This window comes from Microbacterium sp. M28, assembly GCF_025836995.1.
GTDB lineage: Bacteria > Actinomycetota > Actinomycetes > Actinomycetales > Microbacteriaceae > Microbacterium.
Genome location: NZ_CP107546.1, coordinates 1693237 through 1747799, shown reverse-complemented (window position 1 = coordinate 1747799; position 54563 = coordinate 1693237). Strand labels below are relative to the sequence as shown.

At 67.8% G+C, this 54563-nt stretch carries 60 protein-coding genes, 1 tRNA gene and 1 pseudogene (2 of these 62 only partly in view); 35 read left to right on the top strand and 27 right to left on the bottom strand.

The genetic code is table 11. The features are described from left to right. Nucleotides 1-45, bottom strand: partial view of a TetR family transcriptional regulator gene (locus tag OED01_RS08675; RefSeq protein ID WP_264154885.1) — the start only. It extends 594 nt beyond the left edge of the window; the window shows 45 of its 639 coding nt (coding positions 1-45); it begins with the start codon at nt 43-45; the stop codon falls past the left edge of the window. 64 nt (nt 46-109) lie between these two features. Here OED01_RS08675 and OED01_RS08670 point away from each other — a divergent pair, with 64 nt between their 5' ends. The 5 genes from OED01_RS08670 to OED01_RS08650 all read left to right on the top strand — a co-directional run bounded on the left by OED01_RS08670 (nt 110) and on the right by OED01_RS08650 (nt 4314). Continuing rightward, complete coding sequence (locus OED01_RS08670) at nt 110-679, top strand: biotin transporter BioY (protein WP_264154884.1); 570 nt, start codon at nt 110-112, stop codon at nt 677-679. Then, nucleotides 669-1361: an energy-coupling factor ABC transporter ATP-binding protein gene (locus tag OED01_RS08665; RefSeq protein WP_264154882.1), complete on the top strand. Its 693-nt coding sequence runs from the start codon at nt 669-671 to the stop codon at nt 1359-1361. The genes OED01_RS08670 and OED01_RS08665 overlap by 11 nt, the downstream gene beginning before the upstream one ends. Further along, a complete protein-coding gene (locus OED01_RS08660) occupies nt 1358-1951 on the top strand; it encodes an energy-coupling factor transporter transmembrane component T (RefSeq protein ID WP_264154881.1) in 594 nt (197 codons plus the stop codon). Before OED01_RS08665 ends, OED01_RS08660 begins: the two co-directional genes overlap by 4 nt. A 91-nt stretch (nt 1952-2042) precedes the next feature. Beyond that, nucleotides 2043-3641, top strand: a complete 1599-nt coding sequence (abc-f, locus tag OED01_RS08655) for a ribosomal protection-like ABC-F family protein (RefSeq protein WP_264154880.1) — start codon at nt 2043-2045, stop codon at nt 3639-3641. A gap of 46 nt (nt 3642-3687) precedes the next feature. Then, nucleotides 3688-4314 (top strand): HAD family hydrolase, encoded by a 627-nt coding sequence (locus tag OED01_RS08650; protein ID WP_264154879.1) that lies wholly within the window; start codon nt 3688-3690, stop codon nt 4312-4314. Between the two features lie 35 nt (nt 4315-4349). Here OED01_RS08650 and OED01_RS08645 read toward each other — a convergent pair whose 3' ends face one another. Genes OED01_RS08645 through OED01_RS08630 form a run of 4 tightly spaced genes read right to left on the bottom strand, consistent with a single transcriptional unit; the run spans nt 4350 to nt 6374 of the window. Beyond that, a complete protein-coding gene (locus tag OED01_RS08645; protein ID WP_264154878.1) occupies nt 4350-5165 on the bottom strand; it encodes an SURF1 family cytochrome oxidase biogenesis protein in 816 nt (271 codons plus the stop codon). Next, a complete protein-coding gene (locus OED01_RS08640) occupies nt 5162-5356 on the bottom strand; it encodes a hypothetical protein (protein WP_264154877.1) in 195 nt (64 codons plus the stop codon). The genes OED01_RS08645 and OED01_RS08640 overlap by 4 nt, the downstream gene beginning before the upstream one ends. After that, nucleotides 5353-5703: a DUF3099 domain-containing protein gene (locus tag OED01_RS08635; protein WP_264154876.1), complete on the bottom strand. Its 351-nt coding sequence runs from the start codon at nt 5701-5703 to the stop codon at nt 5353-5355. The genes OED01_RS08640 and OED01_RS08635 overlap by 4 nt, the downstream gene beginning before the upstream one ends. A gap of 50 nt (nt 5704-5753) precedes the next feature. Beyond that, the gene (locus OED01_RS08630) at nt 5754-6374 is read right to left on the bottom strand and encodes a DUF4190 domain-containing protein (RefSeq protein ID WP_264154875.1); all 621 of its coding nucleotides are present in this window, start codon (nt 6372-6374) and stop codon (nt 5754-5756) included. Nucleotides 6375-6477: 103 nt separating this feature from the next. Here OED01_RS08630 and fabG point away from each other — a divergent pair, with 103 nt between their 5' ends. Beyond that, a complete protein-coding gene (gene fabG / locus OED01_RS08625) occupies nt 6478-7188 on the top strand; it encodes a 3-oxoacyl-ACP reductase FabG (RefSeq protein ID WP_264154874.1) in 711 nt (236 codons plus the stop codon). A 15-nt stretch (nt 7189-7203) separates the two neighbouring features. Here fabG and OED01_RS08620 read toward each other — a convergent pair whose 3' ends face one another. Genes OED01_RS08620 through OED01_RS08610 form a run of 3 tightly spaced genes read right to left on the bottom strand, consistent with a single transcriptional unit; the run spans nt 7204 to nt 9862 of the window. Continuing rightward, nucleotides 7204-7902 carry an alpha/beta fold hydrolase gene (locus OED01_RS08620; protein ID WP_264154873.1) on the bottom strand — a complete coding sequence of 233 codons (699 nt, stop codon included), beginning with the start codon at nt 7900-7902 and terminating at the stop codon, nt 7204-7206. Between the two features lie 33 nt (nt 7903-7935). After that, nucleotides 7936-8571, bottom strand: a complete 636-nt coding sequence (gene serB, locus OED01_RS08615; RefSeq protein ID WP_264154872.1) for a phosphoserine phosphatase SerB — start codon at nt 8569-8571, stop codon at nt 7936-7938. A 46-nt stretch (nt 8572-8617) separates the two neighbouring features. Next, entirely contained in the window at nt 8618-9862 is a 1245-nt protein-coding gene (locus tag OED01_RS08610) for a glucose-1-phosphate adenylyltransferase (protein WP_264154871.1), read from the bottom strand. A gap of 46 nt (nt 9863-9908) precedes the next feature. Here OED01_RS08610 and glgA point away from each other — a divergent pair, with 46 nt between their 5' ends. The 3 genes from glgA to OED01_RS08595 all read left to right on the top strand — a co-directional run bounded on the left by glgA (nt 9909) and on the right by OED01_RS08595 (nt 12236). Continuing rightward, nucleotides 9909-11093 carry a glycogen synthase gene (glgA, locus tag OED01_RS08605; protein WP_264154870.1) on the top strand — a complete coding sequence of 395 codons (1185 nt, stop codon included), beginning with the start codon at nt 9909-9911 and terminating at the stop codon, nt 11091-11093. Nucleotides 11094-11110: 17 nt separating this feature from the next. Next, complete coding sequence (locus OED01_RS08600; RefSeq protein ID WP_264154869.1) at nt 11111-11893, top strand: ABC transporter ATP-binding protein; 783 nt, start codon at nt 11111-11113, stop codon at nt 11891-11893. 85 nt (nt 11894-11978) lie between these two features. Next, complete coding sequence (locus OED01_RS08595; RefSeq protein ID WP_204939891.1) at nt 11979-12236, top strand: type B 50S ribosomal protein L31; 258 nt, start codon at nt 11979-11981, stop codon at nt 12234-12236. 61 nt (nt 12237-12297) lie between these two features. Here the strand turns inward: OED01_RS08595 and OED01_RS08590 are convergent, their stop codons facing one another. After that, nucleotides 12298-12594: a hypothetical protein gene (locus tag OED01_RS08590; RefSeq protein ID WP_264154868.1), complete on the bottom strand. Its 297-nt coding sequence runs from the start codon at nt 12592-12594 to the stop codon at nt 12298-12300. Between the two features lie 42 nt (nt 12595-12636). Next, entirely contained in the window at nt 12637-13359 is a 723-nt protein-coding gene (locus OED01_RS08585) for a 3'-5' exonuclease (RefSeq protein ID WP_264154867.1), read from the bottom strand. Nucleotides 13360-13434: 75 nt separating this feature from the next. Here OED01_RS08585 and OED01_RS08580 point away from each other — a divergent pair, with 75 nt between their 5' ends. Continuing rightward, the gene (locus tag OED01_RS08580) at nt 13435-14340 is read left to right on the top strand and encodes an alpha/beta fold hydrolase (protein ID WP_264154866.1); all 906 of its coding nucleotides are present in this window, start codon (nt 13435-13437) and stop codon (nt 14338-14340) included. On the opposite strand, the gene OED01_RS08575 is transcribed toward OED01_RS08580, so the two are convergent. Continuing rightward, the gene (locus OED01_RS08575) at nt 14312-14785 is read right to left on the bottom strand and encodes an Lrp/AsnC family transcriptional regulator (protein WP_264154865.1); all 474 of its coding nucleotides are present in this window, start codon (nt 14783-14785) and stop codon (nt 14312-14314) included. The genes OED01_RS08580 and OED01_RS08575 overlap by 29 nt on opposite strands. Nucleotides 14786-14956: 171 nt before the next feature. Between OED01_RS08575 and pdhA the strand changes: the two genes are divergently transcribed. From pdhA to OED01_RS08560, 3 genes are read left to right on the top strand one after another with little or no spacing between them, the layout of a single operon-like run. Further along, complete coding sequence (pdhA, locus tag OED01_RS08570) at nt 14957-16072, top strand: pyruvate dehydrogenase (acetyl-transferring) E1 component subunit alpha (RefSeq protein WP_264154864.1); 1116 nt, start codon at nt 14957-14959, stop codon at nt 16070-16072. 1 nt (nt 16073) lies between these two features. Next, nucleotides 16074-17084, top strand: a complete 1011-nt coding sequence (locus tag OED01_RS08565; RefSeq protein WP_264154863.1) for an alpha-ketoacid dehydrogenase subunit beta — start codon at nt 16074-16076, stop codon at nt 17082-17084. Continuing rightward, entirely contained in the window at nt 17081-18442 is a 1362-nt protein-coding gene (locus OED01_RS08560) for a dihydrolipoamide acetyltransferase family protein (protein ID WP_264154862.1), read from the top strand. The genes OED01_RS08565 and OED01_RS08560 overlap by 4 nt, the downstream gene beginning before the upstream one ends. Nucleotides 18443-18454: 12 nt before the next feature. Here the strand turns inward: OED01_RS08560 and OED01_RS08555 are convergent, their stop codons facing one another. Next, nucleotides 18455-19042 carry a TetR/AcrR family transcriptional regulator gene (locus tag OED01_RS08555; protein WP_264154861.1) on the bottom strand — a complete coding sequence of 196 codons (588 nt, stop codon included), beginning with the start codon at nt 19040-19042 and terminating at the stop codon, nt 18455-18457. Between the two features lie 98 nt (nt 19043-19140). Between OED01_RS08555 and OED01_RS08550 the strand changes: the two genes are divergently transcribed. The 5 genes from OED01_RS08550 to OED01_RS08530 are packed head-to-tail and all read left to right on the top strand — an operon-like array spanning nt 19141 to nt 25100. Beyond that, complete coding sequence (locus OED01_RS08550) at nt 19141-20694, top strand: carboxyl transferase domain-containing protein (RefSeq protein WP_264154860.1); 1554 nt, start codon at nt 19141-19143, stop codon at nt 20692-20694. Beyond that, on the top strand, nt 20694-22655 hold the full coding sequence (locus OED01_RS08545; protein ID WP_264154859.1) for an acetyl/propionyl/methylcrotonyl-CoA carboxylase subunit alpha: 1962 nt from the start codon (nt 20694-20696) through the stop codon (nt 22653-22655). Before OED01_RS08550 ends, OED01_RS08545 begins: the two co-directional genes overlap by 1 nt. Beyond that, the gene (locus OED01_RS08540) at nt 22648-23796 is read left to right on the top strand and encodes an acyl-CoA dehydrogenase family protein (RefSeq protein WP_264154858.1); all 1149 of its coding nucleotides are present in this window, start codon (nt 22648-22650) and stop codon (nt 23794-23796) included. The genes OED01_RS08545 and OED01_RS08540 overlap by 8 nt, the downstream gene beginning before the upstream one ends. A 9-nt stretch (nt 23797-23805) precedes the next feature. Further along, entirely contained in the window at nt 23806-24282 is a 477-nt protein-coding gene (locus tag OED01_RS08535; RefSeq protein WP_264154857.1) for a MaoC family dehydratase, read from the top strand. Beyond that, nucleotides 24279-25100 (top strand): HpcH/HpaI aldolase/citrate lyase family protein, encoded by an 822-nt coding sequence (locus tag OED01_RS08530; RefSeq protein WP_264154856.1) that lies wholly within the window; start codon nt 24279-24281, stop codon nt 25098-25100. The genes OED01_RS08535 and OED01_RS08530 overlap by 4 nt, the downstream gene beginning before the upstream one ends. Before the next feature lie 24 nt (nt 25101-25124). On the opposite strand, the gene OED01_RS08525 is transcribed toward OED01_RS08530, so the two are convergent. Together OED01_RS08525 and OED01_RS08520 are read right to left on the bottom strand one after the other, a co-directional pair. Beyond that, a complete protein-coding gene (locus OED01_RS08525; protein ID WP_264154855.1) occupies nt 25125-25712 on the bottom strand; it encodes a histidine phosphatase family protein in 588 nt (195 codons plus the stop codon). Continuing rightward, a complete protein-coding gene (locus tag OED01_RS08520) occupies nt 25709-26536 on the bottom strand; it encodes a Sir2 family NAD-dependent protein deacetylase (protein WP_264157942.1) in 828 nt (275 codons plus the stop codon). Before OED01_RS08520 ends, OED01_RS08525 begins: the two co-directional genes overlap by 4 nt. Nucleotides 26537-26639: 103 nt before the next feature. Between OED01_RS08520 and OED01_RS08515 the strand changes: the two genes are divergently transcribed. The 5 genes from OED01_RS08515 (at nt 26640) to OED01_RS08495 (ending at nt 34431) form a co-directional block, all read left to right on the top strand. Continuing rightward, nucleotides 26640-27539 carry a TrmH family RNA methyltransferase gene (locus OED01_RS08515; protein ID WP_264154854.1) on the top strand — a complete coding sequence of 300 codons (900 nt, stop codon included), beginning with the start codon at nt 26640-26642 and terminating at the stop codon, nt 27537-27539. 94 nt (nt 27540-27633) lie between these two features. Next, complete coding sequence (locus OED01_RS08510) at nt 27634-29205, top strand: type I restriction-modification system subunit M (RefSeq protein ID WP_264154853.1); 1572 nt, start codon at nt 27634-27636, stop codon at nt 29203-29205. Then, a complete protein-coding gene (locus tag OED01_RS08505; RefSeq protein WP_264154852.1) occupies nt 29202-30128 on the top strand; it encodes a restriction endonuclease in 927 nt (308 codons plus the stop codon). The genes OED01_RS08510 and OED01_RS08505 overlap by 4 nt, the downstream gene beginning before the upstream one ends. Further along, complete coding sequence (locus tag OED01_RS08500) at nt 30125-31300, top strand: restriction endonuclease subunit S (protein WP_264154851.1); 1176 nt, start codon at nt 30125-30127, stop codon at nt 31298-31300. Before OED01_RS08505 ends, OED01_RS08500 begins: the two co-directional genes overlap by 4 nt. Further along, on the top strand, nt 31297-34431 hold the full coding sequence (locus OED01_RS08495; protein ID WP_264154850.1) for a type I restriction endonuclease subunit R: 3135 nt from the start codon (nt 31297-31299) through the stop codon (nt 34429-34431). Before OED01_RS08500 ends, OED01_RS08495 begins: the two co-directional genes overlap by 4 nt. A gap of 106 nt (nt 34432-34537) precedes the next feature. Here OED01_RS08495 and OED01_RS08490 read toward each other — a convergent pair whose 3' ends face one another. Then, the gene (locus OED01_RS08490) at nt 34538-34843 is read right to left on the bottom strand and encodes a hypothetical protein (protein WP_009881334.1); all 306 of its coding nucleotides are present in this window, start codon (nt 34841-34843) and stop codon (nt 34538-34540) included. Between the two features lie 318 nt (nt 34844-35161). Between OED01_RS08490 and OED01_RS08485 the strand changes: the two are divergent. Next, a pseudogene (locus OED01_RS08485) lies at nt 35162-35575 on the top strand (TrmH family RNA methyltransferase); the annotation flags it as partial. A gap of 22 nt (nt 35576-35597) precedes the next feature. Here OED01_RS08485 and OED01_RS08480 read toward each other — a convergent pair. Further along, nucleotides 35598-36425 (bottom strand): SGNH/GDSL hydrolase family protein, encoded by an 828-nt coding sequence (locus tag OED01_RS08480; protein ID WP_264154848.1) that lies wholly within the window; start codon nt 36423-36425, stop codon nt 35598-35600. Nucleotides 36426-36551: 126 nt separating this feature from the next. Between OED01_RS08480 and OED01_RS08475 the strand changes: the two genes are divergently transcribed. The 3 genes from OED01_RS08475 (at nt 36552) to OED01_RS08465 (ending at nt 40372) form a co-directional block, all read left to right on the top strand. Then, entirely contained in the window at nt 36552-38297 is a 1746-nt protein-coding gene (locus OED01_RS08475; RefSeq protein ID WP_264154847.1) for a DEAD/DEAH box helicase, read from the top strand. Between the two features lie 119 nt (nt 38298-38416). Further along, nucleotides 38417-39511, top strand: coding sequence for a VIT1/CCC1 transporter family protein (locus tag OED01_RS08470; protein WP_264154846.1), 1095 nt, complete (start codon nt 38417-38419; stop codon nt 39509-39511). 39 nt (nt 39512-39550) lie between these two features. Beyond that, the gene (locus OED01_RS08465) at nt 39551-40372 is read left to right on the top strand and encodes a shikimate 5-dehydrogenase (protein WP_264154845.1); all 822 of its coding nucleotides are present in this window, start codon (nt 39551-39553) and stop codon (nt 40370-40372) included. Here the strand turns inward: OED01_RS08465 and OED01_RS08460 are convergent. Then, nucleotides 40366-40527 (bottom strand): hypothetical protein, encoded by a 162-nt coding sequence (locus OED01_RS08460; protein WP_264154844.1) that lies wholly within the window; start codon nt 40525-40527, stop codon nt 40366-40368. The two genes, OED01_RS08465 and OED01_RS08460, sit on opposite strands and share 7 nt — an antisense overlap. A gap of 103 nt (nt 40528-40630) precedes the next feature. After that, complete coding sequence (locus OED01_RS08455; RefSeq protein WP_264154843.1) at nt 40631-41002, bottom strand: winged helix-turn-helix transcriptional regulator; 372 nt, start codon at nt 41000-41002, stop codon at nt 40631-40633. Nucleotides 41003-41091: 89 nt separating this feature from the next. Between OED01_RS08455 and OED01_RS08450 the strand changes: the two genes are divergently transcribed. Next, nucleotides 41092-42441, top strand: coding sequence for an MFS transporter (locus OED01_RS08450; protein WP_264154842.1), 1350 nt, complete (start codon nt 41092-41094; stop codon nt 42439-42441). Between the two features lie 48 nt (nt 42442-42489). Here OED01_RS08450 and OED01_RS08445 read toward each other — a convergent pair whose 3' ends face one another. The 4 genes from OED01_RS08445 to OED01_RS08430 form a co-directional block, all read right to left on the bottom strand. Next, nucleotides 42490-43755 (bottom strand): alpha/beta fold hydrolase, encoded by a 1266-nt coding sequence (locus OED01_RS08445; RefSeq protein WP_264154841.1) that lies wholly within the window; start codon nt 43753-43755, stop codon nt 42490-42492. 106 nt (nt 43756-43861) lie between these two features. Beyond that, nucleotides 43862-45100 (bottom strand): RNA polymerase sigma factor, encoded by a 1239-nt coding sequence (locus OED01_RS08440; protein ID WP_264154840.1) that lies wholly within the window; start codon nt 45098-45100, stop codon nt 43862-43864. Next, nucleotides 45097-45468, bottom strand: coding sequence for a YciI family protein (locus OED01_RS08435; protein ID WP_264154839.1), 372 nt, complete (start codon nt 45466-45468; stop codon nt 45097-45099). The genes OED01_RS08440 and OED01_RS08435 overlap by 4 nt, the downstream gene beginning before the upstream one ends. A gap of 124 nt (nt 45469-45592) precedes the next feature. Next, nucleotides 45593-46105, bottom strand: a complete 513-nt coding sequence (locus tag OED01_RS08430; protein ID WP_264154838.1) for a hypothetical protein — start codon at nt 46103-46105, stop codon at nt 45593-45595. A 176-nt stretch (nt 46106-46281) separates the two neighbouring features. Here OED01_RS08430 and OED01_RS08425 point away from each other — a divergent pair, with 176 nt between their 5' ends. Next, nucleotides 46282-47349 carry a hypothetical protein gene (locus OED01_RS08425; protein WP_264154837.1) on the top strand — a complete coding sequence of 356 codons (1068 nt, stop codon included), beginning with the start codon at nt 46282-46284 and terminating at the stop codon, nt 47347-47349. Between the two features lie 66 nt (nt 47350-47415). Here the strand turns inward: OED01_RS08425 and OED01_RS08420 are convergent, their stop codons facing one another. The 3 genes from OED01_RS08420 to OED01_RS08410 all read right to left on the bottom strand — a co-directional run bounded on the left by OED01_RS08420 (nt 47416) and on the right by OED01_RS08410 (nt 48838). Then, nucleotides 47416-47889: a hypothetical protein gene (locus OED01_RS08420; protein ID WP_264154836.1), complete on the bottom strand. Its 474-nt coding sequence runs from the start codon at nt 47887-47889 to the stop codon at nt 47416-47418. A gap of 68 nt (nt 47890-47957) precedes the next feature. Then, nucleotides 47958-48374, bottom strand: coding sequence for a hypothetical protein (locus tag OED01_RS08415; protein WP_264154835.1), 417 nt, complete (start codon nt 48372-48374; stop codon nt 47958-47960). After that, nucleotides 48371-48838, bottom strand: coding sequence for a GNAT family N-acetyltransferase (locus tag OED01_RS08410; RefSeq protein WP_264154834.1), 468 nt, complete (start codon nt 48836-48838; stop codon nt 48371-48373). Before OED01_RS08410 ends, OED01_RS08415 begins: the two co-directional genes overlap by 4 nt. 232 nt (nt 48839-49070) lie before the next feature. Here OED01_RS08410 and OED01_RS08405 point away from each other — a divergent pair, with 232 nt between their 5' ends. Beyond that, nucleotides 49071-49202 carry a hypothetical protein gene (locus OED01_RS08405; protein ID WP_264154833.1) on the top strand — a complete coding sequence of 44 codons (132 nt, stop codon included), beginning with the start codon at nt 49071-49073 and terminating at the stop codon, nt 49200-49202. Between the two features lie 201 nt (nt 49203-49403). Here the strand turns inward: OED01_RS08405 and OED01_RS08400 are convergent. Continuing rightward, a tRNA-Leu gene (locus OED01_RS08400) sits at nt 49404-49488 on the bottom strand. 110 nt (nt 49489-49598) lie between these two features. Here OED01_RS08400 and OED01_RS08395 point away from each other — a divergent pair. Then, nucleotides 49599-50894: a M20/M25/M40 family metallo-hydrolase gene (locus OED01_RS08395; RefSeq protein ID WP_264154832.1), complete on the top strand. Its 1296-nt coding sequence runs from the start codon at nt 49599-49601 to the stop codon at nt 50892-50894. A 42-nt stretch (nt 50895-50936) separates the two neighbouring features. Further along, nucleotides 50937-51764: an undecaprenyl-diphosphate phosphatase gene (locus tag OED01_RS08390; RefSeq protein WP_264154831.1), complete on the top strand. Its 828-nt coding sequence runs from the start codon at nt 50937-50939 to the stop codon at nt 51762-51764. 13 nt (nt 51765-51777) lie between these two features. On the opposite strand, the gene OED01_RS08385 is transcribed toward OED01_RS08390, so the two are convergent. Further along, complete coding sequence (locus OED01_RS08385; protein WP_264154830.1) at nt 51778-52629, bottom strand: PAC2 family protein; 852 nt, start codon at nt 52627-52629, stop codon at nt 51778-51780. A gap of 87 nt (nt 52630-52716) precedes the next feature. Between OED01_RS08385 and OED01_RS08380 the strand changes: the two genes are divergently transcribed. The 3 genes in view from OED01_RS08380 to OED01_RS08370 are tightly spaced (at most 10 nt apart) and all read left to right on the top strand, a layout consistent with a single transcriptional unit that may run on beyond the window. Beyond that, on the top strand, nt 52717-53394 hold the full coding sequence (locus OED01_RS08380) for an HAD family hydrolase (protein ID WP_264157941.1): 678 nt from the start codon (nt 52717-52719) through the stop codon (nt 53392-53394). Further along, nucleotides 53391-54410: a tRNA (adenine-N1)-methyltransferase gene (locus OED01_RS08375; protein WP_264154829.1), complete on the top strand. Its 1020-nt coding sequence runs from the start codon at nt 53391-53393 to the stop codon at nt 54408-54410. The genes OED01_RS08380 and OED01_RS08375 overlap by 4 nt, the downstream gene beginning before the upstream one ends. 10 nt (nt 54411-54420) lie before the next feature. Then, nucleotides 54421-54563 carry the start of an FKBP-type peptidyl-prolyl cis-trans isomerase gene (locus OED01_RS08370; RefSeq protein ID WP_264154828.1) on the top strand. 790 nt of this gene lie beyond the right edge of the window, so the window shows 143 of its 933 coding nt (coding positions 1-143); the start codon lies at nt 54421-54423; its stop codon lies off the right edge, out of view.

Genomic DNA, 54563 nt, shown 5'->3' with positions numbered 1-54563 from the left:
GCGATCGTGACGCCCCGAGTGATCGGAGTTGCGTGCGGCCATCATGCTCTCACTATACTGAACGCCGTTCAGGTGAACAGTGTTCAGGAAGCGAAGACCGAGGAGAGACATGACCGACAACCGAGGCGACACCGGTCGCGACCTGGCCCGCATCGCGATCTTCGCGGCGCTCATCATCGTGCTGGGCATGGTGACGGTGCCGCTGCCGACCGGTGTGCCGATCACCGGCCAGACACTGGGCGTGATGCTGGCCGGAACGGTACTCGGTCCGCGTCGCGGGCCGCTCGCCGTCCTCCTCGTGCTCGTGCTGGCCGCGATCGGTCTGCCCGTGCTCGCCGGCGGTCATGGCGGCATCGCCGTGTTCGTCGGCCCCACCGCCGGATACCTCATCGGCTGGATCGCCGGCGCGTTCGTCACGGGCCTCATCGCGCGCAGCGGCCGGATCTCCTGGTGGCGGACGGGGATCGCGACCGTGGTCGGTGGGATCGGCGTGGTGTACATGTTCGGCGTTCCCGTGCAGGCGGCTGTGATGGGGCTTGCGCTCGGCCCCACCGCGCTGTCGAGCCTGATCTTCCTGCCGGGCGACCTGCTGAAGGCCGCAGCGGCCACCGTGCTCACGCTCGCCCTGCGGCGCGCCTATCCGCCGGCGTTCGGCATCCGAGCCGTCCGTGCAGCCTGACACCCGGCTCTCGGAGATCGAGCTGCGGTCGGTCTCCGTCCGGTTCGACGGCAAAGATGTCCTGACCGCCGTCGACGCGACACTCTCCGCCGCGCGCATCGCGGTGATCGGTGCGAACGGATCCGGCAAATCGACGTTCGCCCGACTGCTGAACGGACTCGTCGCACCGACATCGGGGAGCGTGCGCGTCCTCGGGCTCGACACGGTCGACGACCGAGCGGAACTGCGCCGGCGCGTGGGGTTCGTCTTCACCAACCCCGATGCGCAGATCCTCCTGCCGACGCCGGCCGAGGACCTCGCCCTGTCGCTGCGGGGCCGCGACCGGCGCGAGGTCGAGCACCGCGTCGCGCAGACTCTCGCCGAGCACGGCCTCGCCGCCCACGCGGACACCCCGGCCGCCGCCCTCTCGGGCGGACAGAAGCAGATGCTGGCGCTCGCGTCCGTGCTGATCACCGAGCCGGACCTCATCGTCGCGGATGAGCCGACCACGCTCCTGGATCTGCGCAACGCGCGACGCATCGGCGAACTGCTGCTCGAGCAGCAGGCGCAGCTGGTGCTGGTCACGCATGACCTCGACCTGGCGGCGCAGTGCGATGCGGCCGTGCTGTTCGACGACGGGCGGATCGCGGACGTCGGCGAGCCGGCGGACCTCATCAGAAGGTATCGGCGGCTCAGCGCGTGAGAACCCTCTATCGTCCGGGGCCCAGCATCCTGCACCGCCTTCCGGCGGGCGCCAAGCTCGCCGCACTGGCGGTGCTGACCCTCGTGCTGGCGCTCTACCCGCATGATGCGACGAGCGTCGCCATCGCGCTCATCGCGGTGGCTGCGCTCTACGCGGTGGCACGGATGCCCGCGTACGTCTTCCTCTCACAGGTGTGGCAGCTGCGCTGGATCGTCCTGGTGCTCGGCGGCATGCTGGTCGTCTTCACCTCGTGGCAGCAGGCGATCGTCAACAGCGGCCGTGTGGTGGCGCTGGTGCTGCTGGCCGGGCTGCTCACAGCGACGACGCCGATGGGCGCACTCCTCGACGTGCTGACGTGGATGCTTCGGCCTCTCCGGCGCTTCGGCGTCGACGCGGATGCCGTGGCCATGAGCGTGTCGCTGACCATCACGATGATCCCCGTCGTCGCCGGATTCGCCGCTCGGGTGCGCGAGGCGCAGCAGGCGAGAGGCGTCCGCCTCGGCATCCGGGCGGTCGTTCCGCTGTTCGTCCTCACCCTGCGCCACGCCGACGACGTCGGCGACGCCCTGGCGGCTCGTGGACTGACCTGAACGGTACCGGGGGAGCGCACAGCCTGCCCGATCTATACTGGGAGGCTGGCCCCTTGGCCGCATCCACCCCCTGACGAAACGGACGTCCGCTGTGCTTGCCGTGCACGAACTCGAGATCCGCGTTGGCGCGCGCCTGCTGATGGAGAACGTCTCGTTCCGTGTCGCGAACGGGGACAAGATCGGCCTCGTCGGGCGCAACGGCGCGGGCAAGACCACCCTGACGAAGGTGCTGGCCGGCGACGTGCTGCCCTCCGGCGGACAGGTCACCCGGTCCGGAGAGCTCGGCTACCTGCCGCAGGACCCGCGCACCGGCGACCCGGAGATGCTCGCCCGCACCCGCATCCTGGATGCCCGAGGACTCGGACAGCTCAACATCGGCATGGCGGAGGCCTCGATGGCGATGGGATCCGACGACCCCGCCGTCGCCGCGAAGGCCATGAAGCGCTACGCGAATCTCACCGAGCGCTTCGAAGGGCTCGGTGGCTACGCGGCCGAGGCCGAGGCCGCATCGATCGCGAACAACCTCTCGCTCCCGGACCGGATCCTCGACCAGCCGCTCAAGACGCTGTCGGGCGGTCAGCGCCGACGCATCGAGCTGGCCCGCATCCTGTTCTCCGACGCCGACACGATGATCCTCGATGAGCCCACCAACCACCTCGACGCCGACAGCGTCGTGTGGCTGCGCGAGTTCCTCAAGAACTACAAGGGCGGGCTGATCGTGATCAGCCACGATGTGGAGCTCGTCGGCGAGACGGTCAACCGGGTCTTCTACCTGGACGCCAACCGCCAGATCATCGACATCTACAACATGAACTGGAAGAACTACCTGCGTCAGCGCGCCGCCGACGAGGAGCGCCGCAAGAAGGAGCGCGCCAACGCCGAGAAGAAGGCGACGACCCTGCAGCAGCAGGCCGCCCGCTTCGGTGCGAAGGCGTCCAAGGCCGCTGCGGCGCACCAGATGGTCGCCAGGGCCGAGAAGCTGCTGGCGGGTCTCGAGGATGTCCGCCAGGTCGACCGGGTCGCGAAGCTGCGCTTCCCGAAGCCCGCCCCCTGCGGAAAGACGCCTCTGATGGCATCCGGGTTGTCCAAGTCGTACGGCTCGCTGGAGATCTTCACCGACGTCGATCTCGCGATCGACCGCGGATCCAAGGTCGTCGTGCTGGGCCTGAACGGTGCGGGCAAGACGACACTGCTGCGCATGCTCGCCGGTGTCGATGAACCGGACACCGGGCAGCTCGAACCGGGCCATGGGCTGAAGGTGGGCTACTACGCCCAGGAGCACGAGAACCTCGACGTGTCGCGGTCCGTGCTCGAGAACATGGTCTCCGCCGCGCCACACATCACCGAGACCGAGGCACGCAAGGTGCTCGGCTCGTTCCTCTTCACCGGCGACGACGTGCTCAAGCCGGCCGGGGTGCTGTCGGGCGGCGAGAAGACCCGTCTGTCGCTCGCTACGCTGGTCGTGTCGTCGGCGAACCTGCTGCTGCTCGACGAGCCGACGAACAACCTCGACCCGGCATCGCGCGAGGAGATCCTCGATGCGCTGGCGCACTACGAGGGCGCCGTGGTTCTCGTCTCGCACGACCCCGGTGCGGTGATGTCGCTGAACCCCGAGCGCGTGCTGATCCTCCCCGACGGCGTCGAGGACATCTGGAACCAGGAGTACCAGGAGCTCATCGAACTCGCCTGAGCGAAGCCGCATCTGCGGTGTCGGATACCGCGGCTAGGGTCGAGGGATGCGCGACGTCGGAATCGAAGCGGTCTGCTGGGACTGGAACGGCACGCTTCTGGACGATGCCGAGATCTGCCACCGCACGATGAACGAGGTCCTCGTCAGGCGTGGGCATCGGCCGATCCCCACGTTGAAGGAGTACCGCGCCCGGTTCCGCTTCCCGATCCGGGCGTTCTACGCGTCGGTCGGCATCGGGGCCGATGAGTTCGCGGAGGCCGCCGACGAGTACCTCGGCCTGCTGCCCGGCCGGATCGCAGCGGCACGGCTGCATCGGGATGCGCGGTCCACCGTGGTGGGTGTCGCCGACCGCGGCATCCGGCAGGTACTCGCATCAGCGACGCTGTCGGCGGTGCTCGCGGAGCAGATGCGCCCGCACGATCTGTCCGGACACTTCGAGAACGTCCTCGGGATCGGCGACGTGTACGCCGCGTCGAAGGATGCCGTGATCGCGGAGTGGGTCCGCGGCGTCGGCATCCCGCCGGAGCGGATCCTCCTCATCGGCGACACCAATCACGACCAGGAGATCGCGGCGGCTCTGGGCGCGCGATTCGTGCACTTCGCCGGAGGCCATCAGCACATGGACGGTGCCGCGCAGATCACGGCGCTGCGCGAGGTGCTCGACCTGATCTGACGCCGGACCCTCCGGCCGCACCGCGCCACCCGCGCTCAGCGCGTCGCGTCGAGCAATTCATCCTCGGCATCCGCATCGGCATCCCTGCGCCTCGGCCGATTCGGCGCGGCAGGCCGACCTTCGACCTCCTCGCGGTGCTTGGTGATCTCGGTGCGGATGATGTACGCGATGAATACGAAGCCCATGATCGCGAACAGGATCCACTGGATCGCGTACGACAGGTTCATGCCGGGGTCGGCCGTCGGCCTGTCGAATCCGCCGAGCGGTTCCGTCGCGGGCGTCTCGCTCACGAGCTGCCCGTAGGCCGCGGTGATCGTGTCCTCCTCGGTGAGGCGTTCCGCGATGCTCGGTACGTGGATGGTCGGCACCTGGCCCTCCGGGGCGCCGCGACCCGAGGAGGGCAACGGTTCGCTGGGGCGGAGCCGGACGACGACCTCGACCTCGCCGGACGGGGACGCTGGCACGGCATCCGGTGCGTCGCCTTCGCCAGGCGGAACCCAGCCGCGATCGACCACGACGATACGACCGTCATCGGCACGGAACGGGACGAGCACCTCGAACGCGCTCGTCCCGCCGTGCGGACGGTTGCGCACCAGCACCTGCTCGTCCGCGAGGTACTGGCCGGACACCGCGACCGGGCGCCATTCGTCCTGCGGGTCGAGAGCACCGTCCGCGCCGACCAGATCGTCGATCGGTACCGGGTCGGCGTCGTGATTGCGGTCGATCAGTTCGAGCTCCGCCGCCCGGGCCTCGCTGCGTTCGAACTGCCAATGCGACAGGAAAGCGCACGCCACGGCGAATCCGATCGCGACCAGGACGTAGACGCTCCACCGGACGAATCGACTGCTCACTCCGACACCCCCGCCTGAACGGTGACCGGGAAGTCGCGCGCGCGAAGGTAGTCGCTCAGGAACCCAACGTGCTCGTCGCACGCGAGCCAGATCTTCTCGCGGTCGGCGGCGTGGATGCGCGGGTTGCGCCAGACGATCCGATGCGTAGCCGTGCTCCGGCACGCCGCGCGCGAGCACTCCAGATCCGTCACGATTCGCGGTTCCGGTCGGCTTCGGTGATCCGGATGACGGTCGGCTCCGACGGTTGCGCGGGCGGGGCCTCGAGCGGCGCGTCCAACGCCTGCTGCGGCGTCTCGGCGCGCGACACGGTGCTGTCGCTGCCTGCGTTCGCGCCGACGACGGCGATGTAGGGCAGGACGGCCGCGGCGATGGCGAACACCCACGTGTACCAGCCGTACGGCGTCACGAACAGCGTGAGCGCGAAGCAGACCATCCGGATGCTCATCGAGATCAGGTAGCGGCGCGTGCGCGAGTCAGCCTCGACCTTCGGCGACTGCGGAAGCGAGGTGACGGATGCGGCGTCACGGGAGCGTTTCACGATGCATCCAGCCTACGCCGCGCGGACGCCCTTCGGCGTCGCGGTGCGGATCAGATGAAGAACAGCGGGAGGAAGCTGAGGGTGCCGAGGAAGAGCATCGAGAAGACGATGATCACGACAGTCACGAGAAGGAACGCGATGCCGATGTAGCCCAGCACGAGGCCCGCGATGCCGAGACCCTTGCCGCCGATCGAGGGGTCGCGTCGGATCTGGTTGAGACTCATGTGCCCGGTGATCACTGCGACGATCGACGCCACCAGGGGGAACACCAACGCAGCCAGGACGAGTCCGGCGATTCCGCAGATCAGCGACGCGATGGCGAGCGGACTGTTGGGGCGCGGCGCGTACGCGGGAGCGCCGTAGCCGGGTGCAGGGTACCCGGGAGCTCCGTAACCGGGTGCCGGGTAGCCGGACGCCGCGTAGCCGGCGGGATAACCGGGTAAGGGCTGACCTGGCGCGGGATCCCCGGGGGAGAGGGGGCCGGTCGGAACGACAGCGGTGCCCGGCGGGTACTCCGGGTGCGCGATCGGCGCGGGAGCCGAGGGCGTCGGGTACGGGTTCGTGACCGGCGCGGCATACGCCGTGGGCGGGGAGGCCGCGCCGGGATGGAACGGCGCCGGGGGCGGCGTTCCCGGCGCGGGAGGCGGAGTGGGGATGCTGTCGTCGCTCACGCGGTGCCTTTCGTCAGGGACAGGCTGGCAGTCACCGCAGACGGTGTCAAACGCCCCGATAGGATTGCCACGCCCGAGATCGAACGAGCAGGAGTGCTGACAGATGAGTGAAGGACGCGTCGTCCTGGTCACCGGAGGAAACCGCGGCATCGGACGTGCCATCGCCGAGCGCTTCGTGCGCGACGGCTATCGCGTCGCGGTGACGGCGCGCAGCGGCGAAGGCCCGGAGGGCACTCTCACCGTCCGCGCGGACGTGACCGATGCGGCGGCTGTCGACGCCGCCTTCAGCGAAGTGGAGAACACGCTCGGTCCGATCGAGATCGTCGTCGCCAACGCCGGCATCACGAAGGACACCCTGCTGCTGCGCATGACCGAGGACGACTTCGACAGCGTCGTCTCGACGAACCTCGGCGGCTCCTTCCGCGTCGTCAAGCGTGCCTCCAAAGGCATGCTCCGTGCGCGCTTCGGCCGTGTCATCCTGATCTCCAGCGTCGTGGGCCTCTACGGCTCAGCCGGTCAGATCAACTACGCCGCATCCAAGAGCGCACTGGTCGGCTTCGCCCGATCGCTGACCCGCGAGCTCGGCGGACGCGGCATCACCGCGAACGTCGTCGCACCGGGGTTCATCGAGACCGACATGACGGCCGAGCTGCCGGAGGAGACCCAGAAGCAGTACAAGGCGAACATCCCGGCCGGCCGGTTCGCGACCGCGGATGAGGTCGCCGGTGTGGTCACCTGGCTCGCCGGTGACGATGCGGCCTACATCTCCGGTGCAGTCATCCCCGTCGACGGCGGTCTCGGCATGGGGCACTGACGCCACCGTCGCAGATCAGGCCGACTCGGACACGGCATCCAGGATCAGCTGGGACAGTCGGTCCGGAACGCTGAACTGCGGCCAGTGACCCGAGCCGATGCGGACCACGGTGACGTCGTCGATCGCACGGTACTCGTCGGCGAACGGCGGCCACTGCGTGAGCAGCGCTTCGACGGCGGGCTGATCCATGCCGCCCATGAGCATCGTGACGGGCACGCGATGGCGGTCACCGCCGAGACTGATCGGGTCGGTCGGCACGCGGGCCGGCACGCTCGCGGTCATCGGCGCCTTCCGCGCGCGCTCCTCCGGCGTGAGGTCGTGCACGTCCTCGTCGGGGAAGAACTCCCAGCCCGGGAACGGTACGACGCCGTCGACGGCGTCGAACTCCGAGATGCCGAAGCCCGGTGCCGGCGGTGCGGTGTCGATGAACACCACGCGAGCCACGCGGTCGGGCCGCGCATCAGCCGCGCCCCAGACGACGTTGCCGCCGCCGGAGTGCCCGACGAGCACCACGCTGCCCGTGAGCTCGTCGATGCGCTCGACGACGGCGTCGACCCAGTCGGCGATGCCGATGTCACCGGACTCCGCCGCAGGGAGGCCGAGCCCCGGCATGGTCAGGGCATGAACGCGATGACCGGCCGACTGCAGCGCGGGCGCCACGTCGTCCCACGATGACGCGTCCAACCAGAGCCCAGGTACCAGGATGATGTCCATGCCACGACGCTACGCGGGGCCTCGGACATCCCGCTAGGGCAGCAGAGGGATGACGTCGCGCAGGTCGACCCGTCCGACCACCAGGTGAGCCCGTTCGCGCACCGCCGGCTTCGCGTTGAACGCCAGGCCGAGTCCTGCGACCGACATCATCCGCAGGTCGTTCGCGCCGTCGCCGATCGCGATCGTCGCGCGATCGCGGACACCGAGCTCCCGCGCCCACTCCTGCAGGGAGGCGGCCTTCACCGCCGCGTCGACGATGTCGCCCTCGACGCGGCCGGTGAGCACGTCGCCGTCGACCTGCAGGCGATTCGCACGCCAGCGGTCGACGCCGAGGACCGGGGCCACATGGTCGAGGATCTCGTGGAATCCACCTGAGACGACGCAGACGACGCCGCCGCGTTCATGCACGGCTGCGGTCAGCTCCCGCACGCCGGGGGTCGGCTCGATGCGGTCGCGCACCCGCGCGAACGCGGACGTCGGCACCCCGGTGAGCGCCTGTACACGTGACCGCAGACTCGCGGCGAAGTCCACCTCGCCGCGCATGGCGGCCTCCGTCGCGGCCTGGACCTCTGGGCGCCGCCCTGCTTCGTCGGCGAGGAGTTCGATCACCTCGTCGCGGATGAGCGTGGAATCGGCATCGAGGACGACGAGGAAGCGCGCGGAACTCACGCGTGAAAGCCTAGGGCACACCGGCCGGCCGGCCGTTCGTCGCGCCTCAGCGGTCGATGCGCACGCCCTTGCCGACGACCGTGATGCCGGATTCGGTGACCGTGAAGCCGCGAGCGATGTCGCGTTCACGGTCGACGCCCACGGTCGCGCCGTCCTCGAGGATGACGTTCTTGTCCAGCACGGCGCGATGGATCCGCGCACCCTGTCCGACGTGCACGTGATCGAACAGCACGGAATCGGTGATCGTCGAGCCGCCTCCCGCCAGGGTGCCAGGGCCGACCACACTGCGTTCGAGGTGAGTGCCGGAGAGCACCGAGCCGAGCGACACGATCGAGTCGATCGTGTTGCCGATCCTGCCGACCGCGTCGCGGACGAACTTCGCCGGGGGAGCGTTGACGCTCTGCGTACGGATCGGCCACAGGGTGTTGTACAGGTTGAACACCGGCAGCGTGGAGATCAGATCCATGTGCGCGTCGAAGAACGAATCGATCGTTCCCACGTCGCGCCAGTAGGCGCGATCGCGCGGCGACGAGCCGGGGACGTCGTTCTGCTTCATGTCGTAGTACCCGGCCTCGCCGCGCTGCACGAAGTACGGGACGATGTCGCCGCCCATGTCATGCCCGGAGGTCGGCAGTTCGCCGTCGGCCTCGACCGCGGCGATGAGGGCGTCCGTGTCGAAGATGTAGTTGCCCATCGACGCGAGCACCTCGTGCGGAGAGTCGGCGAGGCCCTCGATGTCGGTGGGCTTCTCCAGGAAGGCGCGGATCCGACCGGATCCGTCGGGGTCCGCGTCGATCACGCCGAACTGGTTGGCCAGCGCGAGCGGCTGGCGGATGCCGGCGACCGTCGCCTTCGCGCCGGACGCGATGTGCGCCTTGACCATCTGACGGAAGTCCATGCGGTACACGTGGTCGGCGCCGATGACGACGACGATGTCGGGCTTCTCGTCGTTGATCAGGTTCAGGCTCTGCAGGATCGCATCGGCGGACCCCGAGAACCACCGCTTGCCCAGGCGCTGCTGCGCCGGGACCGAGGTGACGTACGAGTCGAGCAGCGCCGACATCCGCCAGGTCTGCGAGATGTGCCTGTCGAGGCTGTGCGACTTGTACTGCGTCAGCACGACGACCTGTCGCAGCCCGGAGTTGATGAGGTTGGAGATGGCGAAATCGATCAGGCGGTACTGGCCGCCGAAGGGCACAGCCGGTTTCGCCCGGTCGGCTGTCAGGGGCATGAGGCGCTTGCCTTCACCGCCGGCGAGAATGATGCCGAAGACCTTCTTTGGGACCGCCATGGCTCCACCATAGATCCCGTGAGCGTCCCTGTACTACCGTTCAGACATGCGCGTTGACATGATCACGAAGGAATATCCGCCGGAGATCTACGGCGGAGCCGGTGTTCATGTCGCGGAGCTCGTCGCGGCGCTGCGCAGCACGGTCGACGTGCAGGTGCGCGCTTTCGGCGCCGACCGCTCCGAACCGGGTGTGACCTCGTATCGGACGCCTGCGGAACTCGCCTCGGCGAACCCCGCGATCCAGACCCTGGGCACGGATCTCGGCATGGTCGGCGACATCGCAGGCGCGGATCTCGTGCATTCGCACACCTGGTACGCCAACTTCGCCGGACACCTCGCTGCGCAGCTGCACGGCATCCCGCACGTGCTGACCGCGCACAGTCTGGAACCGCTGCGCCCGTGGAAGGCCGAGCAGCTGGGCGGCGGCTACGCGGTCTCCAGCGGCATCGAACGACTCGCGTACGAGAACGCGTCCGCCATCGTCGCGGTCAGCGCCGGGATGCGCTCCGACATCCTCCGCAGCTATCCGCAGGTCGACCCCGCCAGAGTCAGGGTGATCCACAACGGCATCGACGTGCAGCAGTGGCGACCCGTCGAGAACCCTGCCTTCCTGGCTGGCATCGGGATGGATCCCGACCGTCCCTCCGTCGTGTTCGTCGGCCGGATCACACGGCAGAAGGGGCTGCCGTACCTGCTGCGCGCGGTCGCCGAGCTCTCGCGCGACGTGCAGATCGTCCTGTGCGCCGGCGCGCCGGACACCCCCGAGATCATGAGCGAGGTGCAGGGGCTGGTCCAGACACTGCAGCAGACGCGCGACGGCGTGATCTGGATCGAGCGGATGCTGCCGCGCGACGAGCTCTCGTCGATCCTGACGGCCGCCACGACGTTCGTCTGCCCATCGGTGTACGAGCCGCTCGGCATCGTGAACCTCGAGGCGATGGCGTGCGGCGCCGCCGTCGTCGGCACGGCGACCGGAGGGATCCCCGAGGTCGTCGACGACGGCGAGACCGGACGCCTGGTGCCGATCGAGCAGATCCAGGACGGCACGGGGACCCCCGTGGACGCCGAGAGATACGTCCACGATCTCGCTGCGGTGCTCGCCGAGGTCGTCGGCGATCCGGAGCGTGCGAGGAGCTACGGGGCCGCCGGTCGCGAGCGCGCCCGAACCCACTTCAGCTGGGCGGCGATTGCGGACACCACGCGGGACCTCTACCGGGAGCTCGTCGGCTGAACCGTTAGGCTGATGTCATGCCGAGTGCCCTGGATCTCTCCGATGTCGTCGTGCGCCGCGAAGGGCGGAACATCGTCGATCATGTGACCTGGCAGGTCGCCGATGACGAGCGCTGGGCGGTGCTCGGCCCGAACGGTGCGGGCAAGACCACGCTGCTTCAGCTGGCGGACACGCTCCTGCATCCGACATCCGGAACCGTGACCGTGCTGGGGGAGACGCTCGGTCGGAGCGACCTGTTCGAGGTTCGCCCGCGCATCGGGTTCGCCTCGTCGGCGATGGCCAAGCGCATCCCGCGCGACGAGACCGTGATCAACGCGGTGCTGACCGCTGCGTACTCCGTGATGGGGCGCTGGAACGAGCAGTACGAGAACATCGACGAGCGGCGCGCGCTGCGCGTGCTCGGTGAGTGGAAACTCGACCACCTCGCCGATCGTCTGTTCGGTTCGCTGAGCGACGGCGAGCAGAAGCGGGTGCAGATCGCGCGTGCCGTCATGACCGACCCCGAGCTGCTCCTGCTCGACGAGCCGACCGCGTCGCTGGATCTCGGATCGCGCGAGGAGATGTTGACGCTGCTGAGCGGTTTCGCCTCATCGCCGACGACGCCCGCGATGGTGATGGTCACGCATCACGTCGAGGAGATCCCGGTCGGATTCACGCACGTGCTGCTCATGCGCGACGGCGCTGTCGTCGCGCAGGGCCCGATCGCCGAGACGCTCACCTCCGAAGCGCTCACGGAGACCTTCGGCCTTCCGATCGCTCTGAGCGCGGATGCCGGTCGCTACGCGGCCAGAGCCGCCTGATCTGCTAAACTCGATCCTTGGTGCATCTGCACCCACAGACTTCCCTCGTCCCTGGCACAATCCAGGGCGCCACGTAAGGAATCCCATGAAGACTGACATTCACCCCGACTACCAGGCTGTCGTGTTCCGCGACCTCGGCTCGGGCGAGACGTTCCTCACCCGCTCGACGGTCTCGAGCGACAAGACGATCGAGCTGGACGGCGTGGAGTACCCCGTCATCGACGTCGAGATCTCGTCCGCGTCGCACCCGTTCTACACGGGCAAGCAGCGCATCATGGACTCCGCCGGTCGCGTCGAGAAGTTCAACCAGCGCTTCAAGGGCTTCGGCGGCAGCAGCAACTGACCCGATCCACGAGAAGGTCCCGGTTCCGTTTCGGAGCCGGGACCTTCGTCGTCCGCCGGTGTCAGTCCTGATCGACCTCGATCACGATGCGTCCGTCGGCGCCCATCACGCCAGGACCCTTGTCCGGTGTCGGTGCCGGCACGGACGAACGCTGCTGGCGGTCGCGCTCCTGGCTGGCCTCGTGCGCGCTCGGCGACCACACTGCGTCGAACACCCCGACGAGGCCGCCGCTGGCCATGCCTCGATACTTCTCCTCGGTCGGCTTGCGGGAGAACACGTGGCGCAACCCGGTGAACAGCAGCACCGGGATCATCCCGAGCACCGTCGCGATCGACAGCCAGCCCGCGAACTCGTTCATGCGTTCAGCCTAGGCAGATCACCGTCGCCGCGGCATCCGTCCTCAGGCGGACTCCGCGCCGTCGCGCACCGGCCAGGTGCCGTCGATCGTCTCCTCCGCGTCGATGCGACCGATGCTGATGAAGTACTCGGTGAGGCTCTCGGCCTGGGTGCGCGCCCACCCGATCTGCCGGGTGTGCAGCTCGGTTGCCGACGGCGGCAGATCGAATCGGCGTGCGAGCGCCTGCGCGACCCGGCCGGCGGCGATCGCGTCGGCCGAGGCCTCGTGCGCGCCGTCGAGCGTCACCGAATAGTGCTCGGCAACGACCTCGAGGGTCCGCTTCCCCCGGCGGTACCGGTCGACGGCCTTGTCGATGACGAGCGGATCGATCACGGGGGACGGGTTCTGCAGCGGCTCGATGCCGTGGCGCAGGCACTCGTGAAACAGCAGTGAGAAGTCGTAGGACGCATTGTAGGCGACCACCGGCACGCCCTGCGCGAGCAGCGCGCGGAGGGAGCGGGCGATCTCGGCCACGACGTCGGCCGACGGTCGTCCGACGCGTCGGACGTGCTCGGTCGTGAAGCCGTGGATCGCCGCGGCCCCGTCGGGGACGGGGATGCCGGGGTCGGCGATCCAGGAGCGGGCCGCGATCTGCCGTCCCTTGGCGTCGAGCACGCCGACGTGGGCCGTCACGATGCGATCCGTGCGGACGTCCACGCCGGTGGTCTCGAGGTCGAAGACACCGACGCGGGTGAGCCAGTCGGGAAGCGTGGTCTCGTCGGTCATGATCTTCACGGTAGGACGAGGTTCCGACATCGCCGCGGCGGCGCTCCGCGGTGCGGCGCCCGTAGACTCGGAATCATGTCATCGCCGTACGCCGACCGTCTCAACGCCCTGCCCGTAAGACGGCGCGAGGTCGAGGTCGCCGGCGGAACGACCGCGTACTGGGAGTACGGCGTCGAGGACGGCGCGGAGGCGGATCGACCGACCGTCATCGCCGTCCACGGGTTCCGCGGCGAACACCATGGGCTCGAGCCCGTTCTCGCCTACCTCCCCGACCTCCGCGTCCTCTCACCCGACCTGCCCGGCTTCGGCGAGACGGCGCCCCTGCCAGGGGGGACCCACGATCTCGACCGGTACGCCGACTGGCTCACCGCCTTCGCCGGGGCCGTCGCCCCGGGTGCGGTCATCCTCGGTCACTCGTTCGGTTCCATCGTCGCGTCGGCGGCGGTCGCGCGCGGACTCGAGACCCCGCAGCTGATCCTCATCAACCCGATCGGTGCGCCGGCGCTGGAAGGTCCGAAGGGCCTCATGACGCGGCTCGCCGTGCTCTACTACGCGCTGGGAGCGAAGCTTCCGGAACGGCTGGGCACCGCGCTGCTGCGCAACGGGCTCATCGTCAGAGTCATGAGCATCACGATGGCGAAGACGAGCGACCCCGAGTTGCGCCGCTTCATCCACGCGCAGCACGACACCTACTTCTCCCGCTTCGCCGATCGGGATGTGCTCAAGGACGCGTTCGTCGCGAGCGTCTCGCACGATGTCCGCGAGTTCGCGCCCGAGATCACCGCGCCGACGCTGCTGGTGGCGGCGCAGCAGGACGACATCACGCCGATCGAGGCGGAACGCCGCCTCGCGACCCTGTTCCCGGATGCGCAGCTCGTCGAGATCGCCGACGTCGGCCATCTCATCCACTATGAGACCCCCGCCGAGGCCGCCGGTGCGATCCGGCGCTTCCTCAGGCTTCCCGTCGTGCGAGGCCGATGAGCCCGGCGACCCGATAGGGGATCACCTCGCCCATGGCCAGGGAGGTCTCCGTGCGATCGACGCCCTCGATCGACAGGATCCGAGCATCCGTGTCGAACAGATGGCGCGCGTCGCGGCACGCGACCCTCGCCAGCAGATCGATGGATCCGCTCAACCCGTGCACCTGCAGGATCTCGGGAATGCGTGCGAGTTCGGTCGTGATGCGGGGGAGCTCGGTCTGCCGGAGTCCGATGCTGATGAAGGCCTGCAGCGGGAAACCCAGCACCTCCGGGGAGTACGCGCGCTCATAGGAGAGCAGTACTCCGGTCTGCTCCAACCGAGCCATCCGCGCCTGGATCGTGTTCCGCGAGAGCCCGAGCCGTTCGGCGAGAGCGACGATGGTGGCGCGGGGATCGTCGGCGAGGACGGTGAGAAGCTCGAGGTCGATGCGGTCGAGGGTTGACATAGTGCCAAACGGTAGCACCTCGAAGACCATCGAATGTGAGCAACATGCTCAACGCAGGCCGAGATGCTTGAGCGAGGTGATCACCGGACGTAGCCTCGAAGAAGCCGATGACGATGTCGGCGCCGTGCAGCAGCGCCCCCACGAGGGGCGACGCGACCGAGGAGGACGAAGATGTCACCGCAGACCACTCCGATCACCGATACCGCTCAGGACCTCGAGCTCGTCGAACGCCTGATCGCGCCGGACGGCACACGCCTGAGCCACCCCGACCTGGATCGTTTCGTCGCCGATGTGGACGCCGCTCAGCTGCGTGCGCTGCACAGGGACATGGTCGTCCTGCGTCGCATCGACGCCGAGGGCTTCGCGCTGCAGCGTCAGGGCCAGCTCGGCCTCTGGGCACCCTGTCAGGGACAGGAAGCCGCCCAGATCGGCACCGCCCGTGCCCTCGCCCCTCAGGACTTCGTCTTCCCCAGCTACCGCGAGACCGGCGTGATCATGGCGCGCGGTGCGGAGCCGGCCGACTTCGTGCGCACGTGGCGCGGTGAGGAGGGCGCGGCGTACGACCCCGATCGGTTGCGCTGCGCACCCATGCAGATCATCATCGGCGCGCAGAGCCTGCATGCCGTCGGCTATGCCATGGGCATCCAGCGCGAGAAGACCGACGAGGTCGCCGTGGCGTACTTCGGCGACGGCGCGACCAGCCAGGGCGACGTCAACGAGGCCATGATCTTCGCCTCGTCGTACGGCGTCCCCGCGGTGTTCGTCTGCCAGAACAACCACTGGGCCATCTCCGAACCGGTGTCGGTGCAGTCGCGGTACCCGATCGCGGGTCGTGCCCCCGCCTTCGGCATCCCCAGCCTCCGCGTCGACGGCAACGACGTCCTCGCCTGCCTGGCTGCCATGCGCTGGGCGCTCGACCACGCGCGAAGCGGCAAGGGCCCCGCGTTCATCGAGGCCGTCACGTACCGGATGGGTCCGCACACGACCGCGGACGACCCGACGCGCTACCGCGACCCCGCTGAGCTGGAGGCCTGGCGCACACGCGACCCGATCGCGCGGCTGGAGGCGTTCCTGACGGCGCGCGGCGAGCTCGACGACGCTCAGATCTCCGCCGCCCAGGCCGATGCCGACGCCGCGGCACGCGAGATGCGAGCCGCGTGCATCGGCATGGTGACGCGCGAGCCGCTCGCGGTCTTCGACGGCGTCTACGCCGAGCCGCATACCGGGCTGGCCGATGAGCGCGCCGCGTACGCCGCCTATCTGCGCTCCTTCGATCAGGAGGCCTGAGATGACCGAGATGACACTGGGCAAGGCGCTCGGCGCCGGGCTGGCGCAGGCGATGCGCGACGACGACAAGGTCGTCATCCTCGGTGAGGACATCGGACGACTCGGAGGCGTGTTCCGGATCACGGACGGCCTGATCGACGAATTCGGCGCCGCGCGCGTGATCGACACGCCGCTCGCGGAGTCCGGCATCGTCGGCACGGCCGTCGGTCTCGCGTTCCGGGGGTACCGCCCGGTCGTCGAGATCCAGTTCGACGGGTTCGTCTACCCGGCGTTCGATCAGATCGTGTCGCAGGTCGCCAAGCTCCATTACCGCACCCAGGGGCGGGTGAAGATGCCGATCACGATCCGGATCCCGTGGGCCGGGGGCATCGGAGCGGCCGAGCATCACTCCGAATCCCCTGAGGCGTACTTCGTGCACACCGCAGGCCTCAGGGTGATCGCGGTCTCGAATCCGCAGGACGCGTACCGGTGCCTGCGGCAGGCGATCGCGAGCGATGACCCGGTGATCTTCTTCGAACCCAAGCGGCTGTACCACCACAAGGGCGAGGTCGACCTGGAGTCACCGCTCGCGGACACGGTACCGATGGGGCTCGCCCAGGTCGTCCGCCGAGGGTCGGACGCGACCGTGCTGACCTACGGGGCGATGGTCTCGACCGCTCTGGATGCCGCGGCCGCCGCCGAGGACGACGGCATCGACCTCGAGGTCATCGACCTGCGCTCGCTCTCGCCCGTCGACTACGACACCGTCGCCGCGTCCGTGCGCCGCACCGGCCGCGTCGTGGTCGTGCACGAGGCGTCCCGGGAGGCCGGGGTCGCCGCCGAGGTGATCGCGAGCGTCACGGAGCGCTGCTTCGAGTACCTCGAGGCCCCGCCGCTGCGCGTCACGGGTCACGACATCCCGTACCCGCCCGCGAAGCTCGAGAAGCACCATCTGCCCGACCTGGACCGCATCCTGGACGCCGTCGACCGCGTCCTCGACCGCCCGAACAGCATGACGGAGGCAGGCGCATGAGCACCGATTTCCGACTCCCCGACCTCGGCGAGGGGCTGACCGAGGCAGAGATCGTGCAGTGGCTGGTCGCACCGGGGGAGACCGTGGCGCTCAACCAGACGCTCGCGGAGGTCGAGACGGCCAAGGCGATCGTCGAGCTGCCGTCCCCGTACGAGGGCGTCGTCGCCGCGCTGCACGCCGGCGCCGGTGACACCGTTGCCGTGGGCGCACCGCTGATCGCGTTCGACCTCGAAGGCGAAGAGACCCCTGAGACACCCTCGGACGAGGGGACGGCTGCGGCTCCCGCGGCTGCCGAGCCCGCCACGCAGGCGAACCTGGTCGGCTACGGTGCGGCCCCGACCAGCGGATCGCGACCGGCGCGGCGAGCCCGCAGATCCGGCGGCACGGAGACGCCCTCCGTCGACACCGCGGTCCTGGAGGCGGCGCCGCACGACGTACTTCCGACAGGTCCCGTCGAGACCGTCCAGGGGGAGCGGCCTCGGTCGACGCCCCCGGTGCGCGCGCACGCCAAGCGGCTCGGCGTCGACCTCGTCCTGGTGGCCGCCGAGGTCGGCGATCGGCCGATCACGCGGGCCGACGTCGATGCATATGCCGAGCGCGTCTCGCCCGCGGTCGCGCACCCCGAGAAGGCTGCGGCCCCGGCTGCCGTCGACGGTGAGCGCGAGACCCGGATCCCGATCCGCGGCGTGCGCAAGCACACGGCGGAGGCGATGGTCGCAAGCGCATTCACGGCTCCGCACGTGACGTGCTTCCACACCGTCGACGTCACCGAGACGATGGAGCTCATCGCCTCGCTGCGCGAGGATCGTGCACTGTCCGGTCACCGAATCGGCCCGCTCGTCGTGATCGCCAAGGCGGTCTGCCTCGCACTCGGACGCACGCCGGGGCTCAACGCGCGGTGGGATGCCGAGGCGGGCGAGATCGTGCAGCACCACTACGTGGATCTCGGCATCGCGGCGGCCACCGAGCGCGGGTTGATCGTTCCGAACATCAGGGACGCCGATCGGATGTCGCTGATCGGACTCGCCGACGCGCTCACGGCGCTCACCGAGACCGCGCGATCGGGACGCACCTCGCCGTCCGACCTCGCCGGAGGGACGTTCTCGATCACCAACATCGGCGTGTTCGGCATCGACGCCGGTACGCCGATCCTGCCGCCGGGACAGTCCGGCATCCTCGCGGTCGGCGCGGTGCGACCGCAGCCCTGGGTGCATCGCGGCGAGCTGGCTGTGCGTCAGGTGATGACGCTGAGCCTGTCGTTCGACCATCGCGTCGTCGACGGTGCGGAGGGGGCCCGATTCCTGAAGGACGTCGCCGACATCCTTCAGCAGCCGGGACGCGCGATACTGATGGCCTGAACGCAGGCCCTGTCAGGCCGTCAGCGCCGCGTACGCCATGTCGGCGAGCACCGCGGCGGTGGCGGCCTGACCGCGTGCGGCGGAGCGCGTGCTGTGCGGCGTGGAGTTGATCAATCCGAAGCCCGCCTGCACGCGCAACCGCAGCTCGTCCGACGGGACCGACCGCAGCCCGGCGAGTGCCGTCATCCACAGATCGATGTACGCGCGCTGCAACCGGCGCACGTCGGCTCGGTCGGCATCCGACAGGTGCGGGAGGTCCCGGTCCTGGACACGGATGACGTCGGCATGCCCGAGCGCGAAACCGACGTGGAACCGGATGAGCGAGCGGATGCGCTCCTCGTCGTCTGAGGCGGCTTCGGACACGGACGTCCCGCCGGAGACGAGATCCCGGCTGACGCCGACGAGGAGTGCGCCGAGCAGCGCCTGCTTGCCGGCGAAGTGCCGGTACACGGCCGGACCCGATACCCCGACGGCGGCCCCGATGTCCTCCAGGCTCACACCGGAGAAACCGCGTTCGGCGAACAGTGTCGCCGCGGCCGTGAGAAGCGCCTCGGAGCGCTCGGCTTTCGCGCGATCGCGCGCGGTGATCGGGGTTGCCATCTCAGTTAATGCTCGCTAACCTAAATGAACGGGTTAGTGAACACTAACCGACCCGCACGGTCGGGCACCAGTTTTCGTGGGTCGAGGAGGACGTCACGATGTCAGAGACGCAGCGCGAGCTTGCCGAACGTCTGCGCGACAGGCTCGCCGAGGCGGCGCTCGGCGGCCCTGAGGCCTCCCGTCGCCGGCACGTGGAACGCGGCAAGCTGCTGCCTCGCGATCGGGTGGCTCGGCTGCTCGACGAGGGGAGCCCCTTCCTCGAGGTGGCTCCGCTCGCTGCCCACGGACTGTACGACTCGGAGGTCCCTGGTGCCGGAGTCATCGCCGGCATCGGCCTCGTCCAGGGGCGCCACGTGATGGTCGTCTGCAACGATGCGACCGTCAAGGGCGGCAGCTACCTGCCGATGACGGTCAAGAAGCACCTCCGCGCGCAGGAGATCGCCCTCGAGAACCGGCTGCCGTGCCTGTACCTCGTCGATTCGGGCGGCGCGTTCCTACCCAAGCAGGACGAGGTGTTCCCGGATCGGGACCATTTCGGGCGGATCTTCTTCAACCAGGCGCGGCTGTCCGCCGCCGGCATCCCGCAGCTCGCCGCCGTGCTCGGCTCCTGCACCGCGGGAGGCGCCTACGTCCCGGCGATGAGCGACGAGACGGTGATCGTGCGCGGTCAGGGCACCATCTTCCTCGGCGGCCCGCCGCTCGTGAAGGCGGCCATCGGTGAGATCGTCTCCGCGGAGGAACTCGGCGGAGGAGAGCTGCACGCCCGTCGCTCCGGCGTCGTCGACCATCTCGCCGAGGACGACGAGCACGCTCTGGAGATCCTGCGGGACATCGTGGCGACGCTCCCCGTCGCGCCGGGGCAGGCCTGGGACACGATCGACACGGTCGATCCGGATGAGGACGGCAGCCTCTACGACGTCGTCCCCGTGGACGTGAACGCGGCCTACGACGTCCACGAGGTCATCGTGCGCCTCATCGACGGCGGTTCCTGGCTGGAGTTCAAACCCGAGTACGGCACGACGCTTGTCACCGGGTTCGCACGACTGCACGGGCATCCGGTCGGGATCGTCGCGAACAACGGAGTCCTCTTCAGCGAGTCGGCCCTCAAGGGGGCCCACTTCATCGAGCTCTGCGATCAGCGCGGCATCCCGCTGCTGTTCCTGCAGAACATCACCGGCTTCATGGTCGGGTCGGAGGCCGAAGCCGGAGGCATCGCGAAGGACGGCGCCAAGATGGTCACCGCCGTCGCGACCACCAGGGTGCCGAAGCTCACGGTCATCATCGGCGGATCGTTCGGAGCCGGCAACTACTCCATGTGCGGTCGCGCGTACTCGCCGCGCTTCCTGTGGACCTGGCCCGCGAGCCGCATCTCCGTGATGGGCGGGAACCAGGCGGCGTCCGTTCTCGCGACCGTCAAGGACGACCAGCTCACCGCACGCGGCGAGTCCTGGACGGCGCAGGAGCGGGCCGCATTCGAGGAGCCCATCCGCACGCAGTACGAAAGCCAGGGGGAGCCCTACTACGCCACGGCGCGGCTCTGGGACGACGGGATCGTCGACCCCGACCGGACCCGTGACCTGCTCGGCCTCGCCCTCGACGTCGTCGCCCGACCCCCACTGCCCGCGTCGGGCTTCGGCGTGTTCCGGATGTGATGCCCGTGTACTCGTCAGTGCTGATCGCCAACCGCGGGGAGATCGCTCGCCGCATCATCCGAACGCTTCGCACGCTCGGGATCCGCAGCATCGCGGTGTACTCCGACGCGGATGCCGAGGCGCCGCATGTCCGGGAGGCGGATGACGCCGTGTGGATCGGCCCGTCGCCGGCATCGGACTCCTACCTGCGGATCGACGCCATCATCGATGCAGCGCACGAGAGCGGGGCCGAGGCCATCCATCCGGGTTACGGGTTCCTGTCCGAGAGCGTGGAGCTCGCCCGAGCCTGTGCCCAGGCGGGGCTCGTGTTCATCGGTCCGGGTGTCGAGGCGCTGGAGATCATGGGCGACAAGGCCAGGTCCCGCGCACACGTGTCGGACCGCGGGGTTCCGGTCGTCCCCGGTTTCGACGCATCAGGACTCTCGGATGCCGAGATCGCCGGACGTGCGGCCCAGGTCGGCTATCCGCTGCTGGTCAAGCCCAGCGCGGGCGGTGGCGGCAAGGGCATGGAGATCGTACGGGAAGCCGCCGGTCTCGCGCAGGCGCTCAGCTCCGCACGCCGGGTGGCCGCCGCATCCTTCGGTGACGACGCCCTCGTGCTGGAGCGCCTGATCGGCCGACCGCGCCACATCGAGGTGCAGGTCTTCGGCGACATGCACGGAACTGTCGTGGCCGTCGGCGAACGCGAGTGCACCCTGCAGCGTCGTCATCAGAAGGTCATCGAGGAAGCACCGGCGCCGGGCATCGCGGACGTGGTGCGCGAGCGGCTGTGGAGCGAGGCGGTCCGGGTCGCGGCGAGCGTCGACTACGTCGGTGCGGGGACGGTCGAGTTCCTCATCGACGCGGATGCCGCCGACGAGGTGTTCTTCATCGAGATGAACACGCGGCTGCAGGTCGAGCATCCGGTGACCGAAGCGGTCACCGGGCTCGACCTCGTCGAGCTGCAGCTGCGTGTCGCCGCGGGGGAGGCCCTGCCGGAGATCCCGAGGGCCCAGGGGCACGCCTTCGAAGCGCGGGTCTACGCCGAGTCGCCCGAGCGCGGCTTCCTGCCGTCGACAGGGACGGTGCTGCGCTTCACCGCGCCTCGCGCCGTCCGGGTGGACGCCGCGATCGAGACAGGTTCCGAGATCAGCGGGTTCTACGATCCGATGATCGCGAAGGTCATCGCGCGCGGCGCCGATCGTGCTGCCGCTCTCGAGCGCCTCGATGCCGCGCTCGCGAGGACCGTCGTGCTCGGCGTCGAGACCAACATCGCGTTCCTGCGAGCGCTGTGCGCAGATTCCCGTGTGGCCGCCGCCGACCTCGACACCGGCCTGATCGAGACCCTGCTGCCGTTCGAGGCGCCGTCGCCGTCGACGACCATGCTGGATGCCGCGAGAAATCACGTGCAGCGCGAGAAACCGGCCCGGCACGCGTTTCTCGGGCAGCAGGTGGTTTCTCGCGCCGGCTCGGCGTGGTCAGCGCTGCCCGGCTGGCGGCTGAGCGGAACGGATGCGGCGGACAGCAGCCCCGCGTTCCTCACCGACGACGGCGACGTCCTCCGCGCCCCTGCGTCCTCGTCGAGCGACGAGCGCAGCGAGGAGTCGAAACGCGTCCGCGTCGACGCAGCGCTCGCCCCGGACGGGGCCGTATGGGTCTCTGAGCTCGGTCGCACCGCCACGCTTCGTCCGCTCACTCGGCGGCAGCTCATGGAGCGCCGTCTGGCCGCGCGGCATCCGGAGACGGCTGCGACGCATCCGGAGGCGCGCGCGTCGATGCCCGGCAGCGTCGTCGCCGTGCACGTCGCGGACGGAGCACGCGTGCAGGCAGGAGAACCGATCGTCTCGATCGAGGCGATGAAGATGGAGCACCCGGTGCTCGCGCCGCACGACGGCACGGTGCACCTCCTGGTCGCGCAGGGCGACCAGGTGCGACGCGACCAACCCGTCGCGCGCGTCGAGGCGGAGGAGAGCCATGACTGACCTGACCGAAGAAGAGCGCGAGCTGGCCGCGATGGTGCGCGATTTCGCGGACACCGTCGTCGCGCCGCAGGCCTACGAGGCCGACCGGACGCACACGCTGAACATGGACGTCGTCCGGCAGATGGGCGAGCTCGGACTGTTCGGCCTGCCGTTCCCCGAGGAGGTGGGCGGGCAGGGCGGCGATCTGATGGCGCTCGGCCTCGCGATCGAGGCGCTCGGACGGGTGGATCAGTCCATCGCGATCACGCTCGAAGCGGGGGTGAGCCTCGGTGCCATGCCGGTCTTCCGTTTCGGCACCGACGCCCAGCGGGAGGCGTTGCTGCCGGATCTGCTGGCCGGACGCGCTCTCGCGGGCTTCGGGCTCACCGAGCCGGAGGCCGGCAGCGACGCCGGCGCCACCCGCACGACCGCACGGCGCGAGGGCGGCGAGTGGGTGATCAACGGCGCGAAGCAGTTCATCACGAACTCCGGCACGCCGATCACGAGGTTCGTGACGGTGACGGCGGTGACGGGGGAGCGCGACGGCCGCAAGCAGATCTCGACCATCATCGTCCCGAACGGGACGCCGGGGTTCACGGTCGAGCCGCCGTATGACAAGCTCGGCTGGCGGGCATCCGACACGCATCCGCTCACGTTCGTCGACGCCCGCGTCCCCGAGGAGAACCTGCTCGGCGAGGAGGGCCGCGGGTTCGCGAACTTCCTCAGCATCCTCGACGAGGGGCGCGTCGCGATCGCGGCCCTCTCCGTCGGTGCAGCGGAGGGTTGCCTCGAACAGGCGACCGCGTACGCCCGCAGCCGCACCGTGTTCGGCGCGGCGCTGAGCACACGTCAGAACGCCCAGTTCACCCTTGCCCGCATGCGGGCGCGCGTGCACACCGCCCGGCTCGCCTGGCACCACGCGGCCCGGCTGCGTGACGCCGGGAAGCCGTTCGGCGAGGAGGCCGCCATCGCGAAGCTCGTCGCGGGCGAAGCGGCGATGGACAATGCGCGCGATGCCACCCAGATCTTCGGCGGCAACGGCTTCATGGACGAGTTCCCGGTGGCCAGGCACTACCGCGACTCGAAGATCCTCGAGATCGGCGAGGGCACGACCGAGGTGCAGCTGCTCGTGATCGCCAGGGCACTGGGCCTGGCCGGGTAGCGTGGAGCCATGACCGTGATCGTGCAGCGTGGGCTGTACTACGAGGAGTTCGACCTCGGCGCGACGTATCTGCATCGGCCGGGTCGCACCGCCACAGAGGCCGACAATGTGCTGTTCACCACGCTCACCATGAACACGCAGGCGCTGCACCTGGATGCCGCGTACGCCTCCACCCAGGAGTTCGGGCGTCCGCTGATGAACTCGATGTGGACGCTGTCGACGATGGTCGGCTCATCGGTCGCTCAGCTCACGCAGGGGACGCTGGTCGCGCAGCTCGGGCTGAGCGACATCCGGTTCCCGCATCCGCTGTTCGCCGGCGACACGCTGTACACGGAGAGCGTCGTGACCGACAAGCGGCTCTCGTCCTCCCGGCCTGGGCAGGGCATCTGCACGGTCGCGCACACCGGCCGCAACCAGGACGGAGAGATCGTCGCCACCGCGACGCGGACCGTGCTCGTGCACTGCCGTCCTGAGGGGGAGCGATGACATTCGATCTCGGACCCGCGCTGCTGTTCTGTCCTGCGGACCGTCCGGAGCGGTTCGCGAAGGCGCTCGACCGGGCGGATGCCGTCATCCTCGACCTCGAGGACGCGGTCGCACCTGCGGACAAGGCCGCCGCACGCGGCAACCTCATCGACGCGCATGTCGACCCCGACCGGGTGATCGTGCGCGTCAACGCAGCGGATTCGGGCGAGTTCGCCAGCGACCTGGCGACGCTGTCGCAGACCGACTTCCGCACGGTCATGGTCGCGAAGGCGGAGGACCCTGCGGCCCTGGAGGCCTTCGATCCGCGGTTCTCGCTCATCGCGCTGTGCGAGACGGCACGGGGCGTGGCCGCGGCCGACCGTCTGGCCGATCATGAGCGCGTCGTGGGCCTCATGTGGGGGGCCGAGGATCTCGTGGCCTCGCTCGGCGGCACGTCCAGCCGCGGCCAGGACGGACGGTACCGGGACATCGCCCGATTCGCTCGCTCACGCGTCCTGCTGGAAGCGGGCGCGCGCGGCAAGGCCGCGATCGACGCGGTGCACATCGCGATCGACGACCTCGCAGGGCTCGCGGAGGAGGCATCGGATGCCGCGGCGAGCGGATTCTCCGCCACGGCATGTATCCACCCAGGTCAAGTGGCGGTGATCCGCGGCGCCTATCGGCCGGAGCCCGCCGAGGTCACCTGGGCCGAAGCGGTGCTGGCCGCTGCCGTCGGCGAACGAGGCGTCTTCCGCTTCGACGGCAGGATGATCGACGAGCCAGTGCTGCGTCACGCTTCTTCGCTCGTCGAGCGAGCGAATCGAGCCGACACGCGCTGAATGCGGGCTCCGCGTGCCGCGGATCTACGGAGCCGACACGGTCTCCAGGAGCCGCAGCACGTCGGGCGACGCCTCGAAGCGATGCACGGAGCCGTTGGCCAGCGGCACGCCGACCAGCGGCATGGTGCCGCCGGACGCGTGGTCGAGCAGCGAGCGGATCACACCGCCGTGCGCCACCACGATCACGGATTCGGCGACGGGAGCAGAGCGGCGGCGTGACTGTCTGGCGATGACGTCGAGCGCTCCGAGAGCACGGTCGCGCACCTGGGCGAAGGTCTCGGCTCCGGGGACGTCGGCATGCCAGTCCCCGTAGCGGTCGAGGTAGTCGGCGACCAGCATCCCCTCGGCTTCACCGAACTCGCGCTCGCGCAGGTCCGTGACGAGCTCCGGCTCACCGAGTCCGATCCGTTCCGCGATGATCCGCGCCGTCTCGTGTGCGCGGACGAGCGGGCTGGCGTAGATGGCGTGGTGCGTGCCACCGGACAGCGCGGCGGCCGCTTCGAGCGCGTGGCGGCGACCGGTCTCGTTGAGTGGGATGTCGGTGGACCCCTGGATGCGGCGGTCGAGATTCCAGTCCGTCTGGCCGTGTCGGACGAGGGTGATGAGAGTCACTGCAGCTGCTCCTGGATCGCGGGGATGATGTCGCTCGTGCCGCCTGCGAGCGTCACGTCCGCCCAGGCATCCGCTCTGGTCGGCTCGCGATTGATGATGATGAGAGGGATACCGCGGCGTCTGGCGCGTTCGACCAGCCGCACACCGGAGTTCACGACGAGCGACGAACCGGCGACGATCATCGCCGAGCTGCCGCGCAGCAGCGATTCGGCCGCACGGAAGCGATCGGCGGGAACGTACTCGCCGAAGAAGACGACATCGGGCTTCAACATTCCGCCGCACACGGTGCACGTCGGCACGACGAACCCGTCAGCCGTCTCGGGCGTCACGTCGCCGTCCGGATTCAGAGGGATGTTCTCCGGGACCGTGATCCAGGGATTGCGCTCCTCGATCTGCGCGGCGACGTCCCGGCGGTCGAACACCTGGCCGCACTGCAGGCACAGGACGCGGCGCATGGTGCCGTGGACCTCGATCACATGCGAGCTGCCTGCGCGCAGATGAAGCCCGTCGACGTTCTGCGTGATGACACCGCTGACGAGTCCGTCGCGCTCCATCTCTGCCAGAGCCAGGTGACCGGCGTTCGGCGCCGCCCGAGCGAACGCGCGCCAGCCGAGGTGTCCGCCGATCCAGTAGCGACGGCGAGCGGATTCGTCGGCGAGATAGCGCTGTGCCGTCATCGGATCCGCACGCACGGGTGCGCCTTCGCCGCGATAGGCGGGGATGCCGGAGTCCGTCGAGATCCCGGCCCCGGTGAGCAGCGCTATCCGCTTGCCCTGCAGCAGTTCCACGGTGCGCGCGACGCCGTCGGCCAGATCGGCAGTCATCGTCACGCTCACGGAACCTCCCTGAGTGAGTCTACGGCGTGTCGACGGTGCCGAGCGGCGGCCGGACGCGGGATGGCAGAGTGGACGGGTGGACCTCCAGCACGTGACCGACGCCGACGACCCGCGGCTGGACGACTACCGCGATCTCACCGACACCGCGCTGCGTCGCGTGCAGGAGCCGGTCGGCGGTCTCTACATCGCCGAGTCGGCCAAGGTGATCGAGCGGGCCTGCGCTGCGGGTCACCGCCCGCGTTCGGTGATGACGCAGCGGCGCTGGGTCTCCGGCATCGCGTCGATCCTCGGGGATCAAGACGTCCCGGTCTATCTGGTCCCGGACGAGGTCGCAGAGCGGGTCACGGGGTACGCCGTGCACCGCGGCGCACTGGCGTCGATGCACCGTCCAGCGCTCCCGTCGGTGGGGGAGATGATCGACCGGGTCTCGACCACGGCGGGTCCGCGTGTGCGCATCGCCGTGCTCGAGGGGCTGCTCGATCACACCAACGTGTGTGGTCCCAAACTAGCCCATCCGGAACCCGCCGCCGAGCCTCGCAGACGCAGTCGGATCGCGGTGCTGGAGGGGCTCGTTGACCATACCAACGTCGGCAGCGCCTTCCGTAATGCAGCCGCCTTGGGCCTCGATGCGGTGCTGGTGTCTCCGACCTGCGCTGACCCGCTGTACCGGCGCTCGGTACGGGTCTCGATGGGCACGGTTTTCCAAGTGCCGTGGACACGGATCCCCGATTGGACAAAGGGCATTGCGGAGCTTAAGGCGGCTGGCTATGTCCTGGCCGGCATGACGTTGGGGGAAGGCGCGATCACCCTCGACGAGCTGGTGGCCGAGGATCACGAGAAGCTCGCTCTCGTGTTCGGCACCGAAGGCCACGGCATCACGCGGGAAACTGATGCTCTACTCGATCGCCGGGTCACGATCCCGATGATGGGCGGAGTCGACTCGTTGAACGTGACGGCAGCAGCAGCCGTGGCGTTCTACGCGACGCGCTGATGCTGCTGGAGCCCCGAGCGTCAGTGGCCGCCGATAGCCTGTGAACGAACAACCCAGCACCGTGATTGCGCAGTGGCGCGGAGGAGACAAACCTATGGCACCGACCACCAAAGAGGCGCAGCGTGCCGAGCTGCATAGGACCATCTGGCGCATCGCGAACGACCTTCGAGGCAGCGTCGACGGGTGGGACTTCAAATCGTACGTGCTGGGGATGCTCTTCTACCGGTTCATTTCTGAGAATCTCACGGCGTACCTCAACAAGCACGAGCATGATGCGGGCGATGCGTTGTTCGACTACCGGCTGACGGCGGACTCTGACGCGGAGTTCGCGCGCGACGAGGTTGTCGCGGAGAAAGGGTTCTATATCCTGCCGTCCGATCTGTTCGCCAACGTGCGGGAGCGTGCGGCGCGGGACGAGAACCTCAACGAGACGCTCGAGCGCGTCTTCAAGAACATCGAGGCGTCGGCGCTGGGTACGGACAGTGAGGACGACATCAAGGGTCTGTTTGACGACCTGGATGTCAACAGCAACAAGCTCGGCTCGACGGTTGCCAAGCGCAATCAGAAGCTGGTGAAGCTGCTCGACGCGATCGGTGACCTGCCGCTGGGGCGGTGGGAAGACAACTCGATCGACCTGTTCGGCGACGCCTACGAGTACCTGATGCAGATGTACGCCGCCAACGCCGGCAAGTCCGGTGGCGAGTACTACACGCCGCAGGAAGTCTCCGAACTGCTGGCCCGCATCACGGTGGTCGGCAAGACACAGGTCAACAAGGTCTACGATCCGGCCGTCGGATCGGGATCGCTGCTGCTGAAATTCGACAAGGTGCTCGGCAAGAACAACGTCCGCCAGGGCTTCTACGGCCAGGAGATCAACCTGACCACGTACAACCTCGCACGGATCAACATGTTCCTGCACGACGTCAACTACGCCGACTTCAACCTCGCCCACGGCGACACCCTCGTCGATCCCCAGCACTGGGACGACGAGCCGTTCGAGGCGATCGTCTCCAACCCGCCCTACTCGATCAAGTGGGAGGGCGACGCCAACCCACTGCTCATCAACGACGAGCGGTTCGCGCCGGCCGGTGTCCTCGCGCCGAAGTCGAAGGCCGACCTCGCGTTCACGATGCACATGCTCAGCTGGTTGGCGGTGAACGGCACGGCAGCGATCGTCGAGTTCCCTGGAGTGCTGTACCGCGGGGGAGCGGAGAGGAAGATTCGGCAGTACCTCGTTGACAACAACTACATCGATACCGTGATCCAGTTGCCGCCGGACCTGTTCTTCGGCACGACGATCGCGACCTGCATCCTCGTGCTGAAGAAGTCGAAGAAGACCAGCGACGTGCTGTTCATTGACGCGTCAGCCGAGTTCAAGCGCGTTGGCAACAAGAACAAGCTGCTCGATAAGCACCAGGCGAGGATCCTCGAGGCGTTCACGACGCGCGAGCCCGAGGACTACTTCACCACCGTCGTGAGCAACGAGGACATCGCCACCAACGACTACAACATCGCCGTGTCGTCGTATGTAGAGGCCGAGGATACCCGCGAGGAAGTCGACATCGTCGAGCTGAACGCCGAGATCGCGCGCATCGTCGCGCGCCAGGCAGAGCTTCGTACAGCGATCGATGAGATCGTGGTGGATCTGGAAGGTGCGCGGTCATGACGGACATGCCCAACTGGGAAGGCTTCATGATCCCGACGCTCAAGGTGATGAGCGATGGCATCATCCGCCACTGGCGCGAGTTTCAGCCTCTCGTAGCTGATCAGGCGCAGCTCACCGATGAGCAGAAGAAGGAGATGCTTCCGTCCGGGAGCGCGCTCAAGTATGAGAACCGCATCGGCTGGGGCGTCTCGTTCCTGACGAACGTCGGCGCGCTCAGGCGTCCGAAACGCGGTCACTACCAGATCACCGATGCCGGCAAGCAGCTCATCGAGCTGTTTCCGAACGGTGCCAAGGAACGTGACATCAAGGCGCTCGGTGCGGATCCCAGCTCGCCCATCCGCGAGTACGTGGCGACCACGACCCGCAAGACGAACGAGTCTACAAAGACCGCTCCGACCGAAGAGTCGTCGATGACTCCTACCGAGCAGGTGCAGAGCGGCATCGAGCGCATCCACGACGAGATCGCGGTCGAGCTGCTCACTCGGCTGCAGGACAAAGACCCAGGCTTCTTCGAGCAGGCGGTTGTCGATCTCCTGCTGTCAATGGGCTACGGCGGCACCACCGGGGCCGGCAGCGTCACCCAGCTCAGCAACGACGGAGGCATAGACGGTGTTATCGACCAGGACATCCTCGGCCTCAATCGCGTGTACATCCAGGCCAAGCGTTACCAAGACGGCAACGCTGTCGGACGCCCCGACCTCCAGGCGTTCGTTGGAGCACTCAGCGGTAAAGCCGACAGTGGCGTCTTCATCACGACCAGCCGCTTCTCCGACGGCGCACGCACCTACGCCGAGAACGTGCCGACCCGCATCATCCTGATCGACGGCACACGCCTGACGAGCCTGATGATCCGCTACGGCGTTGGCGTGCAGGTGAAAGAGACCTATAAGGTCGTCGAGATCGATGAGGACTTCTTCGCATGAGCCGCATCGATGACCTGATTCAGGAGCTGTGCCCGAGCGGAGTGGAGTACAAACAGCTTGGCGATGTCGGCAGGGTCGTGCGGGGGAAGCGTTTCGTCAAAGACGACATGATCGACGCGGGTGTCCCGTGCGTTCACTATGGTGAGATATATACCAAGTACGGCATTTCTGCAGTTCAGAGCATCTCCTACGTATCGCACGAACGTGCACGCACACTTCGCTTCGCGCAGCAGGGCGACGTAGTCATGGCATCAGCTGGCGAGACGATCGAAGACATTGGAAAGTCTGTCGCATGGCTGGGGAGTGAACCCATCGCGATCCATGACGCGTGCTATGCGTTCTCGAGCTCGATGGACCCCAAGTTTGTATCGTACTTTTTCGCTTCCCGCTTGTTTCGAGACCAGATTCGGCGAAGTATCTCCTCCTCAAAGATCTCGTCGATCTCGACGCAGAACGTTGCGAAGGCACGCATCCCGGTACCACCACTCGAGGTGCAGCGCGAGATCGTGCGAGTGTTGGATAAGTTCACTCAGCTGGAAGCGGAGCTGGAAGCGGAGCTGGAAGCGGAGCTGGAAGCCCGGCGCACCCAGTACGAGCACTATCGCACTGAGTTCTTGACGTTTGGGGATGACGTTCCGCGGCGACCACTGCGAGAAGTCGCCACGATCGGCACCGGCAGTCACGATACGAAAGACGCGACCCCGGACGGTGAGTTCATTTTCTACGCACGTGGCCGCGAACCGCTACGGCTTGACTCGTATGACTTCGATGAGCAGGCAATCATCACTGCCGGAGACGGGGTCGGCGTTGGCAAAGTCTTCCACTTCGCCGATGGGAAGTACGCTCTCCATCAGCGTGCTTATCGCGTTGTGCCAGGCAAACAAATCGACTCCCGATTCATCTATCACTATCTAGTTTCAGACTTCTCGAGGTACCTGGAACGCACGTCGGTACATGCGTCTGTGACGTCGCTGCGACGCCCGATGTTCCTGAAGTACCCAGTGCCCGTCCCGCCGCGGGCTGAGCAGGAACGTATCGTGGCAACCCTCGACAAGCTCGACGCCCTGGTCAATGACATCAGTATTGGTCTCCCGGGCGAGCTCGTTGCCCGTCGTAAGCAGTACGAGCACTATCGTGACCGCCTGTTGACGTTCAAGGAGCTGCCGGCATGAGCGTTGCACCGGCACGCGGCTACGATCCGATCGCAATCTCATCGGAGAGCACGGTTGTCGCTGAGTATGTTCACGATCCGTCGCGGGCCGATGCGTATCAGTCGGAGTCTGCACTCGAGAAGGAGATGATCCGACTCCTCGAGGGACAGGCGTACGACTACCTGCCGATCACCTCCGAAGCGGAGCTGGTTGCCAACCTCCGGGTGCAGCTCGAGAAGGTCAACACGATGACCTTCTCGGATGCCGAGTGGGAGCAGTTCTTCACGACGAAGATCGCAGGTGCCAACGACGGCATCATCGAGAAGACGGCGCGTGTCCAGGAGGACCACGTCCAGATCCTCAGGCGCGATGATGGGACGACGAAGAACATCGCGCTGATCGACAAGACCAACATCCACAACAACCAGTTGCAGGTCATCAACCAGTACGAGATAGCGCGTGGCGAGGGTGATGTCGTCGACGGCGGTGCGAAGTACGCCAACCGTTACGACGTGACCGTGCTCGTCAACGGGCTGCCGATGGTGCACATCGAAATGAAGCGCCGAGGCGTCGACATCCGCGAGGCCTTCAACCAGATCAACCGCTACCAGCGCGACAGCTTCTGGGCCGGCTCGGGCCTGTTCGAGTACGTGCAATTGTTCGTGATCAGCAACGGCACGCTCACGAAGTACTACTCCAACAGCACCCGCAACAGGCACCTGGCCGAGCAGAAGAAGTCTGGCGGTGCCGGGAAGGGCAGGAAGACGAGCAACTCGTTTGAGTTCACCAGCTGGTGGGCCGATGCGAACAACCAGCCGATCGCCGAGCTGACGGCATTTGTGAAGACGTTCTTCGCGAAGCACTCGCTGTTGAACATCCTGACGAAGTACTGCGTGCTCACCGCGGATCGCGACCTGCTGGTGATGCGGCCGTACCAGATCGTGGCGACGGAGCGGATCCTGCAGAAGATCCAGATCTCGACGAACTACAAGACGCTCGGCACACTCGATGCCGGCGGATACGTCTGGCACACCACGGGGTCGGGTAAGACGCTCACCTCGTTCAAGGCAGCGCAGCTGGCATCGAAGATGCCGAGTGTGGACAAGGTGCTGTTCGTCGTGGATCGCAAAGACCTCGACTATCAGACGATGCGTGAGTACGACCGGTTCGAGAAGGGCGCGGCGAACTCGAACACATCCACGGCGGTGCTGAAGAAGCAGCTTGAGGACCGGGGTGCGCGGATCATCATCACGACGATCCAGAAGTTGTCGACGTTCATCAAGGCGAACAAGGGCCACGAAGTCTTCTCGGGCCACGCGGTGATCATCTTCGATGAGTGTCACCGGTCGCAGTTCGGTGACATGCACACCGACATCACGCGGGCGTTCAAGAAGTACAACCTTTTTGGGTTCACCGGTACGCCGATCTTCGCTGCGAACGCCGGCAGCGGTGGCAACCCTCACTTGCGCACGACCGAGCAGGCGTTCGGCGACAAGTTGCACACGTACACGATCGTCGACGCCATCACCGACAAGAACGTGCTGCCGTTCCGGATCGACTACATCAACACCATCAAGGTCGGAAACCCCGACGACTCACAGGTGTCAGCGATCGACCGGGAGAGAGCTCTCCTGGACGTGCGCCGGATCCGCGATGTCGTGGCGTACACGCTGGAGCACTTCGATCAGAAGACGAAGCGGTCGTCGAGTTACGAGCACGGCGTGGTGACGAACGTCGCCGACTCGGTGCGGGGCCGGCGTCAGGCGGAGGCGATCAAGGAGCGGAAGCGAGTGCGTGGGTTCAACGCGCTGTTCGCGACCGCGTCGATCGATGCCGCACGCCAGTACTACAACCAGTTTCAGCTGCAGATGGAGCAGCTGCCACCGGACAAGCGCCTGAAGGTCGGACTGATCTTCAGCTACGGCGCGAACGAGGCCGAAGCCGACGGCATCCTCGATGATGAAGCGTTCGACACCGATGCGCTCGACGGTGACGCACGTTCGTTCCTGGAAGATGCGATCCAGGACTACAACGACATGTTCGGGACCAGCTACGACACGAGTGCGGACCGGTTCCAGAACTACTACAAGGACCTGTCGCAGCGGATGAAGAACCGCGAGATCGACCTGGTCATCGTGGTGAACATGTTCCTAACTGGGTTCGACGCGACGACGTTGAACACGCTGTTCGTTGACAAGAACCTGCGCGCCCATGGCCTGATCCAGGCGTACTCGCGCACGAACCGCATCCTGAACTCGGTGAAGACCTACGGCAACATCGTCGCCTTCCGCGACCTCGAGGAAGAGACCAACGCGGCGTTGGAACTGTTCGGCAATAAGGATGCCCGCGGCGTCGTCCTGTTGAAACCGTACGGCGACTACTACGGCGAGTACGTCGACAAGGTCACCGAACTGCTCACGCGCTTCCCGATCGGGCAGCAGATCGTGGGGGAGCAGGCGCAGAAGGACTTCATCCAGCTGTTCGGCGCGATCCTGCGGCTGCAGAACATCCTCACGTCCTTCGACGACTTCGCCGGCAACGATCCGCTCACCGAGCGACAGCGGCAGGACTACACCAGCATCTACCTGCGGCTACGCGATGAGTTCACGCGCGATCGTGACGGCGACAGAGAAGTCATCAACGACGACGTCGTGTTCGAGATCGAGCTCGTCAAGCAGGTCGAGATCAACGTCGACTACATCCTCATGCTCGTCGAGAAGCTCCGCGCCGAGAAGGGCGACGGAGACGACAAGGAAGTCCGCGCCGAGATCACCCGCGCCGTCGACGCGAGCCCGACCCTCCGCAGCAAGCGCGACCTCGTCGAGGACTTCGTCGAGTCGGTGTCGCTGCAGGGCGCGGTCGATGAGCAGTGGCAGGCGTACATCGCCGCGAAGCGAGAGGCCGAGCTTCAAGAGCTCATCGAAACGCACAAGCTCAAGCTGGAGCAGACGCGGTCGTTCGTGGATGCCGCGTTCCGGGACGGCCAGCTGCGCACAGCGGGCACCGAGATCACCCGCATCCTGCCACCCGTGTCGCGGTTCAACCGCGAGTCCAACCATGGCGACAAGAAGAAGCGGGTCATCGAAGCGCTCTCCAGGTTCTTCGAGCGGTTCCGGGGACTTGCCACTGGGGGTGGGGAGCCTGGGGACTGAGGTCAGCACGAAGGGCGCTGGCGGCACAGCCGCTCACGCGCCACAATCTGCGCATTCAGCCAGGCACGCAAGGGTGCGGCATGTTCGAGCATCTCGGCCTGGCCGTTCAACCGCGCACCGCTTCGGCCACGGCCGTCTTGATCCGCGCGGCCAGGTCGTCGACGAGTTGCTGGCACAGCGCGATCCCGGCCGCACCGTCCTGCTCTTGCCGGCACTCGGACAAGCGTGCCTCGTCGATCGGGATCCGCTTGGCGAATCCACGAGTGGTGCTGACCTCGATGTACGCGCCGGTCTCACCGGGCCCGTCGGCTCCCAGCCGCATCTTCACAGGAGTGTCCCACGGGACGTCGGCCGTCTGCATCGCCGCGTTGCCGAAGTTGGACGCGCTCGTGTTGAACGGGCTGCTGATCATCAATGCCCCTCCTTCCTCGAATGCTCGGCGATCTCGCAGTGCGGCACCGTTCGGCGAAACCACCACCTCGCTCGGTGTGTCCGACGTTCCAATCTATATTGCAGGACGGCCCGCATCCCCGTCAGCACGCCACCTGGACAAGTGCCGGAGCCGTCTCGATCTCATCGCAGTTCGGCGCTTCGGCATCCTCACTCACTGCGATACAAAAGCCAGAGTCGTCGCTATCGGTATGATCTATCCAATTGCTCATGCGATAAGCGCTTATGCCGTTGTGCCTGGTCAGGCGCGGTTTCCTTGCAGCCGATCGTAGCCGGACACCACATCAACGTCGGCGCCTGCTTCCGCTCGGCGGCGGCCCTGGGAGTGGACGCGGTCGTCGTGACGCCCGACTGCGCCGATCCGCTCTACCGGCGCTCCGTTCGGGTATCGATGGGCGCGGTGTTCCAGGTGCCCTGGACACGCGCGCACACGTGGCCGGAAGGTCTCCAGGAGCTCAAGGACGTCGGGTTCGTCATCGCGGGCATGACGCTGGGGGAGGGTGCGATCACGCTCGACGATCTCGTGGCGGAGGATCACGCCCGCCTCGCGCTCGTGTTCGGCAGCGAGGGCAACGGGCTCACCGAAGCCACGGATCGGCGAGTCGACCGACGCGTGACCATCCCGATGACCGGCGGCGTCGACTCCCTGAACGTCGCTGCGTCGTCGGCGGTGGCGTTCTACGCGACGCGCTGAGCTCCCGCTCGGCGCCCGCGGACTATTCGCTCGCGCGGATCTCGTACGGCACGGCCTCCGGGCGCTTGGCGACGACGGCGTCACCCGACGACTGGTGACGGAGGCGGCGCAGCACCCACGGCACCAAGTGCTCGCGTGCCCAGCCGAGGTCCTCGGAGCGCGCCTCGCGCCAGGTCCGAACGGGCAGAGGATCGGGCTGCATGGCCTGCAGATCGTTCGGCACGTTCAGCGCGCGCAGCACCATGCGAGCCACCTCGTGATGACCGAGCGCGTTGTAGTGCAGCCGGTCGTCGTCGAAGAAGCGCGGGTCCTGCACGGTCTTGAGCGCCCACTGATCGGCGACGATGCAGTCGTGCCGGTCGGCGATCGCTCGGACGTTCTCGTTGTAGATCGCGACCTTGCCGCGGAACGGCCGGAAGACGGGCGTGAAGCCGGTGTCGATGCCGGTGAACAGCAGGACGGCCGCGCCGGTCGCAGCGAGCCGCGCCACGGCGTCCTCGAGCTGGACCGCGATGGCGTCCGGATCCGTCCCTGGTCGGATCACGTCGTTACCGCCGGCGCAGATCGACACGAGATCGGGGTGCAGAGCGACAGCCGGTTCGATCTGGTCCCGGACGATCTGGGCGATCAGCTTGCCACGGACGGCGAGGTTGGCGTAAGCGAAGTCGTCGACCTGCCGGGCAAGCACCTCGGCGACCCGGTCGGCCCACCCGCGGTGTCCGCCGGGGGCTGCGGGGTCGGGATCGCCGATCCCCTCGGTGAACGAGTCGCCGACGGCCACGAAACGGCGCCATGGATGCGTGCCCTCATTCGGGACGAAGGGGGTCCGGGATGATTCCAGGTCGGTCATCGCACTCTCCTCGGAAGCTCGCGAAGCCAGGGATCGCGGCCCCGCGACCAATCAGCCTACCCGCCGATCGGTCCCCGCGGGGATGGCTGGCATCCGGTGTCCGTGGGAGCGATTATCGTGGAGGCGATGCTCTCTCCGTCCTTCCCTCAGCGCGCCCCCTGGGGCACCGCGAACAAGCTGAGGGCATGGCAGCAGGAGGCGCTCGAGCAGTACTTCCAGGCGGACAAGCGCGACTTCCTGGTCGCCGCAACGCCCGGCGCAGGCAAGACCACATTCGCGCTGACCCTCGCTGTCGAGCTGCTGCGAGCGGGCGAGGTGAACCGCGTCATCGTGGTCGCGCCGACCGAGCATCTCAAGACGCAGTGGGCGGATGCCGCGGCCCGCGTGCACATCCGCCTCGACCCGCGGTTCCGCAACAGTCACTGGGCCCCGGCATCCCATTATCACGGCGTGGTCGTGACCTATGCGCAGGTCGCGGCGAAGTCCTCCGTGCACCGGCATCTCACCGAGGACGCCAAGACGCTCGTCATCCTGGACGAGGTCCACCACGGCGGCGACGCGCTCAGCTGGGGCGACGCGATCCGGGACGCCTACGGCCCGGCCAAGCGCCGTCTGCTGCTCTCCGGGACGCCGTTCCGCAGCGACACGGCGCCGATCCCGTTCGTCGAGTATCTGCCCGACGAGTCCGGCGCTCGTGTCTCCAGCACCGATTACGCGTACGGCTACGGGCGGGCCCTCGCGGACGGCGTCGTCCGGCCGGTGCTGTTCCACATGTACTCCGGCAAGATGCGCTGGCGCACGAGCGCGGGCGACGAGCTCGAGGCTCATCTGGGCCAGGACAACACCAAGGACGTCAACTCGCAGGCCTGGCGCACGGCGCTCGATCCCGAGGGCGCCTGGATGCCCGCTGTGCTCTCGGCCGCGGACCGCCGTCTGACCGAGATCCGCCACCACGTTCCGGATGCCGGGGGACTGGTGCTCGCCACCGATCAGACCGTCGCCAGGGCATACGCCAAGATCCTGCACAGCATCACTCGGCAACAGCCGACCATCGTGCTCTCCGACGACGCGGCCGCCTCGGAGCGGATCGAGAAGTTCAGCCAGAACGATTCCCGCTGGATGGTCGCGGTGCGCATGGTGTCCGAGGGCGTCGACGTGCCGCGACTGGCAGTGGGCGTCTACGCGACGTCCTCGTCCACCCCGCTGTTCTTCGCGCAGGCGATCGGGCGCTTCGTGCGCGCGCGTCGTCGTGGCGAGGCCGCGAGCGTCTTCCTGCCGAACGTCCCCGTGCTCATGGGGCTCGCGAACGAGATAGAGAAGCAGCGCGATCACGCGCTCGATCGCCAGTCCAAGGACGAGGACGGGCTCGACGACTCTCTGCTCGACAGCGCGAATCGAGAGGACGACGCGTCGGATGCCCTGACGCAGGAGTTCAGCTATCAGGCGATCTCGTCGCTCGCGCACTTCGATCGTGTCGTGTTCGAGGGGCAGGAGTTCGGGCAACTCGCCGAACCCGGCACTCCGGAAGAAGAAGAGTTCATCGGCATTCCGGGGCTCCTCGAGCCGGAGCACGTCCATGAGCTGCTCATGCAGCGCAGCGCGAGGCAGTCGAAGCTCCGCGAGGCGCGCGAGGCCGAACAAGGGCCGGAAGCGGTCACCACGCTACCCCCGCCTCTGCACCGGACCCTGCGCGAACAGCGGCAGCTGCTGAACAGCCTCGTCGGGCTGTACGCGCGGCAGGCAGGCGAGCCGCACGGCGCCGTGCATGCGGAGTTGCGCCGGATCTGCGGCGGACCCGCCGTCGCGCAGGCGACTGTGGCGCAGCTGCAGTCGCGCATCGACGTGCTGCGCAAGCGCGTGAAGAGCCGCTGACCGCGTCCATCCGTCCGGCGCGTTCGGGACCCCGAAATGCTGTCAATCCCCGGATTCCGGCGGGGCGAGGCGTGCGCCGTCGCTAGCGTTGAAGCATCCCACCCGAATCAGGAGATCCGATGAGCGCGCCCGTTTCCGCCGAGCCGACGCCCGCCGACCGACGCCGCTGGGCCCGCTACCTGGTCGAGGAGCGCGCCGAGGGAATGGTCTATCAGCGTCTCGCCGCCCGGAGGTCTGGCGAAGAGCGCGAGATCCTGCTGAGCCTCGCCGAGGCCGAGCGGCGTCACGAGCAGCACTGGCTCGACCTGCTCGGCGGCCAGCCGAAGAAGCTTCCACGTGCCGGCATCCGCTCGCGCATGCTCGGCTGGATGGCCGGGCGATTCGGATCGATCTTCGTGCTCGCGCTCGCGCAGAGCGCCGAGGCGCGTTCGCCCTACGACACCGAGCAGTACGCGACGCCGGCGATGCGCGCGGACGAGAAGGTCCATTACGAGGTCGTCCGGGGTCTGGCCGCTCGAGGGCGCCGCCGGCTGTCCGGCTCCTTCCGTGCGGCCGTGTTCGGCGCGAATGACGGTCTCGTGAGCAATCTGGCGCTGGTACTCGGTATCGGCGCGACGGGGGTGAGCTCGAGTTTCGTGCTCTTCAGCGGCATCGCCGGTCTGCTGGCCGGCGCGCTCTCGATGGGGGCCGGCGAGTTCGTGTCCGTCCGATCGCAGCGCGAACTGCTGGCCTCGACGGAGGCGAACGACGACGCCCACGACTCCGCGGCGGACCTCGACATCGACGAGAACGAACTCGCTCTCGTCTACCGAGCCCGCGGAATCGACGAGGCCGAAGCGCTACGAAGGGCGCACCGCATCGTCGAGGCCGCTCAGGCCGGCGTGCGGGCGGCCTCGACCGGTCCGATCCGGACTCCTGGCCAAGATCACGAGATCGTCGGCAGCGACTGGACCGCTGCGGTCTCCAGCTTCCTGCTGTTCGCGTCGGGCGCGATCATCCCCGTGCTTCCGTGGATCTTCGGTCTGCATGGGGCGACCGCGGTGGTCGTGGCGCTCGTCCTCGTCGGCGTCGCGCTGCTGTCGACCGGCGCCATGGTCGGCATCCTCTCCGGTGGTCCGCCGCTGCGCCGGGCGCTGCGGCAGCTCGCGATCGGCTTCGGGGCCGCCGCGATCACGTACCTGCTCGGGCTGGTGTTCGGAGTCGGAGCGGTCTGAGCGTCCGGCGCGAGCCGGGGAGCGGCGTAACCTGATCCAGTGACCATGCTGAACAAGGACATGACGCTGTGCATCTCGCTGTCGGCGAGGCCGAGCAACAACGGCACTCGATTCCACAACCACCTCTATGAGGCACTGGGGTTGAACTGGATCTACAAGGCGTTCGCCCCGACCGACCTCGCCCAGGCGATCGCAGGCGTGCGCGGCCTCGGCATCCGCGGGTGCGCGATATCGATGCCGTACAAGGAAGACGTGATCGCCCTCGTGGATCGCATGGATCCATCGGCCACGGCGATCGATTCCGTCAACACCATCGTGAACGACCACGGCATGCTCACGGCCTACAACACCGACTACTCGGCGATCGCGCAGCTCATCGAGCGCAACGGCCTGGATCCCTCAGCCTCCGTGCTGCTCCGCGGGTCCGGCGGCATGGCCAAGGCGACGGCCGCGGCGTTCCGCGACGCGGGCTTCGCCGACGTGACGATCGTCGCGCGCAACGAGCAGGTCGGCCGCGCCCTCGCCGAGCTGTACGGGTTCGATTGGATCGCCGAGCTGGGGGAGCACACGGCTGACATCGTCGTGAACGTCACCCCGATCGGCATGGCCGGGGGGCCGGAGCAGCACACCCTGGCGTTTCCGATGCCAGCCGTCGACGCGGCCGCCGTCGTGTTCGACGTCGTGGCGCTCCCGGCTGAGACTCCGCTCGTGGGCGCGGGCCGCGCCGCCGGGAAGACGGTCATCAGCGGCGCGGAGGTCGCCACGCTTCAGGCGCTCGAGCAGTTCGTCCTGTACACCGGTATCCGCCCCTCGGCGGAGCAGGTTCGAGCGGCCGAGGAGTTCATGCGCGCGGGTCAGTGACCCTGCGCATCCTCCCCGTCGGAGCCGGTCCTATCGTCCGATTCCTCGTCGTCGTCCGGCGTCGTTCCGTCGAGACGCTCCGGCGCACCGCCTGACGCGGTGTCTGCTTCTTCGTTCTCGCCTGGTACGCCCTGGGTGTTCTGCGGATCGCTCATGCGGTCTTCCTTCCGTCGATCCCGTCAGCGTACGACCCGGCCCTGCGTGTGATCGAACCCCTTGACGGCGCGCGATCGACGTGGTGACCATCCGGTGCGGTACCTAGTCGGAGGCGGCGTCGTCCTCAGCGCGGTGCGGGCGGGCGTACGCGCGCCCCCACCGGGTCAGCTCGGCGAGAAGTGGACCGACGCTGCGCCCGACGTCGCTGAGTTCGTATTCGACTTTCGGGGGTACCTGCCGATGGACGGTGCGGATGACGAGCCCGTCCTCCTCGAGTTCGCGCAGCTGACGCGTCAGGACGCGGGGGGTCGTGCCCTCCAAGAGCCGACCGAGCTCCCCGAAGCGGAGGATGCCGTGCTGCTCGAGCATCGACAGGATCGTCGGCTTCCAGGCGCCGCCGACCACGGCGATGGACACCTCGGCGTCGCACGTCGGTGACCAGTCCTTGATGATCCGCTCGGTCTTCTCACGCATGGCGGTTCTCCGCTCAGTATCCGAATGGGTAGTACATGACAGAAATGTCAGTACTTGTGGTTTATGTACGTACTCTACAGACTGACGATGTGACCGTCGATACTGCTCCGATCCCCACTCATCCCACGCTGCGCAGATGGTGGGCGATGCTCCCACTGCTCCTCGGCATCCTCATCGGGGCCCTCGCGATCAGCAGCGTCGCTACGGCGCTGCCGGCGATCCGCGGTGAACTGCACTTCACCCACACCGAGGTGCTGTGGTTCGTCGACATCTATTCGCTCACCCTGGCCGCGACACTGATCCTCGCCGCCAGGATCGGCGACGCGTTCGGGCGCAAGCGCATCATTCTCATCGGGCTCGCCGGATTCGCCGTGCTCAACGCCGTCGGCGGCGTCGCGACCAGCGGAATGGTGCTGATCATCGTGCGGGCGCTTCTCGGCACAGCCGAGGCGTTCGTGATCGCGGGGGTCGTCGCCACCATCGGCGCGCACTACGAAGCCCGGCAGCGTGTGCTGGCGTACGGCCTGTGGACCGCGACGTTCGGGGCGGGCAGTGCCCTCGGACCCGTGGTCGGCGGGCTGCTCGCAGACGGGCCAGGGTGGCGATGGCTCCTGCTGGGCGCTGTACCGCTCGCCGTGCTGGCTGCCGTCCTGACGATATGGCTGGTGCCGGATTCCCGGGCAACCGGAACGCAGTCGTGGGACGTCCCCAGCATCGTGACGTCGATCGTGGCGCTCGGGGCGCTCGTGTTCGCCCTGCACGAGGCCCTGGCCTCGCCGCTGACGGCAGGAATCGCCGCTGCTGTCGCCGTGGGCGGCCTCGTCTACTTCGTGATGAGGCAACGACGAATCACCGACCCGCTCATCGATGTCGGTCTGTTCGCCGTGCCCGGCTTCAGCACCGCGGTGGTCCGGATCCTCGTCAGCAGCGGGGCATCCGCGGCGGCTGTGGTGCTGGTGAGCCTGCACCTCCAGGACGCCGTGGGCATGACCGCTGCCGAGGCGGGTCTCATGCTGCTTCCGCAGGCGATCGCGATCGTCGCCGGCGGGGTGCTCGCGCCGCTGCTGCTCCGATGGCTGCGCTCGGGTACCGCCACTGTGCTCGCGCTCGTGCTGCAGGTTGCCGGACTCGGCATGCTGGTCGTGGACCCGTCCTCCGTTCTGGTGCCGCTTTCGTTCATCGGCCTGGGCTTCGGACTCGCGGGGACCCTCGCGGCCACCACTCTGTTCGACGTGACCACGGTCGAGCATGCCGGCCAGGTCGGCGCGATCCAGGAGGTCGGCTTCGCTCTGGGCGGTGGCCTCGGCATCGCCGTGCTCGGCACGATCGCGGCGGTCGTGGCGAACGGGGGAGTAGTCGTCGCCATCGCGACCGGCGCGATCGTGGTGCTCGTGGCGGCCATCGCGCCACTGCGGAGAGGGCGGAGCGGTCGCGGGTGACGACCCGAGGACGCCGGTCGAGATCTCGACCGGCGTCCTCCGAGCGCGTCAGCGTCGTGTCATGGTCGAGGCGTACCCCCCGCCACCGGGGTAGACCCAGGCGCCGGCCATGACCCGGTCGCCATCCGTGAACTCCCCTCGGAAGTAGGCGGGGCTTCCCTTCGCGCCGCCCCAGATCGTCAGGACATCGCCTTCGAGCTCGTACGTGTAGTCGAGCGTGTTCCCGAGCGAGTCGTAGAAGCGCGACACCACGTCCGCTCCGGCGGGCTCGCCGAAGGGTCGCAGATGACCGATGACTTCGAGGCCGGTGATCTGCTCACCGAACTGCTCGAGGTCGACATGCTGGATGAGGAAGTGGCGTCCCGGCATCCATTCGTACCGCACGACTCCGACGGCACCGCCGGTGACGGTCCACTCCCCGACGAGCCGGTCGAGGGCGACCATGTCGGCGCCGGGTGCGCGCGGCTCGTCGGCGACGGCGGCGGCGGTGTCCGAGCCTTCGGTGAGCAGGAACCCCCTGATCTGCTCAGCCACCGGCTCCGGTGCCATCCAGAACGCCGAGTGGTCCTGGCCCTCGAGGGTGAGCACGGTGACGTGCGGAAGGAGCGCGGCGAGCGCCTGGGCGCCTGCGCGGATGAAGCCCTCGCCGTTGCTCCCGACGGCGACGGCGATAGGGGCGTCGATGCGCCAGCGGTCGCGCGGAAGGGGTGCTCCGTCCTGGAGGCCCTGCATGATGCGACCGTCGTAGGCGTACGTGTGCGCATAGCGCACCATCTCCTGCCAGGAGGGATCGTCCTTCATCAGGGGGAGGTACTCCTCGGGGACGCCGATCATCTCGCTCATGAAGTACTCGACCGCCTCGTCACGGCGGCCCGCGGCGACGAGTTCTTCCTGATGGGCGACGTAGTCAGCCGGCGCGGGCGCGCGGGAGTCGTCGACGATGAAGGGAGGCTCGTAGAGGTAGACCCCGGCGACCGCATCGCCCAGCGCACTGGCGGCGTCCAGGGCGAGACCGCATCCGCCGGAACCGCTGGTCAGGAAGACCGGGCTGCCGACGGCATCCACGAGGGCCGCGATGTCGTCGATCTCGCGGGCCGGCTCGTAGGGCTGCGGATCCCCGCTTTCGCCGCGACCGCGACGGTCGTACGAGATGACGGTGAAGTCGGCCGCGAGGGCGTCAGCGATACCGGCGACTCCGGTGCGGTCCTCCGCGACGTTGCTGATCACGATGATGACGGGACCGGTCCCGATCCTCTCGTACGCGATCGCCGTGCCGTCCGCCGAGGTGACCGTGGAGATGTGAGTGGTGTCCATGATGTGCTTCCTCTGTGTCGGTGCCGCCCCCTCGGGCAGCTTTCACAGATACATCGGAGCCGCGTGCGCGTTCTTGACATCCGGCGTCGGACCGTTTCCCACTGCGTCAGCCGGGCACGCCGTCCGCCCTGCCGTGGAGATAGCGCGTCTCGATCTCGTTGGCGGTGAGCTCGGCGGCCAGACGGTAATCCGCCCGCGCCTCATCCGCCCGGCCAGACCGCTCGAGCAGGTGCGCGCGGATCGCAAGGGCACGGTGCCTGGTGAGCGGATGCTGGAGAAGTCCGTGCTCGTGGTCGAGCTTCGTGAGCAGTTCCAACGCCGTCTCATCGCCGAAAGCATGCGCGACGGCGACCACGCGCGACAGCATCACCGGCCCTCCGGGCTCCATCTGCTCCAGAGCGAGGTACAACGCTGCGATCTGTTCCCAGTCCGTGGCGGCGGCAGTCGGTGCATCGACATGCACGGCCGCGATCGCCGCTTGGATGCGGTAGACACCGACAGCACCACCGGTCCAGGCGGATTCGATGAGCTCGATCCCCTCGGCGATCATCCTTCGGTCCCACCGGCTGCGATCCTGGTCGGCGAGCGGCACCAGCGTGCCGTCCTCATCGGTGCGGGCGGCTCGGCGGGCATCCGTGAGCAGCATCAGCGCGAGCAGGCCGGTCGTCTCGGGGTCGTCTGGCGTCTGTCCGTGCAGCATTCTCGCGAGACGGATCGCCTCCGCGGAGAGATCCGTTCGCACCAGGCTGCGGCCGGAGCTGGCGGTGTAGCCCTCATTGAAGACCAGATACAGCACCTTCATCGTCGACGAGAGACGTTCGGCCGCATCGTCGTTCACGGAGAATTCGAACCGCGCGCCGATCTTTCGCAACTGCTGCTTCGCGCGGCTGATGCGCACACCCATCGTCTGCTCGGTGACACCGTAGGCACCCGCGATCTCGGACGTGGTGAGGCCGCCGACGGCGCGGAGCGTCAGCGCCACCTGCGAGACGGAGGACAACGCGGGGTGGCAGCACAGCAGGAGAAGGTTCAGGCTGTCGTCGACGCCGATCGAGGTCGCGCCGACGCGCGCGGGGTCCGCGAGCGTGTATTCCTCTTCGCGGCGTCGCTCGGCCTGTTCGGAACGGATGGCGTCGACCATGCGCCGGTAGCCGACACGGATCAACCAGGAGCGCGGCTCGGCGGGGACTCCCTCCTGTGGCCACTGCCGAGTCGCCGCCAGCAGTGCCTCCTGTGCAGCATCCTCAGCGGCCTCGAAACGGCCGAACCGCCTGGTCAGTGCGCCGATGACGTGCGGTGTCTCCGTGTGCAGGATCTCCTCGATCGCCTCGGGTCGGCCGCTCAAGCGAAATCGTCGCCCATGATCGGCCGGATCTCCATCGGTTCGCCCAGCACGGCGACCATCCGCGCCACGATGTCCTTGGCCCGATCGAGGCTCGTCACGTCGAGCACGGCGAACGAGGCGAGCACCTCCTTCAGCTCGGCGTACGGACCGTCGGTGACGACGACGGACTCACCGTCCTTGCGGACGGTCACCGACATGACCGGATGACCGAGTCCTTCGGCGCTCACGAACTCGCCGGTCGCACGGAGCTCGGCCTCGAACTTCTGATACTCGGCGAAGGCGGCGAGCGCATCGGCCGAAGGCACATCAGCGGTCGTGCCATCCCACGAATCAGTCGGGGTGTACCCGAGAATGAGAAACTTCATCATGTCTCCGTTCCGCTGCCGATCGTAATGGGGATCACTGGTACGGGGAAGCGCGGCGGACTCACGATCAGCCCGCCGGGCAAGCTCCACCAATCACCCGGTTAACCGACCTGCCGGGGCAGTGCACCTAGGCAAGCGGGTATGCGACCACATCCGCGAGGCGATACCGCGCCCAGCCGTCACCATCGGGTGCATCCCACTGGAGACTCCGGCCGGCGCGGTTCAGGAGGTCGTGCTCGTCCTTGGTGACCCAGCACTTCTGCAGGAGTTGGTCGAAGATCGACAGCAGGTGCTCTGGGGACGTGGCAGGTCCTCCTGCGATCGGCTCCTGGCGCGTGTTCGATCGGGGATCAGCCTGTCTCGGATCGACGATCTCGACGATGATCCGCTTGAACGGGATCACGTGCTCGACGACACGTTCGGCCGGCGCCAGCTGCATCGCATCCCGGGTCGCGAAGGCCACAGCGTGGTCTTTGTCGAGCGAGCCGAGCATCTGCCGAAGCAGACTCGGGTAGCCTCCTGATCCTTTGGACCACAACCGGCCGCCGGCGGCCAGGTGTGGCCGGACCTCCGTCTCGATGAGATCGAAAGCGGCGATTGCTGCGCGGGCGCGGCGCTCATCGGCGCGCGAGGTGCTCATGGTGCGATCCTTCCATCGACCGAGGACAAGGTGCTGGCGAGCTCCTCTGCCACCGGGCGAATCCGTAGCGTGACGTGGGGGAGCGTTCGTTCGCTCGTCGCCAGCGCCGAGCCGCACGGGATGAACGGGAACTGAGAGCTCGCGGTTCAGCTGGTCTGAGCGTCGGGAGCGGGAACTTGCGGCGTTTGATCCCCTGGTCGACGCCGACGAGGGCAGCGCGTTCTAGGATGTCTCCGATGACCGAGTCCACCGCTGACGCGCCGGTGCGAGTGACGTCGGGCCGCAGACTCGTCCGCAATCCGGTCCTCTGGGGTGCACTGCTTCTCGGGGGTGCGATTGCCGTGACTCTCGCAGGTGATGACCTGAGTTTCCTCCCGTTCCTGCTGATGCTGGTCGGCGGGTGGTGCTTCGGATTCGCGTTCGTCAACGCCACGCTGCGCACGGTGCCGGCTCGCAGTGGCGTGATCCTTCACACTGCGGTCGCCACAGCCCTCGGCGCGGCCATCGTCATCGTCGGGGAGGCCGGGGGAGACATGCTCGATTCCGTCCCCGAGCCGGGCCGCGCGGTCGCATTCGTGCTGACGTTCGCTGCGATCCCGGCCGCCGGATGGATCTGGCTCGGGCTGATCAGCCGTCTCGGCGATGTCTTCGCCCGACAGGATGCAAAGAAGCGCCCGACGCCCACGACCCCGGAGTGGGAGCGCGAGGAGAACGGAGACGGCTCGGCTGTGTGCTTTGCCGCCATCCCTGTGCGAATGCGCGTTCTCACCGGCACGACCATCGGCATCGTGGTCGTCGTCGGCCTCGTTGTCGTTTCGCTGCTGATCGTCCTCGACGACGTCGTCATGCGCCTGGGGCCGCAGTGGATGATCATCGTCATTGGCGCCGGGGTCGCGTTGCCGGCGTACCTGGCGCTGAGGGCCGTGCTCCAGCGCCGAACTGTCGAGTGCGTCGTGGCCTTCGGCGATGACGAGATCAGGCTGACAACGCGGGATTCACGCCACACCGTCTCTTTCCGCGACCTGGAACTGCTGCTCTGGCGATCCCGCAGCGACTACGCGCGGATCGAGGTGCGCGGTGCCGGCGTCGACCTGTCGCTGATCACCGGGCTCGCGAAACCACCCGCTGGACGAACGGCTGAGCTTCCGGCGCTCCCGCGTCGCGTCTTCCGTCGCCTGGAGCTCGCGGGTATGACCGAGAAACGCTCGCGACGAGATGACGTCATCTCGTTCCACCGGCCGTGATCCTCAACGCCCTCGTCGCCTGGACCCGGCCCTCATCGCCTGGATCCAGCAGAATGCAGAGTTGAACTAGGCGAACCAGGGAACCGCGTCCAGCGGCTGCAGATCGTCGTCCACGGGCTTGATGGTGAGCACGTAACACGGGTCGCCGTCGACCTGACTGAGGGTGACACGATGGGTGCCTTCGGTCACAGGAAGCCGCATCGCACCGGAGTTCGTTGCCGTCTCGTCGTCGAACTGGGCGGCCATCGTCAACTGCGTGTAATCCGTGACCCACAGCCCGCCGACTCCGACGTGGACGGTGCTCGTCGCTTCACGCAAGGCCGAAGCACCTGACGGAGTGCCTGCAAACGACACGGTCTCGTCTGCATCATCCGGGCCAGGGTGGGCGACGAACAGGGAGCCCGCGTTCATCTGCTCTACGAAATGTGTGAAGAGCTGCTCCAGTTGCCAATCCTCATCGATGAAACCGCGATATGCGTCGGGCGCGACGAGGCAGAAGAAACCGTCCTCGTCGACATTCAGAAAGAGTGCATCGCTCACTGCGGAAACGTAGCATCTTGCGGGTCCCCGGCACCTCCTGTTGTCGCGAGTCCCAGTGACCAAGCATGCTATTCGACCGTCCACCAGACGACGCCGACGAGGCACAGCCTGTCATCGGTCTGTTGGTAGAAGATGTCGCCGGGGTACTCGGTGCCGGCTTGGGTGCGGTCCTCGGGCAAAGAGAGATTGATGCTCCAGTCCGGCTCGAGCGGGACCATCTGCTCCCAGAATTCGGGCACGAACTCCTCGGGCTCTTCTGCGGAGAGGCCCGCCCAGTCGGTGGGCTCACGCATCTCCGGGTCGTAGCCTTCGCACACGAACGACGCAGCGTCACCGGCCGCGGCCGCGTCGACGAGCTGCTCCGTCGTCTCGATGACGCGGGTGCCTTCCGGGCCCCAGATGAGCAGGTCCATCGAACAGCCCGAGAGGACTGCGGCGAACACGGCGGCGGAGCTGGCAGCGATGAGTCGGCGAGAGCGTTTCATGCGGGTTCTCCGCCGAGCGATCTTGCGAACTCAAGCACGTCGCCTGGTGCGAACGTGTGCGGGCGTGCACGGCCTTCGGGGGAGGATCGGTGTCGTTGGTGGAACCGGATCGCGGGCTCTGAGCGCTCGTAGACGTACAGGCGCAGACGCGACGCTCTGGGCGTCGCCCACTGGAGTACGAGGCCCATCAGCTGGTCGGCGATCCTCGGGGTTGTTCTCCTGAACTCGGGCACGACGTAAACGCCCGTGAGCACCGGGTCGTCGTCGTCATGGCTTAGCGCGCTCATCATGCCCACCCAGCGGCCGGCCTGCTGCTCGATGGCGGCGAACGACGCAGCCTCGTCCTGTTCGCCACGGCGGCCCCGCATGCGCCAGCTGTCCTCGGTCATCGCGAGGGTCTGCTCGAGCGTGGCGCTGAACGAGATCGGGTGCCCCGTGGCGTTCTCGATCCGGAACGCGCGCACGAGCGGCGAATCGACTTCGCGCGTGCTCCGATGAGAATGTCTGCGGCAGGCATGCTGGTCACCCTACCCAGGGAAGATCAGCCACCCGTGGAGCCACTGCGAGGGGCAGAGAACCCTGTCAAGGGGGAGGCAGGCGCAGGGGGCTTGTGTTCGACTGGCGCTCTTCACGCACGAGATAGAGAGAGAACCCGCCATGCACGACTCAGCCAGCAGCCATGATGACGAGAAGCCGATGATCCCCGACGAACTCACGCCGAGACAGCGAGCAGAAGATCCTGTGGCCAACGACCCGGAAGCCGCGGGCGCGGGTTCGGATGGCGAGGGCGGTGTCGTCGACGAACAGACGCCCGACGACCGGCCTTGAGTGCTCAGCGCTGCATCAGAGCGTCAGGCCACGAGCAGCGCGAGTGCTCGCGCGAGCCGCGCGACGCAGAAACCGGGGCGCAATCGCTGTGGCCAAACACGAGTTTGGACGATTCGCGACGAAGACCCGTGCGAATGACATGCGGCAGGAAGTCGGAGAGAACAAGTAAGGCCCCGGATCAGATGATCCGGGGCCTGTCTGTGCGCGAGGGGGGACTTGAACCCCCACGCCCTATTCGGGCACTAGCACCTCAAGCTAGCGCGTCTACCTATTCCGCCACCCGCGCAGGTGATGAATCGTCGTTGCCGACCGAAGAATGAGATTAGCACGTTCTCCCGGGTGCTTCGAACCAGGGTGCACGCCGGGCGCGCCGCGGCTGTTCGATAGCCTGGGACCATGTCCGATCCGCAGCTGCCAGAGGTCGTCCGCGTCGCGCAGGACCTGATCCGCATCGACACGTCGAACTTCGGCGGCGGCAACGCCAAGGGGGAGCGGGAGGCCGCCGAGTACGTCGGCGCCTACCTGGAGTCCCTCGGTCTCGAGACCGAGTACTACGAGCCGATCCCTCGGCGCACGAACGTGATGGCGCGCGTCCCCGGGCGCGATCGCACCAAGCCAGCCCTGGTCGTGCACGGTCACCTAGACGTCGTCCCCGCGATGGCGGAGGACTGGAGCGTCGACCCGTTCGCCGGCGTCGTCCGCGACGGGATGCTGTGGGGGCGCGGTGCCGTGGACATGAAGAACATGGATGCGATGATCCTGACGGCCGTCGCCGACATCCTGCGGGCGGGCGAGCAGCCGGAACGCGACCTCGTGCTGGCCTTCTTCGCCGACGAGGAGAACGGCGGCGTCGAGGGATCGGGTCTCGTCGTGAAGGACCGCCCCGACTGGTTCGAAGGTGCGACCGAGGCCATCAGCGAGGTCGGCGGGTACTCGATCACGGTCGACGACCGACGTGCGTATCTGCTGCAGGTGGGGGAGAAGGCGCTGATCTGGATCCGCCTGGTGGCCAAGGGGCGGGCCGGGCACGGCAGCCGTCTGCATGACGAGAACGCGATCACGCGGCTCGCCGAAGCGGTTGCGAAGATCGGCCGCACCCGGTGGCCGATCCGGCTCACCTCCACGACCGAGGCCCTTCTCCAGGGGCTCAGCGAACTCAGCGGACGCCCCGCCGACGATCCGGACGCCCTCGCCGCGGCAGCCGGACCGGCAGAGGCGTTCCTGCGCTCGACGTTCCGCACGACCGCGAACCCGACCGTGCTCAGCGCCGGCTACAAGCACAACGTGATCCCCGAGCGGGCCGAGGCGCTCATCGACGTCCGGGTGCTCCCCGGCACCGAGGACGACGTGCTGGCCGAGCTGCAGCGCATCGTCGGCGACGACATCGTGATCGAGACGGTCGTGCGCGACATCGGCATGGAGGTGCCGTTCGACGGCCCGCTGGTCGATGCCATGGTCGCCTCGCTCGGCAGGCATGACCCCGGTGTGCCCGTGATCCCGTACCTGCTCGGAGCGGGCACGGACAACAAGGCGCTCTCCACGCTCGGCATCACGGGCTACGGATTCGCGCCGTTGCGCCTGCCCGCAGACCTGGACTTCACGGGCATGTTCCACGGAGTCGACGAGCGGGTTCCCGTAGAATCGCTTGTCTTCGGTCAGCAGGTTCTGACCGACCTGCTGCGCTCGTACTGATCGCCGCGCCGACCTGAACCTGTCTGATCGGAAAGTCCCGCCATGCACCTGCTCGAAGCGCTGTTCCTCGGCATCATCCAAGGACTCACCGAGTTCCTGCCGATCTCATCGAGTGCCCACCTGCGCATCGTCGGCACGTTCACCGGCTCGGGCGAGGACCCTGGCGCCGCGTTCACCGCCATCACGCAGATCGGCACCGAGGCTGCCGTGGTTGTCTTCTTCTGGCGCGACATCGTCCGCATCATCGGACACTGGTTCCGCTCGCTGACCGGCAAGCTCCCGCGAAACGACCCCGACGCGAAGATGGGCTGGCTGATCATCATCGGCAGCATCCCGATCGTGGTACTCGGTCTGCTCTTCCAGGATCAGATCGAGACCGTCCTGCGTTCGATGTGGATCGTCGCGATCATGCTGATCGTCTTCGGCATCCTGCTCGGCATCGCCGACTACGTGGGCGCCAAGCGGCGCAAGCTCGACGATCTCACGTACCCGCACGGGGTCCTGTTCGGTCTCGCCCAGGCGCTGGCCCTCGTACCAGGTGTCTCCCGGTCCGGCGGCACCATCACGATGGGCCTCTTCCTCGGCTACGAGCGCGCAGCAGCCGCACGCTACGCCTTCCTGCTCGCGATTCCCGCGGTGTTCGGCAGCGGGTTCTTCCAGCTGTTCAAGAGCTGGGACGAACCGGATCAGTACTTCTCGCTCGGCGAGACCCTCGCAGCCACCGGCATCGCCTTCGTCGTCGCGCTCGGCGTGATCGCGTTCTTCATGAGCTGGATCTCGAAGCGGAGCTTCCTGCCGTTCGTGATCTACCGCATCCTGCTCGGCACGACCCTGCTGATCCTGCTCGGCACAGGCGTCATCACCGGTTGAACCGGCCGCGCGTTCAGCGCTTGTGGTCACCGGGGCCGTCGCCGCGGCGACGGAGGTAGCGTTCGAACGCCTGGGCGATCGCGTCGCCGGATGCCTCGGGGGAGTCCCAGGTGTCCCTCGTGCGCTCGAGCTGGCGGATGTACTCCGTCATGTCCTCGTCGTCGGCCGCAGCGGCATCGATCGACGCCTCCCAGGCGGCCGCCTCGGTGCGCAGATGCGTGCGCGGGACGTCGATCCCTGTGAGCTCCTCGAGCCGGTCCAGCAGTGCCAGAGTGGCCTTCGGCGACGGCGCGGCCGAGGCGACGTAGTGCGGCACGCTCGCCCAGAGGCCCGCCGTGGGGATGCCCGCCCGCTCGGCGAAGTGTTCGAGCACGCTCAGGATGCCGACCGGCCCTTCGTACAGCGAGCGCTCCAGACCGTGCGCCTCGCGGACCTGTTCGTTCGGACTCGAGGAGAAGATCGAGATCGGTCGCGTGTGCGGAACGTCCGACAGCATCGCGCCGAGCGTCAGAAAGCCCGTCACGTCGTCGCGCAGCGCGACGTCGATGAACTCGTTCGCGAACGCCTGCCAGGTGCGGGCGGGCTCGGACCCGGTCAGCAACCAGAACTCGGGACCGATCTGCGCCGCAGGCACCGGCCGCCACAGGGCGGCCCCGGGCCACTGCAGCTCGCGGTGCCCCTGGGCATCCATGCGCGTGGCCGGCCTGGTGTACTGGTAATCGAAATAGAGTTCGGGGTCGATCGCGTGCACGAGCTCGTAGTCGCCGGACTGGCGGATCGCCTCGATGGCGCCGCTGGCGGCCTCGCCGGCATCGTTCCAGCCGTCGAACGCCGCCACGATGATGCGGTTTCCGAGTGCATCCATCCCTCAAGGCTAGTCCCCGTGCGGGGTGGGCGCGCAGGTGCGCGGGGATGCACAGGGTGCGCCGGATAGCATGGTGCAGTGAGTGAGATGCCGAGCGCGGTCCTGTGGGACATGGACGGGACCCTCGTCGACACCGAACCGTACTGGATGACGGCGGAGACCGAACTGGTCGAGTCGTTCGGTGGAACGTGGACGCACCAGGACGCGCTTCAGCTCGTCGGCAACGGCCTGTCGGACAGCGCGGCGATCCTTCGATCGGCGGGCGTCGACATGCACAGCGACGCCATCATCGACCGCCTCACCGACCGAGTGCGGGGCATGCTCACCACGCACGGCGTGCCGTTCCGCCCCGGGGCGCAGGAGCTGCTTCGGGACCTCCAGGATGCCGGGATTCCCACCGCGCTCGTGACGATGTCCCTTCGGCGGATGGCCGAGGGCGTCGTCGAGCTCATCGACTTCGACGCCTTCCGTCTGATCGTCGCGGGTGACGACGTGCAGAACCCCAAGCCCCACCCCGAGCCGTACCTGCTCGGCGCCGCCCTGCTGGGCGTCGACGTCGGGGAAGCCGTGGTGATCGAGGATTCGCCGACCGGGCTGCGTGCCGGACTCACCGCCGGCGCCGTGACCCTCGGCGTGCCGCACATCGTGCCGCTCGACGACGTCGGAGCACACGACCTGTGGCCGACGCTGCAGGGGCGCACCGCCGACGACATCATCGCGCTGCACCGGACGCATCGCACCACTCAGACGGAGATCCGCTCATGACCGACCCGCAGACCACTCGCCCCAGTGGGCCGTTCCGCGAAGGCGATCGCGTGCAGCTGACCGGCCCGAAGGGCCGCATGCACACGATCAGCCTGCGTGCCGACGGTGAACTCCACACCCACCACGGCGTGCTGCGCCACGCGGATCTCATCGGCCGCCCGGACGGCACGGTCATCGCGAACAGCTCGGGGCACGACTATCTGGCGCTGCGGCCTCTGCTGCGCGACTTCGCCATGTCGATGCCCCGCGGCGCCGCGATCGTCTATCCGAAGGATGCCGCGCAGATCGTCATGCAGGCGGACATCTTCCCTGGCGCGGTCGTCGTGGAGGCCGGGGTCGGCTCCGGCGCCCTCACGCTGTCGCTGCTGCGTGCTATCGGACCTTCGGGACAACTGGTCTCGTTCGAGCGGCGGGAGGACTTCGCCGAGGTCGCCACCGCGAACATCGAGACCTTCTTCGGCGGTCGCCCCGACACGTGGCGCGTCGTCGTCGGGGACCTGGTGGAGTCGCTGCCCGAGGAACTGCCCGCCGGCGGGGTCGACCGCGTCGTGCTCGACATGCTCGCCCCGTGGGAGTGCATCGACGTCGTGGCAGACGCACTCACCCCCGGTGGCGTGGTGCTCTGCTACGTCGCCACCGCCACCCAGCTGTCGCGGGTCGCCGAGTACATCCGCGGAACCGGCCTGTTCACCGAACCCGATGCCTCGGAGACGATGGTGCGCGGCTGGCACGTCGAGGGACTCGCGGTACGGCCCGACCACCGGATGGTCGCGCACACCGGATTCCTCATCACCGCTCGCCGCCTCGCCCCCGGAGCGATCGCGCCCGAGGTCAAGCGCCGCGCATCCAAGAGCAGCTATGGCGACGAGGATGTCGAGCTGTGGACGCCCGGGGCCGTCGGGGATCGCGAGATCACAGACAAGAACCTGCGCAAGCGCGTGCGCGAGGCCGAGAAAGCCGCAGCCGCGGCGCGCATCGCCGCCGAATCGCGCGTAACCGAGCAGACGACGGAATAGACTGGAGCGCGTGCGTAAAACGTCCGCTGCCCTTGCCAGCCTCAGCCTCGCCGTCGTCGCTCTGACCGGGTGCACCGCCGCCCCGACTTTCGACGGGGAAGCGTGCGATCGCGCCGCGTCGACGAGCGGTATCGATGACGCGGTCACGGTCGA

Coding starts and splice junctions, on each gene's coding strand:
- fabG (WP_264154874.1), top strand. CDS start 6,478: ATGAGTGAAGGACGCGTCGTCCTGGTCACCGGAGGAAACCGCGGCATC.
- OED01_RS08475 (WP_264154847.1), top strand. CDS start 36,552: ATGCTCTCTCCGTCCTTCCCTCAGCGCGCCCCCTGGGGCACCGCGAAC.
- OED01_RS08490 (WP_009881334.1), bottom strand. CDS start 34,843: ATGATCAGCAGCCCGTTCAACACGAGCGCGTCCAACTTCGGCAACGCG.
- OED01_RS08435 (WP_264154839.1), bottom strand. CDS start 45,468: ATGATGAAGTTTCTCATTCTCGGGTACACCCCGACTGATTCGTGGGAT.
- OED01_RS08455 (WP_264154843.1), bottom strand. CDS start 41,002: ATGCGTGAGAAGACCGAGCGGATCATCAAGGACTGGTCACCGACGTGC.
- glgA (WP_264154870.1), top strand. CDS start 9,909: ATGCGCGTTGACATGATCACGAAGGAATATCCGCCGGAGATCTACGGC.
- OED01_RS08600 (WP_264154869.1), top strand. CDS start 11,111: ATGCCGAGTGCCCTGGATCTCTCCGATGTCGTCGTGCGCCGCGAAGGG.
- OED01_RS08595 (WP_204939891.1), top strand. CDS start 11,979: ATGAAGACTGACATTCACCCCGACTACCAGGCTGTCGTGTTCCGCGAC.
- OED01_RS08405 (WP_264154833.1), top strand. CDS start 49,071: ATGATCCCCGACGAACTCACGCCGAGACAGCGAGCAGAAGATCCTGTG.
- OED01_RS08670 (WP_264154884.1), top strand. CDS start 110: ATGACCGACAACCGAGGCGACACCGGTCGCGACCTGGCCCGCATCGCG.
- OED01_RS08575 (WP_264154865.1), bottom strand. CDS start 14,785: ATGTCAACCCTCGACCGCATCGACCTCGAGCTTCTCACCGTCCTCGCC.
- OED01_RS08445 (WP_264154841.1), bottom strand. CDS start 43,755: ATGGACACCACTCACATCTCCACGGTCACCTCGGCGGACGGCACGGCG.
- OED01_RS08535 (WP_264154857.1), top strand. CDS start 23,806: ATGACCGTGATCGTGCAGCGTGGGCTGTACTACGAGGAGTTCGACCTC.
- OED01_RS08560 (WP_264154862.1), top strand. CDS start 17,081: ATGAGCACCGATTTCCGACTCCCCGACCTCGGCGAGGGGCTGACCGAG.
- OED01_RS08650 (WP_264154879.1), top strand. CDS start 3,688: ATGCGCGACGTCGGAATCGAAGCGGTCTGCTGGGACTGGAACGGCACG.
- OED01_RS08540 (WP_264154858.1), top strand. CDS start 22,648: ATGACTGACCTGACCGAAGAAGAGCGCGAGCTGGCCGCGATGGTGCGC.
- OED01_RS08565 (WP_264154863.1), top strand. CDS start 16,074: ATGACCGAGATGACACTGGGCAAGGCGCTCGGCGCCGGGCTGGCGCAG.
- OED01_RS08375 (WP_264154829.1), top strand. CDS start 53,391: ATGACCGACCCGCAGACCACTCGCCCCAGTGGGCCGTTCCGCGAAGGC.
- OED01_RS08470 (WP_264154846.1), top strand. CDS start 38,417: ATGAGCGCGCCCGTTTCCGCCGAGCCGACGCCCGCCGACCGACGCCGC.
- OED01_RS08585 (WP_264154867.1), bottom strand. CDS start 13,359: ATGACCGACGAGACCACGCTTCCCGACTGGCTCACCCGCGTCGGTGTC.
- OED01_RS08530 (WP_264154856.1), top strand. CDS start 24,279: ATGACATTCGATCTCGGACCCGCGCTGCTGTTCTGTCCTGCGGACCGT.
- OED01_RS08380 (WP_264157941.1), top strand. CDS start 52,717: ATGCCGAGCGCGGTCCTGTGGGACATGGACGGGACCCTCGTCGACACC.
- OED01_RS08505 (WP_264154852.1), top strand. CDS start 29,202: ATGACGGACATGCCCAACTGGGAAGGCTTCATGATCCCGACGCTCAAG.
- OED01_RS08495 (WP_264154850.1), top strand. CDS start 31,297: ATGAGCGTTGCACCGGCACGCGGCTACGATCCGATCGCAATCTCATCG.
- OED01_RS08385 (WP_264154830.1), bottom strand. CDS start 52,629: ATGGATGCACTCGGAAACCGCATCATCGTGGCGGCGTTCGACGGCTGG.
- OED01_RS08500 (WP_264154851.1), top strand. CDS start 30,125: ATGAGCCGCATCGATGACCTGATTCAGGAGCTGTGCCCGAGCGGAGTG.
- OED01_RS08510 (WP_264154853.1), top strand. CDS start 27,634: ATGGCACCGACCACCAAAGAGGCGCAGCGTGCCGAGCTGCATAGGACC.
- OED01_RS08430 (WP_264154838.1), bottom strand. CDS start 46,105: ATGAGCACCTCGCGCGCCGATGAGCGCCGCGCCCGCGCAGCAATCGCC.
- OED01_RS08550 (WP_264154860.1), top strand. CDS start 19,141: ATGTCAGAGACGCAGCGCGAGCTTGCCGAACGTCTGCGCGACAGGCTC.
- OED01_RS08590 (WP_264154868.1), bottom strand. CDS start 12,594: ATGAACGAGTTCGCGGGCTGGCTGTCGATCGCGACGGTGCTCGGGATG.
- OED01_RS08610 (WP_264154871.1), bottom strand. CDS start 9,862: ATGGCGGTCCCAAAGAAGGTCTTCGGCATCATTCTCGCCGGCGGTGAA.
- OED01_RS08520 (WP_264157942.1), bottom strand. CDS start 26,536: ATGACTGCCGATCTGGCCGACGGCGTCGCGCGCACCGTGGAACTGCTG.
- OED01_RS08480 (WP_264154848.1), bottom strand. CDS start 36,425: ATGACCGACCTGGAATCATCCCGGACCCCCTTCGTCCCGAATGAGGGC.
- OED01_RS08460 (WP_264154844.1), bottom strand. CDS start 40,527: ATGAGCGATCCGCAGAACACCCAGGGCGTACCAGGCGAGAACGAAGAA.
- OED01_RS08555 (WP_264154861.1), bottom strand. CDS start 19,042: ATGGCAACCCCGATCACCGCGCGCGATCGCGCGAAAGCCGAGCGCTCC.
- OED01_RS08580 (WP_264154866.1), top strand. CDS start 13,435: ATGTCATCGCCGTACGCCGACCGTCTCAACGCCCTGCCCGTAAGACGG.
- pdhA (WP_264154864.1), top strand. CDS start 14,957: ATGTCACCGCAGACCACTCCGATCACCGATACCGCTCAGGACCTCGAG.
- OED01_RS08395 (WP_264154832.1), top strand. CDS start 49,599: ATGTCCGATCCGCAGCTGCCAGAGGTCGTCCGCGTCGCGCAGGACCTG.
- OED01_RS08545 (WP_264154859.1), top strand. CDS start 20,694: ATGCCCGTGTACTCGTCAGTGCTGATCGCCAACCGCGGGGAGATCGCT.
- OED01_RS08620 (WP_264154873.1), bottom strand. CDS start 7,902: ATGGACATCATCCTGGTACCTGGGCTCTGGTTGGACGCGTCATCGTGG.
- OED01_RS08415 (WP_264154835.1), bottom strand. CDS start 48,374: ATGAAACGCTCTCGCCGACTCATCGCTGCCAGCTCCGCCGCCGTGTTC.
- OED01_RS08390 (WP_264154831.1), top strand. CDS start 50,937: ATGCACCTGCTCGAAGCGCTGTTCCTCGGCATCATCCAAGGACTCACC.